The sequence below is a fragment of the Bacillus sp. MRMR6 genome (assembly GCF_001940785.1).
GTDB lineage: Bacteria > Bacillota > Bacilli > Bacillales > Cytobacillaceae > Neobacillus.
Window position 1 is genome coordinate 1 of sequence record NZ_MSLS01000034.1, and the last position, 54094, is coordinate 54094.

General features: G+C 37.0%; 63 protein-coding genes, 3 pseudogenes and 2 other annotated features. Of the genes and pseudogenes, 47 read left to right on the plus strand and 19 right to left on the minus strand.

Annotated features, from left to right (window positions below; translation table 11 throughout):
• From BTR25_RS22100 to BTR25_RS28675, 3 pseudogenes are all read left to right on the plus strand, one after another.
• A pseudogene (locus BTR25_RS22100) lies at positions 1-202 on the plus strand (hypothetical protein); the annotation flags it as partial.
• A gap of 15 nt (positions 203-217) precedes the next feature.
• A pseudogene (locus BTR25_RS22105) lies at positions 218-493 on the plus strand (YokU family protein).
• A 414-nt stretch (positions 494-907) separates the two neighbouring features.
• Positions 908-1036: pseudogene (locus tag BTR25_RS28675) on the plus strand (cyclophilin-like fold protein); the annotation flags it as partial.
• 27 nt (positions 1037-1063) lie between these two features.
• On the opposite strand, the gene BTR25_RS28285 reads toward BTR25_RS28675, so the two are convergent.
• The gene (locus BTR25_RS28285; protein WP_075690185.1) at positions 1064-1552 is read right to left on the minus strand and encodes a DUF6220 domain-containing protein; all 489 of its coding nucleotides are present in this window, start codon (positions 1550-1552) and stop codon (positions 1064-1066) included.
• Positions 1553-1986: 434 nt separating this feature from the next.
• On the opposite strand from BTR25_RS28285, the gene BTR25_RS22115 reads away from it, so the two are divergent.
• The 6 genes from BTR25_RS22115 to BTR25_RS22140 all read left to right on the plus strand — a co-directional run bounded on the left by BTR25_RS22115 (position 1987) and on the right by BTR25_RS22140 (position 8005).
• A complete protein-coding gene (locus BTR25_RS22115; RefSeq protein WP_075690186.1) occupies positions 1987-3582 on the plus strand; it encodes an ATP-binding protein in 1596 nt (531 codons plus the stop codon).
• A 16-nt stretch (positions 3583-3598) separates the two neighbouring features.
• A complete protein-coding gene (locus BTR25_RS22120; protein ID WP_075690187.1) occupies positions 3599-4273 on the plus strand; it encodes a response regulator in 675 nt (224 codons plus the stop codon).
• Positions 4274-4548: 275 nt separating this feature from the next.
• On the plus strand, positions 4549-5556 hold the full coding sequence (locus BTR25_RS22125; RefSeq protein WP_075690188.1) for a tripartite tricarboxylate transporter substrate binding protein: 1008 nt from the start codon (positions 4549-4551) through the stop codon (positions 5554-5556).
• Between the two features lie 84 nt (positions 5557-5640).
• Positions 5641-6099 (plus strand): tripartite tricarboxylate transporter TctB family protein, encoded by a 459-nt coding sequence (locus BTR25_RS22130; protein ID WP_075690189.1) that lies wholly within the window; start codon positions 5641-5643, stop codon positions 6097-6099.
• 13 nt (positions 6100-6112) lie between these two features.
• On the plus strand, positions 6113-7627 hold the full coding sequence (locus tag BTR25_RS22135) for a tripartite tricarboxylate transporter permease (protein ID WP_075690190.1): 1515 nt from the start codon (positions 6113-6115) through the stop codon (positions 7625-7627).
• 39 nt (positions 7628-7666) lie between these two features.
• Positions 7667-8005 (plus strand): 4Fe-4S single cluster domain-containing protein, encoded by a 339-nt coding sequence (locus BTR25_RS22140; protein WP_075690191.1) that lies wholly within the window; start codon positions 7667-7669, stop codon positions 8003-8005.
• Positions 8006-8132: 127 nt separating this feature from the next.
• Here the strand turns inward: BTR25_RS22140 and BTR25_RS22145 are convergent, their stop codons facing one another.
• The gene (locus BTR25_RS22145; protein ID WP_075690192.1) at positions 8133-9233 is read right to left on the minus strand and encodes an AI-2E family transporter; all 1101 of its coding nucleotides are present in this window, start codon (positions 9231-9233) and stop codon (positions 8133-8135) included.
• Positions 9234-9394: 161 nt separating this feature from the next.
• Between BTR25_RS22145 and BTR25_RS22150 the strand changes: the two genes are divergently transcribed.
• Positions 9395-9619, plus strand: a complete 225-nt coding sequence (locus BTR25_RS22150) for a YozE family protein (protein WP_075690193.1) — start codon at positions 9395-9397, stop codon at positions 9617-9619.
• A gap of 129 nt (positions 9620-9748) precedes the next feature.
• Entirely contained in the window at positions 9749-10453 is a 705-nt protein-coding gene (locus BTR25_RS22155) for a hypothetical protein (RefSeq protein WP_075690194.1), read from the plus strand.
• A gap of 3 nt (positions 10454-10456) precedes the next feature.
• On the opposite strand, the gene BTR25_RS27830 is transcribed toward BTR25_RS22155, so the two are convergent.
• Positions 10457-10627: a hypothetical protein gene (locus BTR25_RS27830; protein ID WP_175596854.1), complete on the minus strand. Its 171-nt coding sequence runs from the start codon at positions 10625-10627 to the stop codon at positions 10457-10459.
• A gap of 171 nt (positions 10628-10798) precedes the next feature.
• On the opposite strand from BTR25_RS27830, the gene BTR25_RS22160 reads away from it, so the two are divergent.
• From BTR25_RS22160 to BTR25_RS22170, 3 genes are all read left to right on the plus strand, one after another.
• Positions 10799-10972, plus strand: coding sequence for a YozD family protein (locus BTR25_RS22160; RefSeq protein WP_075690195.1), 174 nt, complete (start codon positions 10799-10801; stop codon positions 10970-10972).
• 285 nt (positions 10973-11257) lie between these two features.
• Positions 11258-12028 (plus strand): sporulation protein, encoded by a 771-nt coding sequence (locus BTR25_RS22165; RefSeq protein WP_075690196.1) that lies wholly within the window; start codon positions 11258-11260, stop codon positions 12026-12028.
• Between the two features lie 97 nt (positions 12029-12125).
• Entirely contained in the window at positions 12126-12434 is a 309-nt protein-coding gene (locus BTR25_RS22170; protein WP_075690197.1) for a YodL domain-containing protein, read from the plus strand.
• Positions 12435-12480: 46 nt separating this feature from the next.
• Here BTR25_RS22170 and BTR25_RS28550 read toward each other — a convergent pair whose 3' ends face one another.
• A complete protein-coding gene (locus tag BTR25_RS28550; protein ID WP_303046863.1) occupies positions 12481-12615 on the minus strand; it encodes a hypothetical protein in 135 nt (44 codons plus the stop codon).
• Between the two features lie 153 nt (positions 12616-12768).
• Between BTR25_RS28550 and deoD the strand changes: the two genes are divergently transcribed.
• The 5 genes from deoD (at position 12769) to BTR25_RS22195 (ending at position 18310) form a co-directional block, all read left to right on the plus strand.
• Positions 12769-13470, plus strand: coding sequence for a purine-nucleoside phosphorylase (gene deoD / locus BTR25_RS22175; RefSeq protein ID WP_075690198.1), 702 nt, complete (start codon positions 12769-12771; stop codon positions 13468-13470).
• Between the two features lie 199 nt (positions 13471-13669).
• Positions 13670-14410, plus strand: a complete 741-nt coding sequence (locus BTR25_RS22180) for a M15 family metallopeptidase (protein ID WP_254842777.1) — start codon at positions 13670-13672, stop codon at positions 14408-14410.
• A gap of 278 nt (positions 14411-14688) precedes the next feature.
• Positions 14689-16092: a lmo1851 family serine protease gene (locus BTR25_RS22185; RefSeq protein WP_483295281.1), complete on the plus strand. Its 1404-nt coding sequence runs from the start codon at positions 14689-14691 to the stop codon at positions 16090-16092.
• Positions 16093-16462: 370 nt separating this feature from the next.
• Positions 16463-17386, plus strand: coding sequence for a CobW family GTP-binding protein (locus tag BTR25_RS22190; protein ID WP_075690201.1), 924 nt, complete (start codon positions 16463-16465; stop codon positions 17384-17386).
• Between the two features lie 81 nt (positions 17387-17467).
• Positions 17468-18310 (plus strand): hypothetical protein, encoded by an 843-nt coding sequence (locus BTR25_RS22195; protein WP_075690202.1) that lies wholly within the window; start codon positions 17468-17470, stop codon positions 18308-18310.
• Positions 18311-18600: 290 nt separating this feature from the next.
• On the opposite strand, the gene BTR25_RS22200 is transcribed toward BTR25_RS22195, so the two are convergent.
• The gene (locus BTR25_RS22200) at positions 18601-18843 is read right to left on the minus strand and encodes a DNA alkylation repair protein (protein WP_075690203.1); all 243 of its coding nucleotides are present in this window, start codon (positions 18841-18843) and stop codon (positions 18601-18603) included.
• Between the two features lie 88 nt (positions 18844-18931).
• On the opposite strand from BTR25_RS22200, the gene BTR25_RS22205 reads away from it, so the two are divergent.
• Both BTR25_RS22205 and BTR25_RS22210 read left to right on the plus strand, forming a co-directional pair.
• A complete protein-coding gene (locus BTR25_RS22205; RefSeq protein WP_254842778.1) occupies positions 18932-19222 on the plus strand; it encodes a hypothetical protein in 291 nt (96 codons plus the stop codon).
• Complete coding sequence (locus tag BTR25_RS22210; RefSeq protein ID WP_075690204.1) at positions 19219-19671, plus strand: FixH family protein; 453 nt, start codon at positions 19219-19221, stop codon at positions 19669-19671. Before BTR25_RS22205 ends, BTR25_RS22210 begins: the two co-directional genes overlap by 4 nt.
• Before the next feature lie 26 nt (positions 19672-19697).
• Here BTR25_RS22210 and BTR25_RS22215 read toward each other — a convergent pair whose 3' ends face one another.
• The gene (locus BTR25_RS22215) at positions 19698-20159 is read right to left on the minus strand and encodes an Hsp20/alpha crystallin family protein (RefSeq protein WP_075690205.1); all 462 of its coding nucleotides are present in this window, start codon (positions 20157-20159) and stop codon (positions 19698-19700) included.
• 212 nt (positions 20160-20371) lie between these two features.
• Between BTR25_RS22215 and BTR25_RS27835 the strand changes: the two genes are divergently transcribed.
• Positions 20372-20530, plus strand: a complete 159-nt coding sequence (locus BTR25_RS27835; protein WP_175596855.1) for a hypothetical protein — start codon at positions 20372-20374, stop codon at positions 20528-20530.
• Positions 20531-20569: 39 nt separating this feature from the next.
• Here the strand turns inward: BTR25_RS27835 and BTR25_RS22220 are convergent, their stop codons facing one another.
• A complete protein-coding gene (locus tag BTR25_RS22220; protein WP_075690206.1) occupies positions 20570-21130 on the minus strand; it encodes a GNAT family N-acetyltransferase in 561 nt (186 codons plus the stop codon).
• Between the two features lie 416 nt (positions 21131-21546).
• Between BTR25_RS22220 and BTR25_RS22225 the strand changes: the two genes are divergently transcribed.
• From BTR25_RS22225 to dapF, 6 genes are all read left to right on the plus strand, one after another.
• The gene (locus BTR25_RS22225; RefSeq protein WP_139311311.1) at positions 21547-21870 is read left to right on the plus strand and encodes a DUF4870 domain-containing protein; all 324 of its coding nucleotides are present in this window, start codon (positions 21547-21549) and stop codon (positions 21868-21870) included.
• Between the two features lie 99 nt (positions 21871-21969).
• Positions 21970-22170, plus strand: a complete 201-nt coding sequence (locus tag BTR25_RS22230; protein ID WP_075690208.1) for a PLD nuclease N-terminal domain-containing protein — start codon at positions 21970-21972, stop codon at positions 22168-22170.
• On the plus strand, positions 22170-23078 hold the full coding sequence (locus BTR25_RS22235) for an ABC transporter ATP-binding protein (RefSeq protein WP_075690209.1): 909 nt from the start codon (positions 22170-22172) through the stop codon (positions 23076-23078). Before BTR25_RS22230 ends, BTR25_RS22235 begins: the two co-directional genes overlap by 1 nt.
• Positions 23075-23854 (plus strand): ABC transporter permease, encoded by a 780-nt coding sequence (locus BTR25_RS22240; protein WP_075690210.1) that lies wholly within the window; start codon positions 23075-23077, stop codon positions 23852-23854. Before BTR25_RS22235 ends, BTR25_RS22240 begins: the two co-directional genes overlap by 4 nt.
• Positions 23855-24012: 158 nt before the next feature.
• The gene (locus BTR25_RS22245; protein ID WP_075690211.1) at positions 24013-24798 is read left to right on the plus strand and encodes a hypothetical protein; all 786 of its coding nucleotides are present in this window, start codon (positions 24013-24015) and stop codon (positions 24796-24798) included.
• A gap of 71 nt (positions 24799-24869) precedes the next feature.
• On the plus strand, positions 24870-25847 hold the full coding sequence (gene dapF / locus BTR25_RS22250; RefSeq protein WP_075690212.1) for a diaminopimelate epimerase: 978 nt from the start codon (positions 24870-24872) through the stop codon (positions 25845-25847).
• A gap of 33 nt (positions 25848-25880) precedes the next feature.
• Here dapF and BTR25_RS22255 read toward each other — a convergent pair whose 3' ends face one another.
• A complete protein-coding gene (locus BTR25_RS22255) occupies positions 25881-27722 on the minus strand; it encodes a DNA ligase D (RefSeq protein ID WP_075690213.1) in 1842 nt (613 codons plus the stop codon).
• Between the two features lie 126 nt (positions 27723-27848).
• On the opposite strand from BTR25_RS22255, the gene ku reads away from it, so the two are divergent.
• The 4 genes from ku (at position 27849) to BTR25_RS22275 (ending at position 30545) form a co-directional block, all read left to right on the plus strand.
• Positions 27849-28718, plus strand: a complete 870-nt coding sequence (ku, locus tag BTR25_RS22260; RefSeq protein WP_075690214.1) for a non-homologous end joining protein Ku — start codon at positions 27849-27851, stop codon at positions 28716-28718.
• Between the two features lie 132 nt (positions 28719-28850).
• A complete protein-coding gene (locus BTR25_RS22265) occupies positions 28851-29792 on the plus strand; it encodes a nucleoside hydrolase (protein ID WP_075690215.1) in 942 nt (313 codons plus the stop codon).
• A 244-nt stretch (positions 29793-30036) separates the two neighbouring features.
• Positions 30037-30237, plus strand: a complete 201-nt coding sequence (gene cspD / locus BTR25_RS22270) for a cold-shock protein CspD (protein ID WP_045524040.1) — start codon at positions 30037-30039, stop codon at positions 30235-30237.
• A 104-nt stretch (positions 30238-30341) separates the two neighbouring features.
• The gene (locus BTR25_RS22275) at positions 30342-30545 is read left to right on the plus strand and encodes a cold-shock protein (RefSeq protein WP_075690216.1); all 204 of its coding nucleotides are present in this window, start codon (positions 30342-30344) and stop codon (positions 30543-30545) included.
• A gap of 38 nt (positions 30546-30583) precedes the next feature.
• Here BTR25_RS22275 and BTR25_RS22280 read toward each other — a convergent pair whose 3' ends face one another.
• Positions 30584-30877 carry a DUF6509 family protein gene (locus tag BTR25_RS22280; RefSeq protein WP_075690217.1) on the minus strand — a complete coding sequence of 98 codons (294 nt, stop codon included), beginning with the start codon at positions 30875-30877 and terminating at the stop codon, positions 30584-30586.
• Between the two features lie 247 nt (positions 30878-31124).
• Here BTR25_RS22280 and BTR25_RS22285 point away from each other — a divergent pair, with 247 nt between their 5' ends.
• The 5 genes from BTR25_RS22285 to BTR25_RS22305 all read left to right on the plus strand — a co-directional run bounded on the left by BTR25_RS22285 (position 31125) and on the right by BTR25_RS22305 (position 36628).
• Positions 31125-31796, plus strand: a complete 672-nt coding sequence (locus tag BTR25_RS22285; RefSeq protein WP_075690218.1) for a TorD/DmsD family molecular chaperone — start codon at positions 31125-31127, stop codon at positions 31794-31796.
• Positions 31789-34182: a DMSO/selenate family reductase complex A subunit gene (locus tag BTR25_RS22290; RefSeq protein WP_075690219.1), complete on the plus strand. Its 2394-nt coding sequence runs from the start codon at positions 31789-31791 to the stop codon at positions 34180-34182. Before BTR25_RS22285 ends, BTR25_RS22290 begins: the two co-directional genes overlap by 8 nt.
• A gap of 3 nt (positions 34183-34185) precedes the next feature.
• Positions 34186-34773, plus strand: coding sequence for a DMSO/selenate family reductase complex B subunit (locus tag BTR25_RS22295; RefSeq protein ID WP_368483008.1), 588 nt, complete (start codon positions 34186-34188; stop codon positions 34771-34773).
• 29 nt (positions 34774-34802) lie between these two features.
• Positions 34803-35705 carry a 4Fe-4S binding protein gene (locus BTR25_RS22300; RefSeq protein WP_075690221.1) on the plus strand — a complete coding sequence of 301 codons (903 nt, stop codon included), beginning with the start codon at positions 34803-34805 and terminating at the stop codon, positions 35703-35705.
• Between the two features lie 125 nt (positions 35706-35830).
• Positions 35831-36628, plus strand: a complete 798-nt coding sequence (locus BTR25_RS22305; protein WP_075690222.1) for a DUF2935 domain-containing protein — start codon at positions 35831-35833, stop codon at positions 36626-36628.
• A gap of 48 nt (positions 36629-36676) precedes the next feature.
• Here BTR25_RS22305 and bcbE read toward each other — a convergent pair whose 3' ends face one another.
• A complete protein-coding gene (gene bcbE, locus BTR25_RS22310) occupies positions 36677-37954 on the minus strand; it encodes a bacillibactin exporter BcbE (protein WP_075690223.1) in 1278 nt (425 codons plus the stop codon).
• 244 nt (positions 37955-38198) lie between these two features.
• Positions 38199-38450 (plus strand) — a binding site (T-box leader).
• Between the two features lie 38 nt (positions 38451-38488).
• Positions 38489-38733, plus strand: a binding site (T-box leader).
• A 69-nt stretch (positions 38734-38802) separates the two neighbouring features.
• Between bcbE and trpE the strand changes: the two genes are divergently transcribed.
• The 8 genes from trpE (at position 38803) to mnmH (ending at position 46593) form a co-directional block, all read left to right on the plus strand.
• Entirely contained in the window at positions 38803-40191 is a 1389-nt protein-coding gene (trpE, locus tag BTR25_RS22315; protein ID WP_075690224.1) for an anthranilate synthase component I, read from the plus strand.
• The gene (locus BTR25_RS22320) at positions 40188-40799 is read left to right on the plus strand and encodes an anthranilate synthase component II (RefSeq protein ID WP_075690225.1); all 612 of its coding nucleotides are present in this window, start codon (positions 40188-40190) and stop codon (positions 40797-40799) included. The genes trpE and BTR25_RS22320 overlap by 4 nt, the downstream gene beginning before the upstream one ends.
• Complete coding sequence (gene trpD / locus BTR25_RS22325) at positions 40771-41799, plus strand: anthranilate phosphoribosyltransferase (protein ID WP_075690226.1); 1029 nt, start codon at positions 40771-40773, stop codon at positions 41797-41799. Before BTR25_RS22320 ends, trpD begins: the two co-directional genes overlap by 29 nt.
• The gene (trpC, locus tag BTR25_RS22330) at positions 41799-42584 is read left to right on the plus strand and encodes an indole-3-glycerol phosphate synthase TrpC (RefSeq protein ID WP_075690227.1); all 786 of its coding nucleotides are present in this window, start codon (positions 41799-41801) and stop codon (positions 42582-42584) included. Before trpD ends, trpC begins: the two co-directional genes overlap by 1 nt.
• Positions 42584-43207, plus strand: a complete 624-nt coding sequence (locus BTR25_RS22335) for a phosphoribosylanthranilate isomerase (protein WP_075690228.1) — start codon at positions 42584-42586, stop codon at positions 43205-43207. The genes trpC and BTR25_RS22335 overlap by 1 nt, the downstream gene beginning before the upstream one ends.
• On the plus strand, positions 43207-44412 hold the full coding sequence (gene trpB / locus BTR25_RS22340; RefSeq protein WP_075690229.1) for a tryptophan synthase subunit beta: 1206 nt from the start codon (positions 43207-43209) through the stop codon (positions 44410-44412). Before BTR25_RS22335 ends, trpB begins: the two co-directional genes overlap by 1 nt.
• A complete protein-coding gene (trpA, locus tag BTR25_RS22345; protein ID WP_075690230.1) occupies positions 44409-45194 on the plus strand; it encodes a tryptophan synthase subunit alpha in 786 nt (261 codons plus the stop codon). The genes trpB and trpA overlap by 4 nt, the downstream gene beginning before the upstream one ends.
• Before the next feature lie 304 nt (positions 45195-45498).
• Complete coding sequence (gene mnmH, locus BTR25_RS22350) at positions 45499-46593, plus strand: tRNA 2-selenouridine(34) synthase MnmH (RefSeq protein WP_075690231.1); 1095 nt, start codon at positions 45499-45501, stop codon at positions 46591-46593.
• Positions 46594-46638: 45 nt separating this feature from the next.
• On the opposite strand, the gene sda is transcribed toward mnmH, so the two are convergent.
• A complete protein-coding gene (gene sda, locus BTR25_RS22355) occupies positions 46639-46761 on the minus strand; it encodes a sporulation histidine kinase inhibitor Sda (protein ID WP_483295282.1) in 123 nt (40 codons plus the stop codon).
• A gap of 226 nt (positions 46762-46987) precedes the next feature.
• On the opposite strand from sda, the gene BTR25_RS22360 reads away from it, so the two are divergent.
• Positions 46988-47191 (plus strand): DUF6501 family protein, encoded by a 204-nt coding sequence (locus BTR25_RS22360; protein WP_075690233.1) that lies wholly within the window; start codon positions 46988-46990, stop codon positions 47189-47191.
• A 57-nt stretch (positions 47192-47248) separates the two neighbouring features.
• Here BTR25_RS22360 and yidC read toward each other — a convergent pair whose 3' ends face one another.
• From yidC to BTR25_RS22395, 7 genes are all read right to left on the minus strand, one after another.
• The gene (gene yidC, locus BTR25_RS22365) at positions 47249-48034 is read right to left on the minus strand and encodes a membrane protein insertase YidC (protein ID WP_075690234.1); all 786 of its coding nucleotides are present in this window, start codon (positions 48032-48034) and stop codon (positions 47249-47251) included.
• A 24-nt stretch (positions 48035-48058) separates the two neighbouring features.
• Positions 48059-48352, minus strand: coding sequence for a hypothetical protein (locus BTR25_RS22370; RefSeq protein ID WP_075690235.1), 294 nt, complete (start codon positions 48350-48352; stop codon positions 48059-48061).
• 97 nt (positions 48353-48449) lie between these two features.
• Complete coding sequence (locus BTR25_RS22375; RefSeq protein ID WP_075690236.1) at positions 48450-49181, minus strand: urease accessory protein UreH domain-containing protein; 732 nt, start codon at positions 49179-49181, stop codon at positions 48450-48452.
• A gap of 147 nt (positions 49182-49328) precedes the next feature.
• Positions 49329-50084, minus strand: coding sequence for a pyruvate formate-lyase-activating protein (gene pflA / locus BTR25_RS22380; protein WP_075690237.1), 756 nt, complete (start codon positions 50082-50084; stop codon positions 49329-49331).
• Between the two features lie 63 nt (positions 50085-50147).
• Positions 50148-52373 carry a formate C-acetyltransferase gene (gene pflB, locus BTR25_RS22385; RefSeq protein ID WP_075690238.1) on the minus strand — a complete coding sequence of 742 codons (2226 nt, stop codon included), beginning with the start codon at positions 52371-52373 and terminating at the stop codon, positions 50148-50150.
• 335 nt (positions 52374-52708) lie between these two features.
• A complete protein-coding gene (locus BTR25_RS22390) occupies positions 52709-53161 on the minus strand; it encodes a cupredoxin domain-containing protein (protein WP_075690239.1) in 453 nt (150 codons plus the stop codon).
• Between the two features lie 169 nt (positions 53162-53330).
• Positions 53331-53573: a YkuS family protein gene (locus BTR25_RS22395; RefSeq protein ID WP_075690240.1), complete on the minus strand. Its 243-nt coding sequence runs from the start codon at positions 53571-53573 to the stop codon at positions 53331-53333.
• A gap of 98 nt (positions 53574-53671) precedes the next feature.
• On the opposite strand from BTR25_RS22395, the gene BTR25_RS22400 reads away from it, so the two are divergent.
• On the plus strand, positions 53672-53806 hold the full coding sequence (locus BTR25_RS22400) for a YuzL family protein (RefSeq protein ID WP_175596858.1): 135 nt from the start codon (positions 53672-53674) through the stop codon (positions 53804-53806).
• A 55-nt stretch (positions 53807-53861) separates the two neighbouring features.
• Here the strand turns inward: BTR25_RS22400 and BTR25_RS22405 are convergent.
• The coding region (locus BTR25_RS22405; RefSeq protein WP_139311312.1) for an integrase core domain-containing protein at positions 53862-54094 on the minus strand (233 nt) is incomplete at its 5' end.

Here is a 54094-nt window from a genome sequence, read left to right on the forward strand (position 1 = left end):
CCCTGAGGATCTGCAGCGGTTAGACCCTGAGGATCTGCAGCGGTTAGACAGAAGACATAAATATCAGGAAGACCAGAATCACTCCTCGTTAAAGGATAAACGTCAAAAGCGTGATGAACTGAAAGAGAAGAAATTCAATGCACAGCAGCAAAAATCAACCGTACAGTCTGACAAAGAAACAGACTCAACGGGTAATGAGTAGGTGATCAGTTTGGATATGAAATGCGATTGGTGTGAAGGAAAGGCAAGTATCGGTGAAAACACCGTTTATTGGGAGCTTCCAGATGGAACAAGGGCGGTTGAAATTACGGCGACACCAGCCATCAACTGCATGGTATGTGGAATGGTATACCAGACAGATAAAGTGATTAAGGAGATTTAGGATCAATTGTTTTTAGTTGATTCGAAGATAATCGGAAATACTATAAGCTTTAAAGAACTAATGGACCTACCCAGATTGTTGAAGAGAAACTATTTTGATTTTACTTCTTAAGTTCGATCTAACGTTTGAAGGCACTCAGAGATGGGTGCCTTTTTGTCGTATTTATGGATTACAAAAATATGTCGAAATATTTGCAACGTAAATATATTACATAACATCGATTATTATTCACAATTTTTTGTAGTAAAAGATGTCCTGGGGTTTGACGCTAGGAACACTGCCTATCGGGAACTGCCGGATTTTTCACAGAAAATATATAAATGAATACTATTAAAAAGCATGTAGAAAGGATTACATAGAATGAAAAAATTCTTTTCTATCCTTTGTTTGTTTATTTTTAGCTTTAGTTTAACTGCCTGTGCTATTAGTGAAACAAATGAAAGTAAAGAAACTAATCAAGAGGAATTGCCAACCAGTGACTCAATTCAAGAAACGAGGGATATTGATATGTCAAACCCATCAACGATGATAGATTTAAACATAACAATAGGCGATCAGGTATTTTCTGCAAAGCTTTACGATAACCAAACCACACAGGTATTTATCGAAAAACTACCGTTAGACATAAACATGAGCGATCATAATAGTAATGAAAAATTCTATAACTTTTCAGATACACTCCTAACATATTCCAAGAGACCCGGGGAGACCATTGATGGACTCGGGACAAGAATCGCTTATTCCTGTAGCGAAGTTATTGCTTATTATCATTTTTTGTTTCTTGGCGTTTACAACAATCTTATATGAGCCCCAAGCAACATACAATGAAATCATAAATATGACGAGTGCAAATGCTGAATGGATAGCACCAAGCCACCTGTAAGTAGTATAGTATTGGAAGTTGATAAAAAAGAATAACAAAAAGCTCCATGCTCTATATTGTTTATGGATCCCACCAGCACAACCAAAAAAAAACATAAGGGCTGGTATAAACTCAATAAAACTTATTATAGCTCTGTGTATTTTCCAAAGGCCACCATCAACAAAAACAGCTAAGCCTACTATAGAAATTTGAGTGACAATCCCTAGCAAAAGAATCCAGGCTAACAAGAAAAATAAAGTTTGAGAGTATTTTTGTATCTTAGAATTAGTCTTTTCACTCATTCTCATAAAATATCCCCCTTCTTTTCTACTTTCAATAACTCAGACACGCACACCTAGCATGATCCCAATAACATATGTAATATTTTTATTTTATTAATAGTTTCAAATAAACTATACAATTAAAGTATCAAGGAATTGTGCAGAAGTTATGAACTTTCTATGTCGATAAGCGTGGTTTAGATAAGATATTCTGTGAACAGAAGTTCCTGAAGTATCTTTTTAGAGTATTGCTAATCTGGTAGTAATCCACCATTGTCCTCAACTTATGAGTTCTTGAAAGAAGGATTAAGGGATAGATTAAAGTTAATCGGAAATACGAAAACTGAAGTAGAACGATGTTTCTTATTTGCTATAAACATAAGGTGACAAAAGTGTGAATTATTATTAGAATATTAGTAGAGTTATAATTATTTGAATTGTCAATATACCGAGGGATGGCTATGAAATCTAAACTTCCAATGTCTTTACAAACAAAGATCATCAGCATTAACATATTAAACACTATAATTATTATTTTTGTTTTTGTAGTAATTTCTTTAGTTATTGAATATAAAGAAGTTGAAAAACAAATGGGAAACCAAGCTCTTCAACTGGCTATAGCGATTTCCTCCATGCCATCTGTCACTTCTTCTCTTGAAGCAGAAGATCCCTCCAAGCTTTTGCAGCCATTAATAAATAAAATTAGAAGAGAAACAGGAGCAGAATTTATTGTAATAGGTGATAAAGAAGGGATTCGTTATGCCCATCCGGATGATACAAAAATTGGACTTCCTATGGTTGGTGGAGACAATGGCCTTGCATTAAAAGGGGAATTTTATATTTCCAAGGCAAAAGGATCCCTTGGCAAGTCAATTAGAGGGAAAGGTCCGATTCTGAATGCGGAAGGGCAAATCATAGGTGTTGTATCAGTTGGATTTTTAATGTCAGATTTAAGAGAAGTCACCATTCAACGTGGTAAAGTAATTGGCCTTATTTCTTTGATCGTTGTGGTCATTGGAATGATTATAAGCTATTTGCTAGCTAGGAACATCCGTAGTACAACATTAGGATTAGATCCGCATGAGATGACCTCTTTATATTTGGAAAGAAATGCAATTCTTTACTCAATAAAAGAAGGGATCATTTCAGTTGATAAACACGGGTATATTACAATGATTAATCAATCAGCAAAAAACTTGTTAGATGTAAAGGAGGATATTGTTCACAAAAAGATCGAAACCATTCTGCCCAACACAGGTGTTTATAATGTACTTGAAACAGGGAAACCAGATCGGGACCATGAAATAACTCTAAGAAACAAAAGAATTATTATTAATCGGACACCGATTATTGAAGATAATCAGGTCATTGGTGTTGTTTCAACGTTTAGAGATAAAACAGAAGTAAACAAAATGTTGGAAACCTTAACAGAAGTTAAAAAGTATTCTGAGGATTTACGGGCACAGACCCATGAGTTTTCCAATAAACTGTATGTTTTATCTGGGCTGTTGCAGTTGCAAAAATATGATGAAGCAATCGAAATGATTCAGGCAGAATCCTCAGCTCATGAAATACAAAATAAAATCATTTTTGAACAAATTAATGATCCTAAAATCCAAGCTTTATTACTAGGAAAGCTTGGCAGGGCCTCTGAGAAAAAAATCCGTTTTATTATTGACAATAATTGCAGCATAGGAACTCTTCCGAAGCATATTGTCTATTCAGATGTTATTTCTATTATTGGAAACTTGATAGATAATGCATTTGATGCAATAGAAGGAAGAAGAGATGGCGAGGTAACTTTCTTTGCAATTGATGTTGGAGATGATTTAGTCATTGAGGTTTATGATAACGGGCACGGTATTCCAGAACATGGACTAAATAAAATATTTAAAACAGGGTATTCCACAAAGGGCGAGAAGAATCGCGGATTTGGATTAGCCATTGTTCAACAAGTTGTAGAAAATCTAAATGGAACTATTGAGGTGCAATCTCAGCTAGGTAATGGAACGATATTATCCATATACCTGCCAAAAACTAACAGTCACGTATCTTAAAGAGAGAGGTGTTTATGTGATTAAGGTAGCTATTGCAGAGGATGACTTCCGAGTCGCTTCTATTCATGAGCAGTTTTTAGAGAAAATTGATGGTGTTGCCGTTGCAGGAAAAGCATTAAATGCATCTGAAGCTCTTGCCTTAGTAGAAAATGAAGAAGTGGATGTTTTATTATTAGATAATTATTTACCAGACCAAAGTGGAGTATCTTTAATTCCAGAGTTGAGAACAAAAAGCTCTAAGCTGGATATCATTTTAATTACGGCATCTACAGAAAAAAATGTAATAGAATCTTCTCTTCAATATGGTGTACTTGATTATATAGTAAAGCCCGTTACTTTTAATAGATTTAAAACTGCTTTAAAAAAAGTATTGAACCGAAGAGAGTTATTAGAAACCAACATTGAGTTAAATCAGTCAGTAATTGATCAAGTATTTAATCCTAATCATACCAACAACGTAAATTCTATATCTCTCCCAAAAGGAATTGATCCATTAACTCTGACTAAGGTGCAGCAAGTGGTGGAATCCTTCAATCATGGAATAAATGCAGAGGAATTAAGTGAGCATTTGGGTGCTTCGAGAACAACTGCAAGGAGGTACCTGGAGTATTTAATATCAATTGGAAAAGCCAAGGCGGAGTTAGAATATGGAATTGTTGGAAGGCCGGAACGTAAATATTATTTCATTTAATCTTGCATCTTCTTTATAAAGAAGATGCTTTTTTTATTAGAAGAAAAAGTTTTGACTTTAAGAATTGACAGTTCTAGTACCTAGGGGCTCCGGACATAACTAATCCGCCGCTCGTTTTTTAAACTGCCTGCTTGCGTTTTCCTATCGTGAACAAAATGAACAAAATGAATAGAAGGAATTTTATGAAGGATAATTTGCAAACGGTTACATTTTGACTTTTCTAAATTATCATAAAAACTAGGATAGAAAAACAAAAGAATAAAGGGGGAAACATAATGAAAAAGTTATTTGGCATTGTTACTGCCTTCATGCTTATTTTATCTTCGGGATGTTCCAGTCAGTCATCAGGTGAAGGAACTAATAACGATAATGAGGAGTGGAAACCGACCCAGCCGATAGAAATTACAGCACCCGCAGGACCGGGTGGCGGTTGGGATACTACTGCCAGGATGGTTTCTCAAGTATTTGAACAAGAAAAAATTATTGATAAACGGTTGCCAGTTGTAAATAAAGCTGGTGGAGGAGGAGCAATCGGCTGGGCCTATATAGCTGGTAAAGAAGGAAGCAACCACCATTTATTTGTAGCTTCACCTCCGTTAGTTTTAGTACCTTTAAATGGTCAATCTGAATATGGCTACGAGGATTTCACACCAGTTGCAAATGTAATTGCCGATTATGGGGCATTTGTAGTGAAGGCTGATGCAAAATGGGACAACTTAAACGAATTATTTGAAGATATGAAAATGGACCCTGCAAGTGTTAGTGTAATTGGAACGTCCTCTCCTGGAAGCATGGATCATATGCAATTTGTAAAGATTGCTAAGGCAGCAGGTGTCGATGTCACAAAGATTAAATATATTTCAGATCCAGATGCGGGTGGTTTAACTGCAGTATTGAATGGAAGTGTTGACATATACACAACAGGGGTGGCTGAAACAATTGAACAAGTGAAAGCAGGAAAGATAAAGGTTTTAGGGATTACCTCCGACTATAGATTAGAGGGTGATGTGTTATCTGATTTTCCAACAGCCAAGGAACAAGGGATTGATGCAACCTTTGTAAACTGGAGAGGTTTTTTTGGCCCCAAAAATATGGCTCCAGCAGCAGTAAAATACTACGAACAAAAATTCAAAGAATTAAATGATTCTCCAGCATGGGATGAAATTCGTAAAAAGTATGGGTGGGGCGAGCTCTATATGAATAGTGAGGAGTACAGTGAGTTCTTAAAGAAAGAGACTGACGCTATGGAAGCTCTTCTAAAGGAATTGGGACTGGCCCGCTGATTTAGACAACACATAAAAATCGGTAGGAAGATAGAACGGTTTAGCCTGTTCTATCTTTCATTCTATTATAAGAGGTGACATTCATTGCTTAAAAAGATTAACCAAAAAATGGCTGTTGTTCTTGCGATGACTGCAGGAATTTATCTAACTTTGAGTTATAACATACCAAAATATCCAAACGCAATCATAGATGCAGATTTTGTTCCAAAAGGACTTGGATTTCTTTTATTTTTCTTTGCTGTACTATTATTTTTTGATAAAAAAGAAGAAACAGAAAGTGAAAAACTGAAAAGAAGTATATCAAAGAGTAACGTATTTTTAATATTGGTTGTTGCTGTTTTTATTTTAATTTATATTTCTTTGCTTGAAATAGCAGGATTTTTATTTATGACAACGTTGTTTATTTTCTGTTGCTCGTTATTCCTGGGATATAAAAAGCATATTACGAATGGGATTGTGTCTGTCGTTTTTTCTGTAGCGATATATGTTTTATTTAATTACCTGCTGCGAATCAATTTACCAGCAGGAATCATACCGTTTTAAAGGGGGGAAGAGTATGGAAGCGTTTCAAGGGTTAATGTCAGGATTTCATGTCGCCTTTAGTCTTCAGGGAATCCTCTTTGTATTTATAGGTGTTTTTATCGGAACCTTTATTGGGATGATGCCAGGATTAGGACCAATTAGTGCGATAGCTATTATGATTCCGATTACGTATAGCATGGATCCTACTGTTGCCTTAGTGATGATGGCTGGTGTATATTACGGAGCAATTTTTGGCGGCTCAAGTTCTTCCATTCTTTTAAATGCACCAGGAGTAGCCGGAACGGTAGCAACTGCCTTTGATGGTTACCCGATGGCGCAGCAAGGAAAAGCAGGAAAGGCCCTCGCCATTGCAGCTATCGCTTCGTTCACTGGAGGAACAGTAAGTGTTATTTTGTTAATGCTGTTTACTCCTATCTTAGCTGCAGTAGCCGTTTCATTTGGCCCTGCAGAATACTTTGCTTTAATGTTTTTGGGGCTAACTGCAATTTCTAGTTTATCAGAGGGTTCTACCATAAAGGCGTTTATCTCGGCGACCTTAGGATTTATAGTTGTTACAATTGGGATCGATAGCCAAACAGGTACAAGTAGATTTACATTTGGAAATCCTAACTTGCTAGAGGGTATTGACTTTTTGGTTATCGCACTGGGGCTTTTTGCTCTAGCTGAGGTTTGTACGCTTATACTGAATCGAAATGACGACAGTATGAGTAACAGCAAACACTTAGGCAGCTTACGGCTATCAAAAGAGGATCTCAAGGAAATGAGCGGCCCAATGGCAAGGCAATCATTTTTAGGATTCATAATTGGTGTTCTACCTGGAGCAGGAGCTACTATTGCCTCATTCATTGCGTATATTACCGAAAAAAAATTAGCCAAAAATCCAGATGAATTTGGAAAGGGCTCCATTAAAGGATTAACAGCTCCTGAAACAGCGAATAATGCTGCTACTGGAGGAGCATTTGTACCACTGCTTAGTTTAGGGATTCCTGGTTCAGGGACTACGGCAGTCTTATTAGGTGCATTTTTAGTATTAGGAGTTCAGCCAGGACCGTTATTAATTCAAGACCGTCCGGAGGTGTTTTGGGGAATTATTGCTAGTATGTATATTGGCAACATATTCCTATTGGTTTTAAATCTACCTTTAATTCCGTACATTGCAAAAGTGTTGAAAATCCCTAGACCGTTACTAATTTCCCTTGTTATAATTTTTAGTTTAATCGGTGTATATGCAATAAGCTTTAACACATTTGATTTGTATTTATTGGTGATATTTGGTGTTATTGGCTTTCTTATGAGAATGTTTTCATTTCCAGCAGCTCCTTTTATCCTTGCATTTATACTTGGAGGAATGATGGAGAAAGCCTTAAGACAAACATTAACCATCTCAAATGGCAGCCTTTCAATCTTTTTAGATAAACCTATTGCTTTAACCCTCATTGGTATAAGCKTGTTGACCATTATTATTCCTTTATTAAAAAATAGACGTAAAAAATTCAGTAAATCATATGATGTAAATATTCGAAAATAGGCGTTCAATGCAAGCATCTTAGTTCGTGAAAGTTGGAATATGAATAATGGAAATGAATATTCTATTGATGATGCATTTCTTGAAATTTTATCAAACCCGTTAACTAACGTGACTTTTAGTGGTGGGGACCTATTTATTCAGGCAAAAGAGGCCTCCATGCTCGCAGAAAGAGTAAAGAAGGCGGGAAAAAACCTTTGGTGCTACACCGGTTTTACTCTTGAACAATTAGAGAATAGCGAAGAGGAAGATCATCAAAAATTGCTTTCATTTATTGATACACTGGTAGACGGGAGATTTATAATAGCTGAAAAAGACATTAGTCTCCCGTTAAGGGGAAGCAGGAATCAAAGAATTATCCATTTAATTCAAGAAAAATAATGAWRTAAAAAGCCTATAAGAAAAAAGAAGATAAGGTAATGGGGTCTAAACTATTTCTTATCAAATTTTAATTTTTTCTCATAGAACATAGAAACCCCCTCAACCGTTTTGATTGAGGGGGTTTCTATTAGGCTGAATTACCCGAAGCTGCATGTTTCCTAGCCCTTAAAAACTTAACTAGGTTGAGGACAATCGTTTTGATGACAGCATAAAATGGGACGGCCAGAACCATTCCTAGTACACCTGCTAAATTTCCTGCTGCCAATAGAACAATGATAATCGTTGCTGGATGGGTATCAAGACTTTTACCTAAAATAAGCGGAGATAAAACATTTCCTTCAATTTGCTGTGCAATCAGAATAACAACCACAACGAGCAGTGCCTTTGTTGGTGAATCAAAAAAGGCGACGATTACGGCCGGGGCTCCACCTAGAATCGGCCCTATGTATGGGATGATATTAGTAAAAGCAACAATCAGAGCCATCACTAGTGCAAAGGGCAAATCGATAATAAGATAACCTATAAACGCTAAGGTTCCGACTGCGAGTGCTACGGTAACCTGTCCTTGAATATAAGCAGAAAGAGTCTCGCCTGTTTCTTTAAGAATGGACAAGCCCTCTTGTCTATATGCTGACGGTAAAAATTTTGAAATGGCCACAGGGAATTTATGTCCATCTTTAAACATGTAAAATAATAAGAAAGGAACAGTGACAAGGATAATCGCAATATTGGTAACAACACCGAGTATATTAGTAATGCTGCCAGTAATCGTATCAGGTAAAGTATTAGCAAAATCAATCAATTTTTGTTTACCCGTTTCCATGAAGTCATTTTCTTCTGACATCACCCACCTAAACTCAGATGATTGGGAAACCTCTTCAAAGAAGATCATTGTTTTATCAGCATACACAGGAAGTGCTTGTGCAAGGGCTGTAAACTGCTTAGTGATTGCTGGAACTAAATTACCGATTGAAAGTACAAGGATTCCTGAAAATGTCACATAGATAATGATGATGGCAATTATTCTAGGAACCTTTTGCCGCTGAAGGAAATTAACAACAGGATTCAGTAAGAAAAATAAGAACCCAGTAATAAGAATTGGGAAGAAAATCGTAGTAAAAAAGATTCCGATCGGCTGAAATAAAAAAGAAATCTTAGTGGAAACAAAGATGATGGTGAGTAACAATAAAATTTGAATGAGCCAAAATTGAAATTTGCTATTGGACAATGTATGTACCTCTTTTTCGTGTCATTTTCTAAATTATATCAAATAACCATTGTTGGTAAAAGTAGACAATCTCTTAAATTTACATGCTTTACTAAAAGATGTTATATCCGTTATAGTGTTTTTAAGAAATTTAACTATGGTTTGAAAGAAAGGCGTTGATTATGACTAAATCCTTTTACCATTTCTTAATGAAATACAGACATCCATCACCTAAGGATGCCATCAGTGCATTTGCTAATCAGGCATACTTAGACCACAGCTTTCCAAAAAATATTGAAGATTATCATGAGATTAGTTCCTATCTAGAGTTAAATGGTCACTATTTAGATTCAATGTCGGTCTTTGACGAGGCATGGGAACTTTATGCATCATCTGAAATAGTATGAAGTAACAACAAAATCGTCTCTTTAAAAAAAGAGGCGATTTTTCTTGCTTTAAAAACGTCCCGATATAAAAATTGGAGCATATAATAAGGTAACAAAAATTCACGACTCATCATTGAGAGGACGGAGGATATGAAAAGAAGGAAAATACCGAAATATAAGGTCGGTGATACGGTCGTGATTACGATGTACGGTACAGTCGGCAAGATAACAGATGTGAAATGGCTAGATGGAAATTTTGTGTATGAAGTGAATAAAAGCGATGGGTTATTTGTGGAATCTGGATTACAACTGCTCTCTGAATTCGAAGGTAAGTTAATCGAACAAGAACAAATTGATATTGAATATAAATACTTCTTTGGTGACTTAGTACAGGTCAAGGGGTATGGTTCCGATTTATTTAAGGTAGTTGGTTTTCGAACTGAAATTTGGCGTTATAAAGAAGATGCCTGGGAAGATGTTATTTATGAATTGTCTAGAATTAGCGATGGTGAATGGCTCGAAGCGGGTGAAGAGGAGTTAACACTCGTAGCCGATGCAGAGAGTGCAGATACTTTTATCCAAAAGTTAGGATTACTATACTTAGTAAAAAGTGAAGAAAAGCAGCAACTAGCCTTACCAAAAGAAAAAGAAAAGAACAAAAATAAAAAAGCAGAGATTGAAGAAATAGATAGAAAAAGGGAAAAAAAACGGCAAATAGATAATCTATTAGATATATATAATGATTATAAAACTTTGTATGAACTTTTTCACGATCAGGAATATTACCAAGTCATGCGTGTAGTTATAAGAAAGCTACAGACTATTGTCAATGATGATGGCAAAAGCCATGTATAGAATTTATTGCCAAAAAGATGCTGCGATTAATAAATAGATGACCATAGGGATACCAGCCCATTTAATTAGGAAAAACAATGAATCTGTAATCCTTTCAAATAAGCTAAGAATCATTCCATTCTCTTGGTTAACATCCTCTATAATGGCTTCTAATTTTGACTGTAAACTAACCATATCATCACCTCATAGTGTTTGTTTTTCTAATCCTATGCTTGTCCAAATAAAAAAAGACATCTTTATTAACTTGATTTTCCCTTTTTTTAAGTAATTACAATGATTCTTCCTGAAGTTAATAGCATGAAAGAACCGGATACGTCATACATTCTCTAAAAAGGGGGCGATGCTGTGAGAGAAATTGAAGTATTTATTGATACGGAAGAGATTGCTGAATTTTTCTTTCATGAGCTGGTGAAAAGAGGATACGTTCCTACGGAAGAAGAATTAGAGGAAATAGCTGATATTACCTTTGAGTATCTCATCAATAAGAGCATTATTGATGAAGAAGTACAAGATGAATAACATGTAAATTTAAAATACACACTGATTCATCATTATAATAAAGGAAAAAGCCGAGCATTCGTGCTCGCTTTTTGTTTGGTCTATAATAGATTTTTGTGGTAAAATCTTCCTAATAATGATTACTTATTCATATCTTAAATTGGTTTGAGTGGATGAAACCTTTTCTGCTAATTTTCGTATATTGTATATTCAGATGGAGGAGTTTCCTAAGTAGTCATGCTAATAGCTTCCTAATCAAGCTGACATAAAATAATAAATAATAATAATAATTTGGGAGGAATCAGAATGTCTTTTTTTGATAAAGTATTTGCTAGTGTTGGTATTGGGTCTGCTTCGGTTGATACGAAGCTTGAAAGGGATACGTATGTACCTGGTGAAACAGTGAAGGGAGTCGTCGAAATTCGCGGTGGAAAAGTAGAACAGCAAATCGATGATATCTATCTATCGCTCAATACAAATTATCTAAAGGAATCTGATGAACGAAAGTACTCTGTAACGGCGACTATTGATCGTTTTCGAATTACACAGCCTTTTACCATTGGTAAAAATGAAAGAAAGGAAATCCCCTTCTCTTTTCAGTTACCACTAGATACACCTCTTTCAGTAGGTAAGTCAAAGGTATGGGTCACAACAGGGTTAGATATTAAAAATGCGGTTGACCCAGGTGATAAGGACTTTTTAAAGGTTGCTCCTAATCCATTGATGAGTGCCGCTTTAAATGCGATTGAAAATCTAGGGTTTCGTCTTAGGGAGGCAGATTGTGAAGAGGCTTCACATCGATTACGTGGACGCTTCCCGTTTGTTCAGGAATTTGAGTTCGTACCGACTTCAGGACCGTTTCGAGGAAAATTGGATGAACTAGAGCTGGTATTCAGACCTTCAACGAATGGTATGATGGAATTGTTGTTTCAAGTTGACCGCCGCGCACGTGGGTTAGGTGGGTTGTTTGCTGAAGCAGCAGGGTTGGATGAATCAAATGTACGTTTAAGTGTATCAAGTGCAGATATTCCAAATCTACAACAACAAATTCATAGTGTAATTCAAAGGTATTCTTAAGAATCGACAAAAATAGATGGTTTTATTAGAAGGAATCGACATAGCTCATCTCTAATTATTAAAGTAACCTTTTTATTTTAATGATTGGAGGAATAAGATGATCAGAGCAATGACTAGAAAAGCTAATATTCAGTATGATGTGACACTCTTTCAAACTCCAAAGTACCGAGAAAGCAAAGGATATAATCAGGTCTATCGGACGACTGTTTTAGCTAGTAGCAGGGAGAGTTGCTTAGAGGCAACATTTAGCCGCTTTAATATTACTGATTTAATACCTGCGAACTACCAGGGGCGTTTCTTATCGACCGGAGATATTATTCTCATTGATGAAGGGCGCAGAGGTCAATATTATTACCAGCTGAAGCCAGGAGGATGGCAGTCAATTAACAGGATTCATATACGTTAATAAAAAACCTAAGGAGAATATCCTTAGGTTAATTTTTTATTTAGATTTAACCTCTTCTTTTACGTCCGCCAGTAGCGGTATTTTCTTTTCCATGTGCTTCATGCTCGGCTACGATGGCCTCCGGTGGAATATGATTATTTTTCTTTGGCTGATTTATCCGGGCTCTATGCTTTTTGCCCATATGTTTCACCCCTTTAGCTTAGGCTATAGTTAGTTTCCCAAAAAATCAAAATATCATGTCCATTCTCTAAAACGTTTTCTTTATAAATTCAATATGATATATTTTCTAATGTGAAGTGAATTGCTTCACTTTATTATGATTGGAGGATTTATCATGAGTGTACATATTGGTGCAAAAGAGAATGAAATTGCTGAAACAGTATTGCTCCCTGGAGACCCTTTGCGGGCGAAGTATAWCGCAGAAACTTTTCTAGAGGATGCAAAATGTTATAATGAAGTACGAAATATGTTTGGGTACACAGGTACATATAAAGGGAAAAGAGTTTCAGTTCAGGGAACAGGAATGGGTGTTCCGTCAATCTCCATTTATGTGAATGAATTAATTAGCAGCTATAATGTTCAAAACTTAATTCGAGTTGGTACTTGCGGTGCCATTCAAAAGGATGTAAAAGTGCGTGACGTTATTTTAGCTATGGCTAGTTCAACAGACTCGAACATGAACCGCTTAACCTTTGGAGGGGTTGATTTCGCACCATGTGCTGATTTTGATTTGCTTAAGAGGGCATATGATGCTGGTCTCGAAAAGGGTCTTAGTTTAAAGGTCGGAAATGTTTTTACAGCAGATTCTTTTTATAATGACAATGCAGAATTAGAAAAATGGGCTAAGTATCAAATTCTTGCGATTGAAATGGAAACCACTGCTCTCTATACATTAGCTGCTAAATTTGGCCGAAAAGCCCTATCCGTGTTAACCGTAAGTGATCATATACTAACAGGTGAAGAGACAACAGCCGAAGAGAGACAATTAACATTTAATGACATGATCGAAGTAGCCTTAGAAGCTGCATCTAAATAAAAAACAACATCCAATAACCTCTTCCAGCTGGAAGGGGTTTTAAATCTTTAATTTATTCACTTATCAATCCTTGACCTTTCAATCAAAAATAGATATAGTGCATTAAGAAATAGAAAAAATAGATAGGTGAATAAGTATGAGATTGAAAAATATCATGTTGATATCACTGAGTACCCTACTTATTACAGGATGTAGTCAAATGTACTCACTCTTAGATAAAGTACCTTTCCTTAGTAAAGAGAATCAGGATCAAATTACGAATGTGCCTTCCTCACCTGGACAAGAAAACGATTTGCTAAGCCTAGAGTCCATTTTCTTTAACGAAGTGAAACAGGTTGACGGAAAAAACATTATCCAAAACTCCACTAATACCATGGCTTTAGTAAATAAGGAATTTTATCTGCCGGAGGATTATGTGCCAGAGGATCTTGTTCGACCAGAAGTACCTTTCTCATTCGGTGATGTAGAAAATGATAAAAGCCTAATGAGGAAAGAAGCAGCAAGTGCCTTAGAAAAGATGTTTGCTGAAGCCGAAAAAGCTGGTATTGAGCTTTTTGCTGTATCAGGATATCGCTCCTATGAACGTCAAAAGATATTATTTGATGCTGAAACGAGCCGCGTTGGAATAGAACAAGCCATGCAAGTGGTTGCCATTCCTGGTTCGAGCGAACATCAATCAGGTTTAGCCATGGATATATCAAGTAGGGCTGTTGCTTTGAATTTAGTGGAAGGATTTGCAGATACCGATGAGGGTAAATGGCTTGCTGAAAATGCTCATCGCTTCGGTTTTATACTTCGATACCCCAAAGGCAAGGAACAAATAACAAACTATATTTTTGAGCCATGGCACTTCCGTTATGTAGGAAATAAGGCAGCACAAATTATCCATGAATATAATTGGACACTTGAAGAATATTTTAATGAAGTAAAGAAAATATAAATTTAAAACCCTGTAGAAATGAAAGAATTGCGGTACTCCAATAGGCAGTGCCGCAATTCTTTCATTTCCTCAACTTTTTCTTTGTTAATTTCGCTAGAAAGATGTTATTCTAATCACTAAGGGTAATATTTGCAAAAAAAGAAGGTAGTTATTTTATTTATTGGTTAATGAAAGTGGTGAACGCTTTGGATGAACAAAAGAGTGAGCTAGAACAGCAAGGTGAGCAAGAACATCAGGAACAGAATCAATTAACGGAAAACAAAACAGGTTTTGTGAAAATGAAAAAATTCCATTTTATAATGATGTTGTTTTTTATTGTTTTCTTGTCCGCTGGAATTACAGCATTTTCTTTATCGTTTGGGGATGAAAAGGTTGTTACTGTTGGAACAGAAAGGTCAGAATTCAACAAACTTTATATGGCTTACGACACACTGAAAGGTCAATACTTTGAAGGCTTGGATCAAACTACTCTGATTAACGGTGCAATTGATGGAATGGTAAAGGCACTTGATGATCCGTATACAGACTATATGAGTGTAGAAGAGGCGAAGAGCTTTCACAACAGTATTTCTTCTTCCTTTGAAGGAATTGGAGCAGAAATACAGGAGAAAGAGGGTCAAATTCTAATTGTCTCTCCAATAAAAGGGTCTCCTGCAGAAAAAGCAGGTTTAAAGCCGAATGATATTATCGTTTCTGTAGACGGTAAAAGCCTCCAGGGGATGACCTCTACTGAGGCAGTAACCTTAATACGTGGTGAAAAAGGAACGAAGGTTGAATTAACCATTCAAAGGGCTGGATCAGATGCTCCAATAAAAGTACCCATCATTAGGGACGAAATCCCAATTGAAACGGTCTACGGTGAAATGATGGAAGATGGAATAGCAAAAGTACAAATTACAAGCTTCTCTACAAACACTTCTGCTGACTTAGTGGAAATGTTAAATGATCTTCAAAAACAAGGAATGAAAGGCCTGGTTTTAGATCTAAGGCAAAATCCAGGTGGTTTACTAGAAGAAGCGATAAATATTTCCAGTATGTTCGTTCCAAAAGGGAAAATGATTTTAAAAGTAGAAGATCGAAATGGAAAGATTAAAGAGCATCCATCACAAAATGATGGTAATCCTAATTTCCCATTAGTGGTATTGATTGATAAAGGCAGTGCCAGTGCTTCTGAAATCTTAGCAGCTGCTGTAAAAGAATCAGCAGGTGTAAGCCTAGTTGGTGAAAAATCCTTTGGAAAAGGAACTGTACAAACAGCGAAGGATTTCCAAGACGGCTCCAATATTAAATTCACTACTGCTAAATGGTTAACACCTAATGGTAACTGGATACATAAAAAAGGCATCCAGCCAGATGTAGAAGTCACTCTACCTGAATACGCATCTTTATCAATCATTAACCCTGAAAAGGAATTAACACTTTCCAGCTCATCGACTGAGGTTCAAACAGCCCAGAAGATGTTAAAGGCTATAGGATATGATCCAGGCAGGGAAGATGGGTTCTTTGATGAGGCGACACAAGAAGCGGTTATGGCACTTCAAACTGCACAAAACCTTCCTGTAGATGGGATAATAAAAGGTGAAACGACCTACAAATTAATGGAATTACTTCGTGAACAAATTCAAAAGAATGACACACAGCTTCAAAAGGCAGTTGAATTATTGATAGAACAAATGAAATAAAATAAAAGCCTATTCCTGCATAAAATGGAATAGGCTATTTTTTTCAATCACTTTGTTATTAATCTAATGCTTCCTTTATAATTAGGCTGTGTTAATGGATACTGTTGATTTTAGAACCTGTTGATTGGAGTGAAAGGCGCTTGACTCCTCGAAAATGAAAATCACATTTTCTTCGTGCGATGTTTCGCTACCGTAGCCTTCCTTGTCCTGCGGGATGTACGAGCTGAGTGAGACCCCACAGGTGCGAAGCTATAATAGGCTCACGGGCGAGCCCGCGGAAAGCATAGCGCCTGTAGCGTAAATCAACAGCCTAGTTTAACACAGCCTATAATTAAGGAATGTAAATAGAAGCAAAAGGGAAGGAACTTATATGAAGCAAACAGAGATCTATATATTATCAGGGTTTTTAGGGAGTGGTAAAACAACACTTTTAAAAAGATTACTAGAAGATGAACGGCGGTTAAAAAGGAATGTTGCGGTTATGATGAATGAATTAGGAAAGGTATCGATTGACTCTGATGCTGTAGGGGATGAGGATGTAGCCTTAAAAGAATTGTTAGGTGGATGTATTTGTTGCTCGATCCAGGAAAAGCTAGAGGCACAGCTTCAAGGGCTTTTACTAAATGAAAAACCTGACGTGATCTACATCGAGACAACAGGGGCAGCACACCCAGTAGAAGTGCTTGACAGCATTCTTTCACCCTTGTTTGCTGATCGTTTCATTGTAAAAGGAATCATTACAACCGTAGACGGATTTAGGTGGAAAGACAGGAGAAAGCTAACACCTCAACTGCAGCAATTAGTGGTTGAACAGGTTAGTCACTCGGCATTGATTATTATCAATAAAACCAGTGACCTATCTGAAGCAGAACAGGCTAAAATAAGTTTTGAAATTCAAGCCATTAATCCTGTTGCTCGTTGTTTATTTACGAACTTTTCAAAAGTATCTATGGATTTAATTAGAAAGCTTAATGTTTCTCACAAAACAACTGAAGATCGAGTCAATGAAAAAAAAGCATTGAGTCTGTCTACTTTTGTTTACCAATTTCAACAACCTATAAACCATGAAAAATTTGAAGATTTTCTAAAGAGCCTGCCCGATACTGTATATCGAATTAAAGGTTATGTGAAGTTCGGATATTCGGAGAAGCCATATCTTTTCCAATTTTCTTATGGAATGCCTGTCTATATGCGGGAGGAAATGAATTTACCATTAAACATGGTTTTTATCGGAGAAGATATTGATTGGTCAGAAGTTAGCAGGCATTTAAATATCCTCGAAGCACAAATATAAAATTAAAAAATAAATGCATGAACAATTCCTCTTCAGGTAACTCTTTTAATGTAGCTTAAACACATTTTAGAGGGGGATTTGATGAAAAAAAGAGTTGTTTATTTGTTCGTTTTTCTAATCCTCCTACATGGACAACAGATAAAGGCATCTTCTACTATCAGTTATAAGATTGAAATGCTTGAGTGGGAGGAAGTTAACACCCTTTTACCTAAGTATTCTAAGTTTACAGTAATGGACCTTGAGACAGGGAAGAAATTTGAGGTACAAAGACGAGCAGGGAGTCATCATGCTGATGTTCAGCCATTGACCGTTAAAGATACAAAAATAATGAAGAAGATTTACGGTGGAGAGTGGAGCTGGCGGAGAAGGGCAATCATTGTCATGAGTGAGGATAAAATGATTGCTGCATCTATGCATGGAATGCCTCATGGAGCAGGTGCATTAGAAAATAGTTTTCCGGGGCATTTTTGTATTCACTTTTATGGCAGTACAACACATAAAACCAATGCAATGGACCTATCTCACAAATTAATGATTTTTAAGGCATCGAGCAGACTGGAGAAGTATTTTGCAAATGCTAGTCCGTATGATGTTGTAAGTGCTTATATTGCTGGTTTAAAACAGCAGGATTCAAAGATCCTTTCATTGACCTCACATCAACCAATTGTTTGGAAACCGATTTTAAAGAAAGTTGAAAATGTTCGTATCTCAAGGATGCCGATTTTGCCAGCTGAGGATTTAAGTTCATATATTAGCTTGGATATACCTATCGAAATTGAATGGTTTGTCAAAAACATTGGCCGGAAAACCTATCATGGAGAAATCCATTTAGTTAGGTTTTCCACCAATGATCCATGGACCGTTGACTCCATTTCATTCTTGGAGGAAAATAACCTCATAAAAAAGAAACACTCTTATAAATAGATGGATATTTATAAGGGTGTTTCTTTTATTTTAGGCTGTGTTAAACTAGGCTATTGATTTACGCTACAGGCGCTATGCTTTCCGCGGGCTTGCCCGTGAGCCTATTACAGCTTCGCACCTGTGGGGTCTCACTCAGCTCGTACATCCCGCAGGACAAGGAAGGCTACGGTAGCGAAACATCGCACGAAGAAAATGTGATTTTCATTTTCGAGGAGGCAAGCGCCTTTCACTCCAATCAACAGGTTCTAAAATCAACAGTATCCATTAACACAGCCTTATTTTAAAACGATTTACCCTTGTTCACCAAATTTAGCGAAGGTTCGTTCATCCTCGATTAAACCACAAGCAGCGCATTGAACACGGTACTCTGGCCCCTTATAAGGCAGATGAAAGGGTTCTAGATCATTTTCAGAGTATTCCCGGACTACTTCTCCCGAACTTGGATTCAGCTTTACTGACTGAGAGACTTGTTGAATGAGATTGAAACGACTGCGGTTCGTTTTGCAATTTGGACATTTATATGGAGTGGTCATAAGTTTCTCCTTTCTTATTATTGTTAAATTGTATCTTTTGCAATAATGTTAAAAAGTATGTAACAATGCTAGTGAGGAGGTGACTAATTTGGACATAACGGTAATAAATTATGGTGCAGCCTTAAAGGAATATCGGTTAATATGGAATAATCGTTTGCTTGCTACAACAGCTGGAAATAGTGAACAAACACTTAAGGATGCGATTAAGAGAGAGCTGTTAGACGAAAACTCACATCCAAGGATTAGAAAGAATCGATATGAAAAGTATTACTCTGCAGTTAATAGAATTATTTCTTCTGAAATTCCTAATGAAGCAAAACTACAATTAATACAAGTACACAATCAAATAATGGAAAACCTAATTGGGGAGATAAAATGAGAACACTATTAGTCATTATGCTGGCCTTCCTGAGTATTGTCAGTGCCTGTGATAATAATCAACCAACTCAAGAAGTACCTGAATTTGTCGAAGTAAAACTTACTGTCCATCCAGAAACAGGACGGGTGAATCAACCAATCCTTTTTGAAGCAAAAGTGACACAAGGGAATGAAAGTGTAGAAGATGCGAATGAGGTGAAATTTGAGATTTGGCGAGCACAAGATGAGAATCATGAAAAGATATTGGTAGAACACGCAGAGAATGGAATCTACCGGCTTGAAAAGGCTTTTGAGGAAGAAGGAACTTATTATATTATTTCACATGTCACGGCAAGGGACATGCACAATATGCCTAAAAAAGAATTTATTGTGGGTCAGCCAAGTGAGCCTGAGGACCCGAAAGATACTCATGATTCCATGGATATGGATATGGATAAGGAAGAACATTAAGACAGCCATGATTGGGCTGTCTTTTATTAATCAGAAACCTCTATTTGTGAAAACTGTGTATCAAACGATTTAATTAATCTAACCTCTAAGACCCCATCCTTACATTTCGCAGAGGCCCCTTTCTTTTTTACAATCGCTGGGAGAGTAATCGTGTGTTTATCCTCTTCCTTAGGGATATGTTCAATAATTAATTGGTTGGCAGTATGGTAAACACGCAATTGTTTCAGCCATTCCTCCCTCGTTATTGGAATTCTGACAAATATACAATCATGGGTCTCAAAGGCTACGGCATCAATCATATTTGGCTGTTGAGAGGGGGGGGATTGAGAGGTATTTCTTAAATCCTGGGGGTTCATCATCCCTTCTAGGTGAGAGGGCATTACCTTTCCCATGATCCCTTGGATAAATTGCTCGATTTCTTCTGATTTCATATTTTGAAGGTTATCTTTCATTTGTTTATTAAAAGGAAATAAATTCCAAGGAAACATAAGCTCTCCACCTTTCAGCCATAATCCGTTAACATTCATATTTCATTTATATGCATGATAGGGCCTATGCGTTATCAAATCTTTAGATGGTATAACTCAATATGGTTGCTGTTTAATACCATTTTAAATTTTTCGAACAATTTGATTTCTAAGAATAAATCAATTTCCACTAGTAGATAATAAAACATAATATCTATGAAGGGAGCAAAGACGTGAGTTTTAACATGAATCGAATCAATCCTAATCAAACGCAAGTGTTCTTTGTTGATGGACGTTTTGAGACCTTAACAAATGAGGAGTTAGAAGAGTTTTTGCTCCAAATAGGGACTGGCGATTTTACTACTGGTTTTGAGCAGGATGTTACGGAATAATAAGTAAAGAGCAATCAGCTTAACGCCGATTGCTCTTTATCATGCTTCTAACAAATGTGAAGGTTCTTCTTGAATGGAACCGTTTCGTAACCGGTAGAAGGTATATTGATCTTTAGGAATCTCATATAAATCGTATATATCACTGGTCGCATTTAATTGCTCATAAAGTGATTTTCTCGTTTCGTTTGCCTTGACTACATATGGCAGTTTTTCAGCTGCTTTAATCGAACGTATATTTACTTTTCGAATGCGCATAAAGATTGTTTCGATTCCGCAACTGTAAAAAAGCTCCTCAAAGAAAGCATCCTTCGCTGGGGAATTGTATCCTTTTCCATGATATGGCTTGCCAAGCCATGTTCCTAGAAATCCTGCATTATCTTCAATATCAAACAAATTAATGGTACCAATTGGAGCGCCCCATTCATCAAGAATGGTCCGGGAGATCAGTTCCCCGCGCTCCTCTGCTTCGTTTGTTTGCTTAGTCATAAATAAGAATTCTTCATATGATGAGCATTTTTGACGAACAAAAGGGAAGACATCTGGATGCGTCATTAGTTCGTATAATACATGGCTCTCGTGAAGATCACGTTTTTTAAGCATGAATTTCCCTCCATTAGGGCTATCCGATTCCATGTCAAAAGAAGCGGTCCACCCTCGAAATTTTTTATTCAGATAAACTAAAAAATTTCGGGGTGGGAATCGAACCCACTAGAACCAGTAAACTGGTGGCGCACCATTTGCCTTCCCTATTTCATTTTTTTTACAAAGATGTATATTGGTAAACCTCCAGATTAAACTCTTTCTTGGTTTCACTTAGAGTATCATACAAGAAAAAAACAAAAAAATAAATAGTTTTTTTGGCGAATTTTATAGAAAATTTACTGCCAAATTTCAACAATATTCATTTAAAGAAAAAGCAGTAGCGGAGAGTAATTTACGAAATAATTAGAAACTTTTTTTGACTCTTTGCGTAATAATTAAGGTAAGGAAAAATCAACCCAATGGGGGGAGTAGTAATGGTTAAAAATGATGAAAAGATGCTGGCGGCTGTTCTCTATGTGCTAAGTTTATTTGCACCAATCGTTGGTCCACTTATCATTTGGTTATTAAAAAAGGAAGAGTCTTCATTTGTCGATTATCACGGTAAAGAATACTTTAACTTCTTTATATCCTATTTTATTTATTCCTTGGTCAGCGGAATCTTAGTATTCTTAATTATTGGCATTTTCTTATTATGGATATTAGGGATTATGGCGTTAGTATTTACCATCATTGCCGCTGTTAAAGCATATGAAGGAAACGAATATAAATTTCCTCTTATCATTAGATTTATTAAATAGTTTTTGAGTCAAAACCCAGCAAAAAAATTTGCTGGGTTTTGAACGTTTTTATGGATCAACCGTCATATGAATGTAAGTATAAAAATGGGGGTAATTTTCATGGAATTATTAAATAGCATAAACTGGGGGCTTATTGCACCATTATTAGTCATACAGCTAATTTTATTCATAGTTTCTCTAATTGATCTCGTTCGTATTGAGAGAACAAATGGTCCTAAGTGGCTTTGGGCACTGGTGATTTTATTTGTAAATATTATTGGTCCTATTCTTTACTTTGTAATTGGAAGGAGAAATAATTAATGTCCCTTATCCAAATAAGCGGCTTAAAAAAGAGTTTTCAAGGTAACGAAGTGATAAAGGGAATAGATTTTAATCTGGAAAAAGGGAAATGCATTGCACTTCTTGGACCAAATGGTGCAGGAAAAACAACAACCCTTCGAATGCTATCAGGTTTAATGAAACCTACTGAAGGTTCTATATATTTTCCTGGGGCAAAGGTCGATGGGGATATTCGTCATTTAATTGTTTATTTACCTCAATTTCCGGTATTTTATGATTGGATGAGTGGTATTGAGTTTTTAGTATATGTGGGAAAGCTTGCTGGATTAACCAATAAGGAAGCGAAGGACCGTTCATTAGAACTTCTTGATCTTGTTGGAATCAGTAATGCAAAAAACCGCAAGATTGGTAAATATTCGGGTGGAATGAAACAAAGGCTTGGTATTGCACAGGCAATCATTCACCGTCCACAACTAGTCATGTTAGATGAACCTGTTTCAGCTTTAGATCCAATTGGCAGAAGAGAGGTATTGGAGCTTCTTGAAGGGTTGAAAAAGGAGACGACGATCTTGTTTTCTACTCATATTTTGACTGACGCCGAAGAGGTCTGTGATGAAATTCTATTTCTACATAACGGAAAGATTGTAGAGGCTGGTACAATGGAAAACCTTCGTGACCAGTACCAGCAGGCAAAAATCGACTTATTTTTCCGGAAAAAAACAAAAGAAATTCTCTCGGTATTAAAGAACCATCCTTTAACAGTATCACTTCTTGAAGAAGGCAATAAAATTAGTGTGTTTGTCGAGGACATAGAGAGTGCCCGACAAGCTTTATTAAGAGAAGTTTTGGAGAAAAATTGGGAGTTAGATAAATTCGAAATAAGCAGTATGAATCTAGAAGATGTGTTTATGAAGGTGGTGGGTAAATGAGTCAGTGGATCGTTCTATTTCAAAAAGAGGTTCTAGAGATGTGGAGGAATTTTAAATGGGTTTGGGTACCCATTACCTTTATATTATTAGGTGTTTCGGAGCCGTTGACAAGCTACTATCTGCCACAAATCATTGATTCATTAGGTGATCTTCCAGATGGAGCGGTTATTAACATCCCTCCACCTTCCGCAGAAGCGGTATTAGCAGCAGGCTTTAGTCAATACTCAACAATTGGAGTACTAATTATCGCTCTTGGTACAATGGGGATAATTTCCGGTGAGAGGAAAAGTGGAGTTGCCGCACAGATATTAGTGAAACCTGTATCCTATTTATCCTATGTCACCTCGAAATGGGCAGGTGGTGTACTATTAATCTGGTTTTCCTTATTAATGGGCTCACTTGCGACATGGTATTATACAGGTCAGTTATTTGATTGGATACCCATGGGTGTATTTTTTCAAGCTTATTTCTTATTTGCTTTATGGCTTTCTGTTGTGTTAACCGTTACGGTCTTTTTTAGCAGTATCCTCTTGTCTCCAGGCATGGCAGGCTTTATATCTTTGTCAGTTATTCTTGTTGTTAGCATTATTAGCGGAACTCTTTCACATTGGCTTGAGTGGAGTCCATCGCAATTAACCGGCTATTCATCTGCAGTACTTTTAACAGGTGAAGTTCCTAAGCAAACATTAACGGCTAGTATTACAGCATTGGTTTCGATCGCAATTCTACTCTCGCTAAGCACCTTGATTTTTAAGAAGAAGGAACTTGCCTCATAACGGCTAATTAACGCTCTAGTATATCAATTCTAGTAATAAAGGAGCAGTTGGCGGCTCCTTTTTTACTAGTTTACTTATCCTCCTCTGTAAAACTTCTATCATTTTTTTCATCCTCTTTAAATAGAATAGTACAAGAGCCTAGATGGAGGAGTTTTTTGATGAATATACATGACTTTTACCGAAGTATGGCAACCGTAAGCCTAAATGGTAGTATTGTTTCATTATTCCCCGCGATATTAATTATTGGAGGAAATCTCGTTATTTTTCAAAACAAGCAGATTATGTTTTTATCAATACCTTTCTTGATCATAAGCTGGATAGGATATCAAACCTATTTATATAGAATGAATCAAGCGGCGCAAATCAGAAAAAACACTTTCAATTCAGATCGTGTCTATCAGTCTCTTTTCGAGCCTGAAGAGTTACTAGTACTCTTAATGAATACACAGTCTGCAAATGTATTGTTTTATTATCCAGATGGGAACGAAGCTGGAAGGATCAAGCAAATAAGAAAAGGAATTCATTTATTTCGCTTAACAAAGATCTATGCGCTTTATAACTCAGCAGGTCGAGTTGAAGGTTATTTCAAAGTTAAGAGAGGAAATGCAAACTTGAAAATCGAGGTATATTGTCATGATAACCAGTATCTCGGCTGTTATGTTAAAAAGAAAATCACCTGGAAAAATATGATAGAAGAGCTGTTCGATGCTGAAAACCATTCATTAGGTGTAATAGAAGGGTCAAGTTATTTTATGGATAAAAAACTAGTAAGCCCTTCAAGGGAGGAAGTGGGACGGTTGAGACGCGGGTGGATGCCAGTGGAATGGAGTGAACGATTCCCAGAACCTAATACACCTGTCCTTACCTTTAATAAAGCCCTTTCTAATCAGGACAAGCTTATTAGGATCTCTTTCTTAATAAACGAATTCTTCATTGAAAGGTAAGGCAGTATCCATTCTCACTATTATTTGATAGAATAGTGTATAAATTGTCTTTGATTATGGAGGTCACCTTAATGGAAATTACTTTAATAAAAGGCCACGGATCTGGTAATGATTTTCTCATAATAGATGAAATTTCACATGCTTACTCTTTTTCTGAGGAAGATAGATCAAAGCTTGCACGCTTATTATGCGATCGTAATAAAGATCTTGGAGCAGATGGAATATTATTTATGTTGAAAAGTGAACGAGCGGATGGGAGAATGCGGGTATTTAATTCAGATGGTTCTGAGGCCTCTATGTGTGGGAACGGCTTAAGATTGGTTGCTAGGTATATATGCGAACTGCTCAATAAGGAAGAGGCAGTAATTGAAACGATGAAAGCGGATTTAAAGGTAAGTAAGCAGAAGGAGATCCTTCCAATGATCCATACTTATCAGGTTGAAATCTCGCCTGTTTCATTTCAATTATCAGACTTACCGCTCGTCATGGAGCAAGACGTTTTAATAAATGAGCCAATCACTGACCTTTCTAGTGAGTTGTTATTTACTGCACTAGCTGTCCCCAATCCACACCTTATTGCAATCGTGGAAACGGAACAATTACAGTCAGATTTACAAAAGCAGCTAAGTGAAAAGGTAAATAGTCCTAATGATTTATTTCCTGACGGTGTAAATGTCAGCTTTGTTAAGCCATTATCAAAGGGAAGCATTTATGTAAATACATTCGAACGTGGTGTAGGTTTTACAAATGCATGTGGAACTGCCATGTCAGCATCTTCACTAGTGACTTGTATGAATAAATTGAATGAGTTTGAAGAAGTGATCCAGGTTTATAATAATGGCGGAAAGGTCCAGTGTGTCGTCCATAAAGATCATGGTCAATATTTCATTGATTTAATCGGCAACGCTACCTATCTTTATCAGGCAGCAATAAAAGTAAACCTCGGGGAACGAACTTTTAAGATCTCCTCAAAACATGTACTTTCAGAACAAACAGCCTATGAACAATTACAAAAAGAAGCACAAAAGGTAATAGTGAAAGGACTGTAGGGTGAGAGGGAACCAGGCTTTTAAGGTTCCCTTTTATCCTTTTTTTGACCCATTTTTTAAGACTTCTAAAACTGGAGAAAAAGGCTGAATAGCTTTTGTTTTAAAGTAAGTACTAAAAGGGTCTCCTTGTTTTTTCAAGCGTTCTAGTGCATTTCTCATTGTAAAATGTTCTGGATTCAGCTTTTCGTTCACTTCCTCCCAGAATAGCGGTGTGGCAACACCGGCATGGTCATTGCCCCGCATGGAGTATGGAGCAATAATGGTTTTTCCTTCACTATGCTGTATATAATCGACATACAGTCTGCCACCGCGATTTTTTTTCAATCGTTCTACTGTAAATGAATCTGGATCTTTTGATATAAGGTATTCTGCAATAAAACTGGTAAACAGACGTGTATCATCAAAGGTAAACACATTTTCGGGTAATGGTAAATATACTTGCAATCCTTTATTGCCCGAAGTTTTTATAAAGGCTATTAGATTTAATTGATCAAGAACCTCTTTGATGAACAGTGCTGCCTTAATCGCTAAATGAAATTCATTTTTGGAAGGAGGATCTAAATCAAAGACAATTTCACTGGGGCCATTACTATTAATTGTTTGAAAAGGGATGTGAAATTCAATTGCCAGTTGATTCGCCAGCCAGATGAGTGTTTTCAGGTTGTTACAAATGATATAATCGATACCATCATCAAGGTGTGTTTGAACAAACTCAGGTGCATAATCTGGACAGTTTTTTTGATAAAAGGCTTCTCCAAACATTCCATGAGGAAAACGAATGACTGTCAATAAGCGATCCGTTAAAAAAGGGAGCATAAAAGGTGAAACCTCCCTTAAATAAAGGATATAATCTGCCTTTTGAATATCATGATCCTTCCAAAGAGGTTTGTCAGGGTGAGTAATAGTTAAATCACCCGGCAGGTTCTTTTGCTGAAACAAGAATTGCTCATAGGTACATTCCGTAGGCTGTAAATCAAAGCGAAATTTATCAAAATGTGGTTCACGCAGCTGATGATCATACAGTTCTAGGTACTTTACTTCTAGACAGATAGCTGGCTCGACATATATGTATTGACTGTCTTCTTTTATCATATTTTGCTTTAAGGTTTGCTGAAGAGCCTGTTTCTCATCCGGTTTAAAACCAAAGAGAACTTGCCCGATGCTATGAATTTTTTCTTCTTTATACACGCTTACGAAGAAATACCCATTTGATTTATCAAACGAAGTGATAAAGCAGCTGACATACTTGAAATTTTTGTACTTTAGCCATTGAAGAGAGCGTTTTCCTTCCTCCCATAAACTGTTTTTGTGTTTAGCGATAATACCTTCGCCGTCATGAAGGACAACTTTTTCCCAAAGCTCATCAAAATTCGTATGTGCTTTAACCAATTGCAGCAGACTTTCACTAAAAAGATCAATTTCTTTTGGCAGTCCGATTTCTTCAAACATTTTTAATAATTCACTTTTTCTTTTCAGAAACGGAAGTGAAGTAAGCGGCGTTCCAGCAAGTAAAAGAACATCAAATAGCATTAAACGACTTGGCGTTTTATTGGCTGTTTCAATTATTTTTTTTTCTGACTTCATTCTCCCGCGAACCTGGATTGCTGAAAAGTTTGCCTTGTAGGGTGTTTCAAGGATTACAAGTTCTCCGTCTAACTTCAGCGGGAGAAAGGGCTTAAAATCCTCTTTTTGTCTTAGTAAATACTCCTTGATCTCAGGGAATTGAGGGAGTAATGTTTTATTATTTCTGCTATCAAGCTTGATTCCGCTTTTATCCCACGTTAATATCGCTCGAAAACCATCATATTTTACTTCGTAAAGCCAATCAGGGCTAACAGTTAAATCAAAAGTTAAACTGGGCAGCATCGGTTTCATTATAAGAATTCCTCTCTTTTTTTATTATTTTGTTTAAAAGAACTAAGATTCATCCTTTTCCAAATGTTTTTAGGGATTTCATCCACTTCCCAGCACAAAATAATAAAAAAAGGTGGGAGATACAATATGCATACGATGTGGAAAGGTAGCATAAGTTTCGGACTTGTTAACATACCGATCAAGCTTCATACTGCTACAGAAGACAAGGATATTAAGCTGCGGACCTTACACAATAAATGTCACGCACCAATAAAATATGAGAAGATTTGTTCTGTGTGTGAAGAAGAAGTAAAACCGGAGGATATTGTAAAGGCTTATGAATACACAAAAGGGAAATTTGTCGTTCTCGATCATGAAGAGCTTGAAAAACTCCATAAGGAAAACGAAGAAAAAGCGGTTGAAATTATTGACTTTGTTAAGATTGAAGAAATTGATCCAATCTATTTCGATCGCAGCTATTATATGTCGCCGAATGAAAGTGGAGGGAAGGCCTACTCATTGTTACGGAAAGCATTACAGGAATCACAAAAGGTCGGATTGGCTAAAATTATTATCCGATCCAAAGAGCAGCTTGCGATTATCCGTGTTTATGAAAACACGTTGGTGATGGAAACGATTCATTATCCAGACGAAGTCAGGCGTGCTGGAGATGTTCCTAATGTACCAGCAGAGGATAAGGTAACGGGAAAAGAATTAGATACAGCTATTCTTTTAATCGACCAATTAACATCGAAATTTGAACCTGAAAAATATACTGATGAATATCGAACAGCACTTCTAGAACTAATTGAATCGAAGCGCTCAGGTAAAGAAACTGTAAGCCCAGCGACGAAAGAACCTGCGGCATCCAATGTAACTGATTTAATGGCAGCCTTACAAGCCTCAATTGACCGAACAAAACCAGGTAAGACGTCTGCTGCAGCAGTTCCGAAAAAGAAAACAGCTGTAGCACCAAGAAAAAAAGCAGCAGCGGCAAAGGTGAAAAAAGAAGCCTGATGTGATGTGTTAAAACCGATTCAATAGTTTGAATCGGTTTTTTTGGATACTCTACACGATTATAGTGCTTTCAGGCTAGCATCAAGCATAAAATGGTAAAATCATAATCTTGACACGGGCGGGGGAGAGGCAATGTCGGTAAATGTCCTATTGTTTGCAGACCCAGGTATAGATGATTCATTTGCCATCATGTATGCATTATTAAACCCTAGGTTAAATGTTGTAGGGGTTGTAAGTGGGTACGGGAATACACCGAAAGAGCAGTCTATTCGAAATACAGCTTATTTATTGAGCTTAAGTGGTAGGATGGAAATTCCTATTATTGCTGGTGCAGCTGGTCCATTGTCAGGTGAATTGGTTACGTATTACCCAGAAATTCATGGAGAAGAAGGGTTGGGACCGATTAAACCCCCTGATACTTTGGCGAATGTAAAGGTGTATGACTTTAACAAAATTCTAGAAATCATTAATCAGTATAGAGGAGATTTGGTGATTGTATCTGTAGGAAGATTGACTGAGTTGGCTTTAATGTTTATTTTATATGGAGATAACGCATTAAAAGGCGTAACGGCCATTTATATTATGGGTGGTGCTTTTTTAGTACCAGGAAATATTTCAGCTGAAGCAGAGGCAAACTTTTTTGTGGATCCGATTGCTGCTAATACTGTAATGGAAAAAGGTCATAATATTTATTTATTTCCTTTAAATGTAACGAATAAAGCACTTATAAATCCCGAAATCATCGATTACTTGGAGAAAACAAGTGGAACACCTTTTACTCCACTTTTAAAACCTGCCTTTGAATACTATTTCCAAGCTTATCAAAAAAATGTACCTGGCATAAAAGGAGCACCCCTTCATGATGTCGTTCCTTTGATGGCGATAGACAATCCAGATCTAATAAAATACATTTCACGAAGAGTTAGAGTTGAAGAATTTGGTAAGGCAAAGGGAAAAAGTATTGCAGATTTCCGGCCAAAGCCAGATCAAGAACCGATAAGTTCAATGGATAATATAGGAATGGAAATAGATATTGAAAAATTTAATTCCTACTTTATAAAGGTCTTTGTCTAAGAAGGCTCACAGATAGTTTAAGATTCCTTTATTTTACTATTTTAAAAGGATAATAATTGACTTTTAGTGAAAAAAAGGTTATTATTAAATTACGCTTTTAAGTTCGTTTAAATACTTGTTTGGATTAAGTAGTCTTAACTGCACGAAAATGTGGGTGATGTCTATTACCCAAGTGCGATTATGGCTTTTTTAGTTTTAAATGTTCCAAAACTTAAAGTGAACAAATCTTTGGAGGTTTCTATTCATGAACAACGGTAAAGTAAAATGGTTTAATGCAGAAAAAGGATTTGGATTTATTGAAGCTGAAGGCGGTCAAGATGTATTCGTACACTTCTCAGCTATTCAATCAGAAGGATTCAAAACTTTAGAAGAAGGTCAATCAGTTTCTTTCGAAATCGTAGAAGGCGCTCGTGGACCACAAGCTTCTAACGTAAAAGCTGTTTAATTTTCTATTAAAAAAGGTGGTGCATTAAAAAGGCATCACCTTTTTATCTGTTAAAGAGTTTCTTATTCACATGAATGCTAAAAAAGTTCAAGGGGTGAAGCGTTTTGGCGTTTGGCAGAAGGAATGACGAAGAAGTAAAATTAGAAGAAACTAAAGTTTGGGAATGTAATTCAGACAATTGTAAATGTTGGATTCGTGACAACTTTAAAAGCACTGAAGTACCCCGCTGTCCGATATGCAAAAGTGAAATGAGCCTCACAACAAAGGAACTACAAGTGATTCATAATCACAGTAAGAATTTTATGTAAATAAGGTTTAACAGGGAGAATAAAATCTCCCTGTTTTTTTATTCAGTAAGGTTTTCTTTACAATAGTTGAAAACCGTTAGTAATTCATCTTCCTCAAGTTCAAAGTCTAATATCTTTTCTGTTTCCCTCTCATAAAGGTGGTAGTGAGAAACTTTTGGTCCATTTTCATCTATTACAAATATTAATCTCACTCCAACACCTTTCTCGGAATAGAGCTCATCTTCTTCCTCTATCTCAAGTTCAAGAAAAAACTCATAACGGTCTCCGCTAAGTAAATTAAATGGATCTTCGAGTTTCTTTACATTATGTCCCGTGATATTCAATAAAATCATCCTTTACTTATATTGTCCTGTTTATTATATACAATTTTCGACAGTAACTAATAATATTCACAATAGTCATCTAGAATTTGTTAACAAATTAGCGCATTGTTTTTGAAAATAATGTGAACGATGGTAGATTTRATATAAATTTAATATCTATACAGTAAAATTGAATTATACCAGATTGATTAGGAATGTAGGTGAATACTGCTCGAAAAATATGTGAAAACATTCACAAAATAAGGAGGGTTTTATAGTGTTAACTAGTCAGACACCTATACATACTCAATTACAACCACTTTTTCGATCAAGAAAGAATCTTTATCAACTCCTCCAATTGCTTTTTTCTGAACAGCTATTAGGTGATCCCTTAATTGGATTAAAACGTAACGAAGAAATTCAAGTTCTACTAGCAGAGATGAATGAAGGAGGGAGAATTCTTCATCGTTTTTTTGAGCGTTTGTCAGTAGAGCAGATTTCAAAGGAGAGAGAAGAATATCGGTTTCTCTTTGTTGGCCCAGGTCCTTTAGCAGCGCCTCCTTGGGAGTCATTTTATCGAAGCAGAGAGCAGTTATTATTTGAAACATGCACATACAAAGTTCGTAAGCAATATCATCAGTTTGGCCTTCAATTTGTAAAAGAAAATAATGAGCCAGACGATCATCTTTTAATAGAGTTAGAATTTATGACAAATTTATGTGATCAATTATTGCAGGAAAAAGAGGTTGGTGGCATTAGCATTCTGATAGAAAGCCAAATTTACTTCCTTAAGAATCACCTAACAAAATGGATACCGCTTTTCTGCATGAGATTGATTGAACATACAAATAGTCAGCTGTATCTAGGTTCAGCCCTGCTTCTAGAAGAATTTATTCTGTTTGATTTACAATCGCTTATTGAGGTAAAGGAGGCATTAATCAATGTCTGAGAAAAGTCCATTAATGTCAGTATTTAACAATACAGTGAAAAGACGGACCTTCTTAAAGTGGTCAGGAGCTATTGGTGTTCCAGTCATTGCAGGTGGAATTGGAACGAAATTATTAGTAGATCGACAAGGTGAAGAGATGGTAGCGAATGCAAGTGAATTTGATAAGGTTATTTCTACTTGCAGCATCAACAACTGCGGTGGGCGCTGTGTAATAAAGGCATATGTAAAAGACGGCGTCGTCGTTCGTGTAGGAACAGATACACAGGGAAGTGAAGATTTGTCTGCTCCGTCTTTAATGGCATGTGTTCGCGGAAGAAACTATCGGAATCTACTCTATCATCCAGACAGACTAAAGTATCCAATGAAACGAGTAGGCAAACGTGGTGAAGGCAAGTTTGAAAGGATTTCTTGGGAAGAGGCGATTGAAACCATTGCTTCAGAGGTTAAACGGATTGGAGATCAATATGGCCCCGAGTCTAGATATGTCAATTATGCATCTGGACAAAGCTGGGGACTGCATAGCGGCAGAAACAGTGCGAGGAAATTATTAGCGCTAACTGGTGGGTACTTAAATTACAGAAATGATTATAGTTCAGGTGCCGGAAATGTGGCAACCCCCTATACGTACGGTACTAATAACTCTGGAAGTAGTTTTGATTCACTTTTACATTCTAAATATATTATCCTATGGGGGCAAAATCCATCGGAAATGATTTTTTCTACTCCATACCGAGAATATCTTAAACAGGCTAAGAAGAATGGTGCAAAAATTATCGTTATTGATCCAAGACACACAGATACGGTTATAGCTTTTGCAGATGAATGGATTCCAATTTTACCAACAACCGATAATGCAATGATGGACGCTATGGGATACGTAATCATCACAGAAAATCTTCATGACCAAAACTTCCTTGATACCTACTGTATTGGGTTTGATGGTGAGCATATTCCAGAAGGTGTAGCAAAGGTAGAATCTTTAAAGAGTTACCTGCTAGGTGAAAAAGACGGGATAGAAAAAACACCAGAATGGGCAGAAAAAATTTGTGGCGTCCCTGCTGAAAAGATTCGTGAGATTGCTCGGCATTATGCAACAATCAAACCGGGAGCACTTATTCAAGGATGGTCTGCACAAAGGCAGGCGTATGGTGAGCAATTCATGCGTGGCGGTGCACAGTTAGCATGTCTAACGGGTAATGTAGGGAAATTAGGCGGATGGGCTGGAGGCACAGGTTATTGGAGCAGGTCAAATATCGTTTATCCTTTTACGTTTCAAAATCCTGTCAAATCATCCATTCCGTGTTTTCTTTGGACCAAGGCTGTTGAAGCAGGTACTGAAATGACAGCTGCTGATGGCTTACAAGGAACAGAAAAATTAACAACAAATATTAAACTGATCTTTAATATTGCTGGAAATATGCTTGTAAATCAACATTCAGATATTAATAAAACAACAGCCCTTTTAGAGGATGAGAGTAAAGTAGAATTTATCTGCGTCAGTGATCTTTTTATGACACCTAGTGCAAAATATGCCGATATTTTACTCCCGGGAACGACCTTCTTTGAACGCTATGATATTGGCGTTCCATGGTGTTTTGGAGATTATGTTGTATTTGGAGACAAAACAATTGAGCCCCTATATGAATGCCGTAATGAGTACGATGTATTTACCGATGTAGCCGATAAATTAGGTGTTAAGGAACAATTCACGGAGGGCAGAACGATTCTTGATCTAGTAAAAGAAAGTGTAAGAAGGACAAAAGAGGAGCTAGATCCTAATTTTCCAACATTTGAAGAGTTTCGCGAGAAGGGTGTCCACCATTTTAAATTCGACGAACCACTTGTTGGGTTCAAGCAGCAAATTGATGATTTTGAAAACAATGCTTTTAAAACCCCATCTGGCAAGATTGAACTATTCTCAAAGACACTATGGGATATGAATCAGCATGAAGAAATACCGGCGCTTGCTAAATATATTTCTTCCTGGGAAGGACCAGAGGATCCATTAAAGGAAAAATATCCACTGCAGCTAATTAGTTGGCATTCTAAGCGGAGATGTCACTCAACCTATGACAATATGCCGTTATTGGAGGAAGTTGAAAAGCAAGAAATTTGGATGAATCCAAGCGATGCTGATAAACGAGGATTGAAGAATGGGGATCGAGTTAGTGTTTTCAATGACCGGGGTACCCTGGGTATCGATGTAAAAGTAACGCAAAAGATCACTCCTGGAGTAGTAGGCATCCCACAAGGCGGTTGGTATACTCCTGACAATAATGGAACGGACCAAAGGGGGGCGGTTAATGTTTTAACCTCTCAAAGACCGACGCCACTTGCGAAGTCAAATCCACAGCTAACAAATCTTGTCGAAGTGAAAAAAGCGTAGGGAGTGAGAATTTTGGCTCAGATTGGATTTTATATTAACCAAAGTCTTTGTCAGGGATGTAAGGCTTGCACTGTCTCCTGTAAAGATAAGAATAATACAAATGTAGGTATTAACTTTCGAAGGGTTTATAGTTTTGAAGAAGGAACATATATGCAAAAATCGACTGGAGGCATTGTTCAAAATGTAAAAGCCTTTCACCTTTCCATCTCATGCAATCATTGTGTTTCCCCAGCATGTGTATTGAATTGTCCTACTGGAGCAATCGTTAAGCGAAAGGAGGATGGAGTCGTCACGATTGATCAAGACATTTGTGCAGGTGCACAATTATGTGTTAAGGCATGCCCTTACGGAGCACCTCAGTATGACGAAAACAAATTTAAAGCGAATAAATGTAATTTCTGCATTGACCTTCAAGAAACTGGCGAAGATCCAGTTTGTGTAGCTACATGCCCAATGGGAGCGATTGAGTTTGGACCGATTGAAGAACTAAAGAAGAAATATGGGGAAATTAGACAAATAAAAGGAATGCCAAGTCCAACTGTTACAAATCCAAATATTGTCATTACTCCACATAAAGACGCAATACTATAGTTGACTATAATGATTGAGTTGGTGGTAGAATGTCACTTATTGTAAATTGGCTTGAAAGCCTGCATGAGCAAATGAAAATTTCATCAACCTGTTCAAGGGGAAGAAATCGCAAGTCTACATGCACCCATTGCAAGGATCAGTGTAGTAAACAGGCCATAACGATAATCGATCATCTGCCAACCATTGATGCTGATTTATGTTCAATGTGTGGTGACTGCATGATTGTGTGCCCATTGTCGGCCATTGAGGGCTTGGCGGTTAATCGGAAATTTGAAAGAACAAGCCTTGTATTTGATGACACCTATACACCAACAACGAAGGAATTATTGATCTATGCAAAGCGGGGGCTGCAGTCAATTCAATTTGATCAACTAGCCTTAAATCAAGAATGGACCAATGCACTTAATGAAGCAAATACTATTTTGTCTAGTCTGAATCAGTATCCTATAGCAGTGGTGAGAAAAATCCCGAAAGATAAACTATCTCGCAGAGCATTCTTTCAATCCTTTCAAAAAGAAGGGAGACAATTAGCTAAGAACATGGCACCCGCCGCATGGAAAATTGAAACGGATGGCTGGAAATTATCAAAATACTATCCGGAGTATCAATTTTTTTCAGTCGATATCGATCAGAATAAGTGTACATTGTGCCGAGCGTGTTTTTCAGTTTGTACGGAAAAGGTATTTGTGTATGAGGATGGGTTACTTCAAATACAGAATGATAAATGTGTAAATTGCACAGCTTGTACGGATGTTTGCAGTCAAGACGCCATCCAGGTTATATCTGATATAAAGAGTAAGTGCGAAAGGGCCGAACCTTATCTAACAAAACAATGTAAAGATTGCGGTCAAAAGTTTTACACCTTTCATTCAAAAACAGAAACTTGTCATATATGTGTAGATAGGGACTCCGATTGGTTAAGACCTTATTAATTAAATAAGTGGTTCAAGCTTTTTAAAGTTGGCAAAGAACAATTTGCCAACTTTTTTTCATTAGGTTTCTACCATCCGAATATAAATTATAAGTGCCAAGGGAAAAAAACTAAGGGGGACCTTGAATGAATGATGTTTTTGAGAGTAAAGCTAGGTTTGAACATCGGTTTTGGCTGCAAATCCTAGGTGACCACTCACGATTTATCTATGAGGCTTTAGCACCGGTGCAAAAAGCGGATATACAAACAGCCTTAACGTTTATTACAGTTTTTGATACTCTTCTCCAAAAAGCGGAAACAGAAAACATTTTACAGATAACAGCGATGGCTGAGGAAGAAGGATTAAAACTCCGGGAGTTTAAGCTAAGCCTAATACAACGACATTTACAAGGTAAGATAAAACTACACCTTTCCCCAACATTTATTAATCATATGGTTAATGAATTAGATGAATATTTACGAATCATTTCCCATCTGAAAACTAGAAAGACCCCTCCTATTTATCATGAGCTGCACCATCATCTTATTTGGCTTTTAGATGCAGCCGGGCATGCAGGTGCAATATCTGATAGTCTTGATCATATTGAGAAAAAATTAAAAAAGAAAAGTGATTTATATACAAAGGAATTTGAGCAATTTTATATAAAGGCAGTTGAAATGGCAGGATATTTACGAACGAATTTAACTTCTTTTCCAGCGCTAGAAAGATTTAATACAGACATTTCATTAGAAATGAAGCTATTTCAGAATTTCCTACAAGAGTTAGAAGAACTTGAAATCACAGCCCAGTCGTTAGGGACATTTTCGCCCTTGATGGCAGATCATATGTTTCGGGAAGAATGCTATTATCTAACAAAGTTAGCTGAATCAACAAACCTTGATAGCCCGAATTGTGATCCTGCGAAGCCCCGTCTAAAGGATTAATAAAGTAACAATAACGATGGAAAAAAAGCGCTGAATCTCAGCGCTTCTTTACTTTTCACTTTGTGCACCAGGCTTTATTGAAATTAAAGTTACAATTGCAGCTAAAACACTTAGAGTGCTTAGGATAACAAAGATCCAGTTGTTTGAATGCTTCATTAGCAAGGCAATGATTGGCGGCCCAGCTGCAACTCCAATAAATCTCATTGAGCTGTAAATCGAGCTGATTGTCCCTCGCTCCTCTTTTTCTATTCCTTCTGTCAATAAGGCATCTAAACAAGGAAGACCTGCTCCAATACCAATCCCGGCAATGGAAAACATTAGCAATAAAAACCATAACTTTATGGAAATCCATAAGGAAATAATTGCTAAAGCTGATGCTACGATTCCACCAAATGTAATCCACTTCATAAGTACCTTGTTTTCCTTTATTACTTTTCCTGTAATAAAGGAAGTTAGGCAAAGGGAACCAAGAGGGATTGCTAAAAATACCCCTTTCTTAACATCCTTAATTCCATATTCCGTTTCGAAGATTTCTGACAGGTAAAATAATATTCCAAATAGAACAAGCATTAAGATCCCACCAATAAAGAAAATGGCATACAGCCATTTACCCTTTTCTGTAAAAGTCTTCTTTACATTAATAAAGAATTGCTTAAAAGGGATAGGTTTGCTTTTCTTTGGTGATTTAACAAGAAATAATACCATAAAAACGGATATCCCACAAAAGACTGGGAAGGAGAAAAATGGTAGAAACCAGATAAAACCTGCTAAAAAAGCTCCTAGAATAGGACTTAACACCTTACCAAATGTATTGGAGGTTTCAATTAACCCTAGGCAGCTGCTTACATCATCGTCATTTTTAAACATATCACCTACTAAAGGCAAAACAATTGGCGCAGCACCTGCCGCACCCACCCCTTGTAAGGCTCTCCCAACTAATATTACCCAGTAGGCATTATCCAATTTCCAAGCCGCCCATCCGGATATCAATCCGCCAATTCCAGCAATGATAAGACTTGGTATAATCACTTTTTTTCTGCCGATATGGTCTGATAAATAACCTGCAACAGGTATTAAAAATATTGCAACTATGGAGTAAACTGTAATGATCATGCTTGTTTGGAAAGATGAGATGTCTAATTTCTTTTGCATGGAAGGTAATACAGGTATTAACATTGAATTACCCAGTGTCATAACCAGTGGTATGGAGGACAGTGAGAGAATTGCCCACTTTTGTTTTGAAATCTCACTTGACTTATTTTTCCCGCCTGATGACTTTTTCTTAGATGTCTCAGATTCCGGGCATAATCGTTCCACATGTTCCATCAACTTTTATCCCCTTCATAATGTGCTACTGTTAATATTGGCATGTTTATCGGAAATTAATTAAGTAACTTAAATCCTTTTAATGGAATAAAGAATTCAAAACACGGTTTATAAAAATCATCGGAGAGGTAACATTAAGAAATGATCAATTAGTCAAGTTGTACGAACTTTAGATTAATTAGAAAATTTTAATAACTTATGATTGACTTTTATTTTTAAAAGGTTTAATATAAAAATCAATAAATCAAGAGCAATGATAAAGAGTAGTAACTTTGACGGATTCTTAAGAGAGCTGATGGTTGGTGCGAATCAGTGTAGACGTTTAAGTGAATGGACTTTTGAGCTCCAAACCGAACTCTCAATAGGGAAAGTAGGCCTTGGCGAAGATCTCATCGTTACATGAGACAAATATTAAAGCAGTGGTTTGCTTTGATATTGGTTAAGTGAGCTAATTTATAGCTAATGAAGGTGGCACCACGGGTCTCCCGTCCTTTTGGAAGGGGGGGCCTTTTTGTATTTTCAACAAATAAATAGGTAAAATCAGTGAGCAAGAGTAGTAAGCTTATTAATTCTTTACAGAGAGTCGGGGAAGATGAGAGCCCGATAAGAATGAATTTGTCGAATGGACTTGCGAGAGGCCTCCTGAAAAGTTAGTAGGGATGCACGGGGTTCCGCCGTTAAAAGGATAGGATATCGGGTTTATCCCCTGTATCCGAAAGAGGAAGCAGGTATTCTGCTTCAAATGGAGGTGGCACCACGGTCTAGAAATCGTCCTCTATGTACATACCCTAATTATGTACATAGAGGACGATTTTTTTGTTTCTTTAAACTTTGGAAGGAGTCATTTTATGAAATTAAAAAATGGATTTTATGTAGAAAAGTTAAAAGGGGATACGTTCACTCCCATTTCGATATTGCAAAAAATAAGCGGCGAGAAAAAGTTTTTACTAGAGAGTTCTCACAAATACAATGACTCAGGCCGCTACTCTTTTATAGGCGCAGATCCAGCATTTGAGTTGATTTCAAAGGGTGATACAAATGAAATTATTAATAAAAATGGAGAAAAACAAGTAATTAAGGGTAATCCATTAGAAGTGATTAAGACCTTAATGCCTACTGAAGCCATTACAGACCTTCCAATTCCCTTTACAGGGGGTGCAGTGGGGTATGTTGGCTATGATATTATCCGCCATTATGAAAGCATTGGAGATGAATACCCAAATGGACTAGAAATGCCTGATGTTCATTTAATGTTTTATGAAGAATTTATTGTGTTCGACCATCTTAAAGAGGAAATATCATTATTCGGAGTACCCCTGACAGAAAAAAGTGACGTTGAAGGGATCAAGGCTAGAATTCAAAACAGGATTGAAGAACTGAAACAGCCTAATTTTTATGAAGAAGAAGCATTGTTCCAATTTACTGGTTTCCAATCAGACACATCGAAGGAAACATTTTTAAAAAATGTTGAAACGGCTAAGGAACATATTTTGGATGGTGATATCTTTCAGGTAGTACTGTCAAGAAGGATGAAGTCAGAGTTTCAAGGTACGCCATTGTCGCTTTACAGGAGGCATAGGGCAAACAATCCAACTCCTTATATGTTCTATATCGAATTTGAATCTTATACGGTTATTGGTTCATCGCCTGAAAGTTTGATTAAGACACGAGGTTCACAGATTATAGCGAATCCAATTGCCGGCACGAAAAGAAGAGGTAAGACTTCTGAAGAAGACGAAATCATTGCCGAGGAGTTACTTCATGATGAAAAGGAACTTGCCGAGCATAAAATGCTTGTCGATCTTGGAAGAAATGATTTGGGAAGAGTTTGTGATTTTGGCTCTGTAAAGGTAGAGAAATATATGCAGGTTGAAAAATTCCGGCATGTGATCCACCTTGTATCAGAGGTAAGCGGTCAACTTACGAAGGCACAAACACCACTTGACGCTCTAGCTGCTTGTCTTCCTGCTGGTACTGTGTCTGGGGCTCCAAAAATAAGAGCAATGGAAATTATTAATCAACTAGAAAAGTCAAAACGCGGTCTTTATTCCGGAGCAATTGGATATTTATCTGCCAATGGAAACATTGATTTTGCATTGGCAATCAGGACCATGATTCTGAAAGAAGGAACAGCGTATATACAGGCTGGAGCAGGTATTGTTCATGATTCTAATCCAGAGTCCGAGTATGAAGAAACAGTAAATAAATTAAGATCATTTTTGGAGGGTGAGAAATGATTTTACTCATTGATAATTTTGATAGCTTTACGTATAACCTTTATCAATACTTAGGGGAACTTGGAGAGGAAATCGTTGTTTATAGAAATAATCAATTAACAGTTGACCAAGTCAAACAATTAAATCCCGATGCAATTATTCTTTCACCAGGACCAGGAAAGCCTGAGGGTGCGGGGATTTGTATTGAACTTATTCAATCTCTCTATAAAGAAGTGCCAATTTTGGGAATATGTCTAGGTCACCAGGCAATTGGAGCGGCTTTCGGCGGCGTGGTAAAAAGAGCAAACCATATTAAGCATGGGAAAACATCGCTGATTAGACATAGTGGGACAGGAATGTTTAATACCTTCACGGAGGATTTAGAAGTGATGCGCTATCATTCCTTAATCGTGGAATCTTCCAGCCTGCCAGAGGAAATAGAATGCATTGCAAAATCTTTGGATGACGGGGAAGTAATGGCAATAAGCCACCGGGAATATCCGATATTCGGCTTACAATTTCATCCAGAATCGATCGGTACACCTGCAGGAAAACAAATTTTAAGTAACTTTTTAGTTGAGATAGAAAGGAAGAGGAAATATGAAGAAATATTTACTCCAGTTAGCTGAGCAAAAGTCCTTATCCGAACACGAAATGACGGAGGCGGTAGATTTAATACTGGGTGAAGAAGCCTCTGAAAGTGAAATCGCAGCATTTCTAATGGGTCTAAAGTCAAAAGGTGAAACAGTCGAAGAAATAACTGGTATAGTTAGGGCATTAAAAAATAATACACTGAACTTTAAGAAGAAGTTTCCGAATGTTCTGGACAATTGTGGTACAGGAGGGGATGGTTCCTCTAGTTTTAATATCAGTACAACCTCTGCTTTTGTAATTGCAGCAGCAGGCATCCCTGTAGCGAAACATGGAAATAGAAGTATTTCAAGTAAAACTGGAAGTGCTGATGTTTTGGAATATTTGGGAATCAACTTAAATTTATCTGTTGAAAGAACGGAAGAGATCCTTGAAGAAATCGGAATTGCCTTTTTATTCGCACCCCATGTGCATCCAAAACTTAAAAAAGTCATGTCCGTTCGAAAACAACTCAAAATCCCAACCATTTTTAACTTTATTGGTCCTTTAACCAATCCAATCGATTTAGACTATCAGCTATTAGGTGTTTACCGCAGGGATTTATTAAACGTATTTGCAGAAGTTCTGCACAAGATTGGGCGGAAACGGGCAGTAGTTATAAATGGGGCTGGTTATATGGATGAAGCCTCCCTGCAGGGTGAAAATTATCTTTCATTATTGGAGAATGGAAACATTTCGACCCTTTCGTTTTTTCCTGAGGAGATGGGGCTGTCACAATACGATAATAGTTGTATTAAAGGCGGGGATTCCAAAGACAATGCAGAAATACTTATAAAAGTATTAAAAGGTGAAAAAGGAGCCTACCGAGACACCATCTTGTTAAATGCAGGAATCGGGATTTTCACAAGTGGAAAAGTTCAAACCATTCAAGAGGGAATCCAGCTTGCGAGAGAAATCATTGATTCTGGTGCTGCTTTTGAAAAACTAAATAACTTAATTAAGAAATCGAGCCTAGGTCAACGGGAGGCGGCAATATAGTGGAAACGATATTAGATAAGATTATTAAACAAAAGAAAATAGAAGTTGAAGCCCTCAGAAAAAGTGAAAGTATCAAACAGAACTCAACAAAGAAAAGGTCTTTAATCAACAAATTAGCCGGTGCTGAGGAAATAAGTATTATTGCTGAATATAAACGTGCTTCTCCTTCAAAAGGAATCATCAATAACGGTGTTGAACCAGCTGAACAAGTAAAGTTATATGAAAAATACGGAGCTTCCGCCATTTCAGTATTAACAGATTCAACCTTTTTTAAGGGATCCTTCCATGATTTAAGGGCAGCTAGGAGTGCTGTTGACTTGCCGATTCTTTGTAAGGACTTTATCATCGATTCTTTGCAAATAGATCAAGCATCTGAAAATGGAGCAGATATTATCCTATTAATTGTCGCAGCATTAACAGAAGAGAAATTACTTGAGCTGTTTCGATATGCAAAAGACCTTAATTTAGAAGTGCTAATTGAGGTACACAATGAAGATGAACTTGAGATTGCATTAAAGACAGGGGCCAAGTTAATCGGCATCAATAATCGTGATTTAAAGACCTTTCATGTATCGCTAGAGGTAACAGAAAGGTTAGCTCCAGTAGTAAAGGCAGCGGGTGCATATTTAATTAGTGAAAGCGGCATCCATCAGCAAGAAGATGTTGAGCGGGTGAAGGAAGCAGGAGCGGATGGGATATTGGTTGGTGAGGCTTTAATGAAAAGCACTAATATAAAGCAATCATTTCTTGATTTCAGAATTCCGGTCACTGGGAGAATGAACTGATGAAAGTGAAAATCTGCGGCATTACAGATGAGGGTACTGCCAGCGCTGCAGTCGCCTTTGGTGCGGATGCACTTGGCTTTGTTTTTGCAGAAAGCAAAAGATATGTAGAGCCTGAAATCGCTCAAGCTATTGTTGCACAACTTCCCAAAAATGTTTTAAAGGTTGGAGTATTTGTTAATGAAACGAAAGAAAAAATTGAAGAAATTGCTGAAAGAGTAGGTTTAACACATATCCAGCTTCATGGAGATGAGTCACCTGAATTTTGTGGATCTATTAAATTGCCCGTAATAAAAGCGATGAGTATAGAAGAGGATGATCATCAGTTAGCAATCGAAACATTCCCCTGTGACTATATACTGCTAGATGGACCGAAAGGAAAATACCGTGGTGGAAATGGAATGGCTTTTAATTGGACCACGGTTCAGTCTAGAAATTTTCAAGGTAAAAAGATAATCCTTGCGGGTGGGCTAAATGTAGAGAATATAGAGTCGGCAGTAAGGCTTGTAAAACCCTATATGGTGGATGTTAGCAGCGGTGTAGAGACCGATGGGGTAAAGGACCTAAAGAAAATCGAAACTTTTTTAAATAAGGCTAAAGCGAGCCGAACTGGAGGAATAAATTGATGAAGTCATATACATTACCAAATGAGAAAGGTCATTTTGGAATCTTCGGTGGAAGATTTGTACCTGAAACTCTTATGAAAGCAGTACTAGAATTACAGGAAGCCTATGAGGATGCTAAAGAAGATCCAGATTTTCAGTCGGAAATAAATCTATTATTAAAACAATATGTTGGCAGAGAAACGCCTCTATATCTAGCAGATAATTTATCCAGGTATGCCGGTGGAGCGAAGATTTACTTAAAAAGAGAAGATTTGAACCATACAGGGGCACATAAAATTAATAATGCAATCGGTCAGGCGTTGTTAGCTGTAAGGATGGGGAAAAGAAAAATAGTTGCTGAGACAGGAGCAGGACAACACGGCGTTGCGACAGCAACGGTGTGCGCTTTACTTAATCTAGATTGTGTCATCTTTATGGGTGAGGAAGATATCAAGCGGCAATCTTTAAATGTTTTTCGAATGGAATTATTAGGAGCAAAGGTTGTTAGTGTTACTTCCGGCAGTGCTACGTTAAAGGATGCGGTGAATGAGGCATTAAGATACTGGGTCGAGAATGTGGACGATACCCATTATCTATTAGGCTCGGTAATGGGGCCACATCCTTTCCCGATGATGGTTAGAGATTTTCAAAGTGTGATTGGAAAGGAAGCAAAGGAACAATTTTTTCAAGCCGAAGGAAAACTGCCGGAAGCAGTTGTCGCTTGTATCGGCGGGGGCAGTAATGCAGCAGGGATGTTTTATGCATTTATTGAAGAGGAGGAAGTCAAGTTATTCGGTGTTGAAGCAGCAGGTCAAGGGGTTGATACAGACTATCATGCAGCTTCATTAACGAAAGGAAAACCGGGCGTTCTTCATGGTTCTTTAATGTATCTATTACAAAATGATGCTGGCCAGGTGTTAGAGGCACATTCCATATCTGCAGGGTTAGATTATCCTGGTGTAGGACCAGAACATAGTTTCTTAAAAGATAGCGGACGTGCAAATTATGAATCAATCACAGATCAAGAAGCGCTTGATGCTTTTCAACTTTTATCAAAGCTAGAAGGGATTATCCCAGCACTTGAAAGTGCCCATGCAGTGGCATTTGCCGTTAAGTTGGCAGGAAAGATGGAAAAAAATGAACATATCGTTGTTTGTTTATCGGGACGAGGCGATAAAGATGTAGATGCGGTAAAAGCACGTTTAAATAGGGAGAGATTATCGTGAATCGTTTAGAGAAAACCTTCAAAGAACTAAAAGAGAATAATAGAAAAGCATTCGTTCCTTATATCATGGCAGGGGATGGAGGCCTAGAATGCCTGGTTGATCGTTTAGTAACACTTGAAAATTTTGGTGCAACCGCAATTGAAGTAGGAGTCCCTTTCTCAGACCCAGTGGCAGATGGACCAACCATTCAACGAGCAGGAATTAGAGCGTTAGAAAATGGTACTACACTAAGAGGGATTATTAGTGAAATCGAAAAAGCCAAAGAATTAGTTACGGTACCCATTGTATTAATGACTTATTTAAATCCAATCTATTCTTATGGAATTGCTGACTTTGTTAAGGATATAAACAAGGCCGGAGTAGCGGGTTGTATAATTCCAGACTTGCCGATTGAAGAAGAAGAGATGATTGCCCCGTTACTAGAAGCAGCAGATATTGAATTGATTCGGTTAGTCACTTTAACTACTCCGCTTGAGAGAATTAAAACGATTGCAAATAAAGGGAACGGATTTTTATATACCGTAACTGTTAAGGGGATCACTGGAACTAGAACTGATTTCGATCAAGAGGTAAGCCAATTCTTATCAAGTGTAAAGTCTGTAAGTAAAATACCAGTATTAGCTGGTTTTGGAATTTCAAATCAAAGTCAAATACAGGAACTGACGAACTATTGTGATGGAGTAATTGTTGGCAGTAAAATTGTTGACTTATTTGAAAAAAAGGATTTAGAAGGACTAGAAAATTTGATGTCAGTATTTAAAGCAGAAAAAAATATCATTTAAATGAGTGAGTCTACTTTCTAAAGTAGACTTTTTTTAATCTAGGATAAACATAAGTGTCATTTGTTACAGCCAAAGAAAGCAGGAATTTACTATAATTTGGATGAGGTCAAAGGAGTAAATAATTTTGTCCTTTTAAAATGGAATAGATGTTACCTTGCTAGTATTGTTTATCTCTTATATAATATGACTATACTCTTAATGAATTGATGGAAGGGGACACCCTTTCGTTCGTATTAGGTAAATCAAACTTCCATTCTTGGAAGTTTTGTTTGTTTTAGCAGAAAACTGAGGAGCTAAATTATATATGAGGGAAATTACCGTTGAGGATTTACAAAAACTAGAGAAATCAATCATCATAGATATTCGTTCTCCGATAGAATTTGACGATGGATCTATTCCAGGGGCAATAAATATCCCATTGTTTACGAATGAAGAGAGACAAGAAATCGGAACAATCTATAAAAGAGAAGGCCAGGCTGCTGCAAAATGGCGGGCAATGGAGCGAGTCTCATCTAAACTTCCTGTTCTCCTAAGGAGTATAAAAAATACTATGTCAGATGGAGAAGAACTCATTATTCATTGTTGGCGTGGAGGGATGCGTAGTAAAGCGGTGGTTACCTTTTTAGAGTTTGCCGGAATCCATGCTATCCGTTTGGTTGGTGGATACAAGGCATATCGACAGTTTATTCTTAAAGAGATACCAGCCATGTTTCCTGATAAAGCAATTGTATTACACGGTTTAACAGGTGTCGGTAAGACTGACATATTGAAGAAATTAGATAATTTAGGTTACCCTATACTAGACCTAGAAGAAATGGCTGGTCACAGGGGTTCTATCTTTGGAACGATTGGTCTTGGAGAAGGAAATAATCAAAAATCATTTGATGCACTGCTGCATCATGCACTTAAAAAAATTGAAGGTTCTGCTTATTTTATTATGGAAGCTGAAAGCAAGCGGATTGGTAAGGTCGTGCAACCTGAAGAATTAATGGATAAGAAATTACATGGTATTCATATGTATATACACACGCCGTTTGAGCATCGGATTAATCATTTAGTAAATGAATATGTATTACCATATAGTAAAGATTCTTGGTTTTTTGAGAAAATCTCTGTTGGTATAGATAAAATTTTACTACGAATAAAAGACGGTGAGATGAAAAGACAGCTTTTGACTACGTTGGAGAATAAGAATTATCAAGATATGATACAGATCTTGCTTGAAAATTATTACGATCCGCGATATGACCATAAACTACAGGACTACGCAGGCGAATTTATTAATATTCACGCAACTAACTCAGAAGATGCCGTAGAAATAGTAATAAATGAATTAAACAGGCTTCTATTGAAGCCGGACAGCAATGTAAACCATACAACTAAACACAGCCTATCATAAAAACCGCCGAAAAAAATCGGCGGTTTTTTTATCAGCAAGGGGAAATTACTTTTTAAAGGGCTTTAATCCACGTCGTTTAATTTCATCTTTCAGAATTCGAATCCATTCTTTCTCTTTTCCAGATTTTACGGCATCCCGATACGAAACAACCAATAGTTCATTACTCATAATTTTCAAATTAGGTAACCTCCTTGAAATGAAAATGTTGAATATTCTGTTTTTAATATTGTAATGTTTTTTTTCTGATTTAGAACTAAAAAAAGTAATTTTTTCAATATTTAATTAGAGCAATAAAGGATAAGATTCTCATTTGATTTCCGTTTTCTGTTGTACTTATAGTTTGTGATTAGCTATACTAGATGTTGGATTAGTAATGAAAGGAATGTGGCAATTAATGAATCACTTAACATGGCGTGAGCGGGAAACAATAAAAAAAGTAAAATGTGTTCATACAGACGCAAAGAAGTATATCGTGAATCAAGCCTTAACAGCTGGAAAAATTTACGAAGTTAAAAACATAACAGACGAATTTTATTACATTATTGATAATTCGGGCAAGATCGGTGGTTTTTACAAGGAATATTTCCAGGATCTATAGATCATTTATCTCTTAAACCAAAAAAGAAGCATCAATTGATGCTTCTTTTTTGGTGGGTTACTGTGGTTTTGCTTCCATCTTAATAACTTCTGTATTTCTACGATAAAGTCTTCTGCTAATCAGTGTTTGCAAAATTAAGAAGGCACCACCAACTGACCAGTAAAGGGGCAATGCAGCTGGAGCACTCATGGAAAACATAACAATCATGAGAGGGGATAACAAGCCCATAAATTTCATTTGCTGCTGCTGTTGCAAAGGCATGCTAGTTTGGGAAACCTTAAATTGAATATAGTATACCAGCCCTGCAATAATCGTAATAACTATGTCAGGATGACCCAGGTTAAACCATAAGAATTGATGTGTTGCGATTTCTTCAGAACCACGGATGGCATAGTAAAAACCGGTTAGGATGGGCATTTGAATTAGAATCGGCAAACATCCCATGTTTAAGGGATTCACTCCGTGTTTTTTATATAAACCCATCATTTCCTGTTGCAGCTCCTGCTTCTTTTTAGTAACCGTTTCCGTTTTCAACTTATTTTGAATTTCCTCTAGCTCAGGCTTTAAGACGTCCATTTTTTCTTTCATATCCATTTGATTTTTATATTGCTTTAACATTAATGGTAATAAGATCAGCCTTATTATTAGTGTTACAAATATAATAGATAATCCATAGTTCCCATTGAAGAATTCACCAAAAAAGTGAATCGAAACAATGAATGGTTCAATAAAATACGTATGGAAAAATCCATCACTGCTGCCATTCTGTGTCGAGCATCCTGAAAGTAAAGTTGCCGCTAGTGTTAAAAGAATCAAGATTTTATAAGATCCTTTGTTTTTCATATTTCCTCCTAGTTTTTATAGAATTTAGTATAGTAACAGGGAGGAAATASGGTCTTCATTATCATCTTGATTATATTTTTTCGTACGGATATATCTAACTATTCTTAGAAGGATAATATTACCATTTAAATAATTACCTTCGTTTTTGAAAGATAAGGGTTGAAATATTTTTGTATTGGCAGGTTCAGATATAGAGCCAATAAAGGAAAATTCTACATTCCACGCCCATAGTAATTTTAAAGTCACACCAAAGAAAAGGCTGCAGTAAAGAGCTGTTAAGGCATGTATATCTGTTATATCCATTAGTACTTCATACAAAAATAGTCACCTCACTTATCTGTATTGTAATGCAGAAAATACAGAGAATCAATTATTGTTCATTCGATAAGTACAAAACAAACTTAGTTAAATCAGTTTATGACCAAAAGGTAATCGTGTCAAATAATCCGATTATGATAAGAATAAGTCCCGTAAATTTTTGAACTCCTGCCCCAATTTTGCGGCTTTTTTTCATTAATGCCCCGTCAACTCCAAGGTAAAAGATAACAAACATAAAAATAATTAATGGCAGTGAGGAACCAATCGCGAAAACGGAAGGAAGGAGAGCACCGTAGCTAGAGCTTAACACAATTGGCATAAGTGTTAGAAAAAATAGGACGAACATCGTAGGGCAAAATGCAATGGAAAAGCTTACCCCCATTAAAAAAGAACCCCAAATCCCGCTTTTATTTGTATTACGTATAAGAGATGTATAGCGCCCAAGAAATGCTAATTTGAACATGCCCAATAAAAACAACCCTAGGAAGATAATCAATGGTCCAATTACCTTACGAAATGCAGCGAAGAAGCTGGTGATTGCATGTTGAAACTCCTGCCCAATTAACCAAAAGAGGATTCCTAGGCTAGAAAACACCACAATCTTTCCTAAAATAAAAAATAGGGCATCTGCCCACTGTTTCTTTGATTGCAGGCTTTTGTTTCCATAAAAGGTAATAGCGCTAATATTGCTGGTAAGCTGACAGGGAGCTAATGCCCCGATTATTCCGAGAAAGAAAGCAGCAAGGATAGGGATATGCTCAATTTGGTTTAATAAGATCATTATTGGGCTGCTCAAAGCTCTGCTAATAGAACTTAGTAGTTCATACATAGTTTTCACCTTTTCAGACAGTAATAGGGATTTTAACATTATGATAATATTAATTTATCAAAAAAAGATGAAGAAGAATTGATGTTCACAAATTAGTTGGAAAAACCTACTAATAAAGAATGCTGCCATTCTGGGCAGCATTCTTTATTAGTTAGTTACAATAGAAGGCATATTCCAGTGTGCAGTAATCAGTTGGTAGGCTATATCTACTTTTTCCACTGATGGAGGTTCAACATGATTTAATGGATATTCCAGTCCAAGTGCTTCCCATTTATAAACACCGAGTTTATGATAAGGAAGAATTTCAATCTTTTGAACATTTTCTAACGTACCAATAAATTCGCCTAGTTTTGTTAAATCTTCAAGATCATCTGTTACAGTAGGAACGAGGACATGCCTTACCCAAACTGGTACTTTTTGAACAGATAGGAATTTTGCAAATTCAAGAATATGCTCATTGGCCATTCCTGTTAACTGAATATGTTTTTTTCGATTAATGTGCTTTAAATCGAGTAGAACTAAATCTGTGTATTGTAATAATACTTCAAGTTGTTCTAGGAATAGCTTAGAGTGTGAGAAGCAACCGCCAGATGAGTCAATGGTGGTATGAATTCCTTTCTTCTTACATTCCTTAAACAATTCTATAAGAAATGGTATTTGTAACAGGGGTTCACCACCACTTACAGTAATACCTCCTCCAGAAGATTGAATGAAGGGGAGGTACGACATAAGATCATCCATGATATCGGAAACCGCCATTTGTTTGCCACTTCCTATTTCCCAAGTATCAGCGTTATGGCAAAACTGGCAACGTAATAGGCAGCCTTGTGTAAATACAACATAACGTATACCTGGTCCGTCTACTGTTCCTAATGTTTCAATAGAATGAATATTTCCGTTCATGATGATGATCCCCCTTTATTTTTAAAGCAGAAGCCCCTTGAAAAGGAGCCTCTTAATCTAATTTTATAGTGATTCGTGGAAAGTACGGTTAATTACGTCTAGTTGTTGTTCTTTTGTTAATTTGATGAAGTTAACCGCATAACCAGAAACACGGATGGTTAATTGTGGGTATAATTCTGGATGTTCCATTGCATCCATTAAAGTTTCTTTATTAAAGACGTTAACATTTAAGTGATGTCCTGATTTAATTGCATATCCGTCTAAAATGGATACAAGATTACGCACTTGGCTTTCTTCTTCTTTTCCCAAAGCTTTAGGAACGATTGAGAATGTATTTGAAATTCCATCCATTGCGTAGCTATAGGGCAGTTTAGCAACAGAAGAGAGAGAAGCAAGTGTACCTTTTGTATCTCGTCCATGCATTGGGTTTGCTCCAGGTGCGAATGGTTCGCCGGCACGACGGCCATCAGGTGTGTTACCAGTTTTCTTACCGTAAACTACGTTTGATGTAATCGTCAAGATAGACATAGTATGCAGTGAGTTACGGTATGTTTGGTGCTTGCGCAATTTTTTCATGAAAGCTTTAACAATTTCAACAGCAATGCTGTCAACGCGGTCGTCATTATTTCCGTACTTAGGATATTCACCAGTAGTTTCAAAATCAATCGCAATGCCATTCTCATCACGAATTACCTTCACTTCACCAAATTTAATGGCGCTTAGTGAGTCAGCAACAACACTTAGTCCGGCAATTCCTGTTGCCATCGTACGAAGAATTTCAGTATCATGTAATGCCATTTCAATTCTTTCATAGCTATACTTATCGTGCATATAGTGAATTACATTTAAAGTATTGATGTAGAGGTCGGCTAACCATTCCATCATTTGATCAAATTTCGCCATCACTTCTTTATAGTCCAACACTTCAGAAGTGATTGGCTGGTACTGCGGACCAACTTGAATTTTAAGTTTTTCATCCACACCACCGTTAATTGCGTAAAGAAGAGCTTTTGCAAGGTTTGCGCGTGCACCGAAGAATTGCATTTGTTTGCCGATTTCCATTGCAGAAACACAGCAAGCTATACCATAGTCATCTCCATATTCAGGTCGCATAATGTCATCGTTTTCGTATTGGATAGAGCTAGTTTTAATCGACATTTTGGCACAGTATTTTTTAAAGTTTTCAGGTAGTTGTGATGACCATAAAACTGTTAAGTTTGGTTCAGGTGCAGGTCCTAGGTTGTCAAGTGTATGCAAGAATCGGAATGAATTCTTTGTAACCAATGAACGGCCGTCCGTGCTCATGCCGCCAATGGACTCTGTTACCCATGTAGGGTCGCCGCTGAATAGTTCGTTATAATCTGGTGTTCTAGCAAATTTAACTAGACGCAGCTTCATAACAAAATGATCAACCAATTCTTGGGCTTCTACTTCTGCTAATGTTCCATTTTGTAAATCTCTTTCTACATAAATATCTAAGAAAGTAGATACACGGCCTAGGCTCATTGCTGCTCCGTTTTGCTCTTTAATTGCTGCCAGATAGGCAAAGTATACCCATTGAAAAGCGTCAGAAGCATTCGTTGCCGGCTCAGAAAGATCGTACCCATAGCTTTTTGCCATTTCTTTCAATTCTTTTAAGGCGCGGATTTGTTCAGCTATCTCCTCACGAAGACGCATTGTGTCCTCTGTCATTACCTTACTCATATTCTTTTGGTCCAATTGTTTTTGCTTAATTAAGAAATCAACACCATATAATGCAACTCGGCGATAATCACCTATAATACGGCCACGCCCGTAGGCATCAGGAAGACCGGTGATGATGGCAGCTTTACGCGCAAGCACCATCTCATCTGTATAGGCATCAAAAACACCTTGATTGTGGGTCTTACGGAATTCAGTAAAGATTCTTTCGATTTCAGGGCTTAATTCGTATCCATAGGCTTCACATGCTGCTTTTGCCATTCTGATTCCACCGTAAGGCTGCATGGAGCGGTTAAACGGTTTATCAGTTTGAACACCAACGACCTTTTCAAGCTCTTCATTGAGATATCCAGGTCCATGTGAGGTAATGGTAGAAACTGTCTCGGTGTCCATATCTAGGACACCGCCATTTTCTCGTTCCTGCGTCGTTAATTCCATTACTTGGTCCCATAATTTGTTTGTAGCATTTGTGGGACCTGCAAGGAAACGATCGTCTCCTTCATAAGGTGCAAAGTTCTTTAGTATAAAGTCTCTGACATTAACTTCTTTATTCCATGTTCCTTTTACAAATCCTTGCCATTTTTCCATGGTTTTTCACCTCGTAAGTTTTATCGAAATTTATATAACAGCTTTATGTTTTTATCTTACATCGAGTATAACAGGTTTAAAGTGATAAATGTCACGTGAAATAGCGCATAATTGTTAACATATTGTGAATTCAAGGTTTTTGGGGTTTTTTACAGGTGGTTTTTGAACGTTTTATGAACGAATTTAGCGAGGGGAGTAATCTGTACTATAATTATTGAAGAAAAAATACAAACTGTTATACAAGAGAAATCCACTAATAGCAACATAGTTAAAGTGAAAACCATTGAAACAGTTTGTAAGAATGCATTGAAAAAGCAGGAGGCAATATCTCCTGCTTAATCAACCTCAATATAAGCAATCATTGGACCGTTATGTTTACGATCTCCGTGTATTTCACAAATTAGGCGGTAGGTACCTTCTTTTTCAAGCTGAAGTGCTACCACCGTTTCCTCACCTTTTTTTACTGTCCCCTTTATATCTGTCCCTTCAATATAAAAAGGATGCTCCTCACCATTAATGCCACTAATAAATAGATTTACCTTTTCGCCAGCCTCCACTTTAATAGTACCCGGGTCCCAGCGGTACACTTCCATTTTTGTGCCATCTTTCATGGTAGACTTGTATTCTACTGTAACCATGTGTATCTCACGAGGCTTTTCAGTAGTTTGTTGGTTAAATACAGCCGTATCACCTGCTTTTAACAGGAACCACGAAGAAATGGCTATTAGCATTATGGCAACTGCTAAAATGAAAACCAAAGTATCTTTCTTAAATACTAAGAACTTCATTTTCTTCCCCCTTGTTATTTGTCCTACTTATACTTATGCAGGAAGGGAGGGGAAACTTGTCTCTTTTTTTCACTGTGAAATAAAAAAACTGCCTTTTGGGGGGCAGTTTTGACGATATCTTAATCCTTGTAATAGGATTCGTACTATTCCACTTAAGTATTTCTTGAAATTATTTAAGTCTACTTTCTACCTGTTGGCAAACCTCATCAGCGCTCAAACCATTTGCCTCAATAACGGAACCTTTAGTAAAGGTATCTGACATGCCCATTACATTAGAGTCCAAGCCAGTAATGACACAGCAGTCACAGTTTTGCGCATCGGATTCCTGTTGTAATGCTACAACATCATAGCCCTTTTCGCGCAGTGCTTCTTGAATATTTGTAAGGGATTGTTCTACTCCAACTTTAGCCATTACACTTCACCTCCTCAATAGATTATCATGTCTAAATTCAAAGTTATTATACTGAATAAGTCCTGTTAAACATCCAAAAACTATTAGTGGAGGTGTTAATAATGGCAAAAGTTAAAAAAGACCCAAGTACAATTGGTCTTAATTCACCCCAGGTAGAAGGACAAGGTACCACTACAACTGAAACTGGGGCACGAGCTGAATCGTCTACCCGTCGTAAACAAAAAAGGGGATAAAAAAAGCGGGCATTTGAACTTACCTAGCTAAATGAGACACATATAAAACACCATTTTAGGCTGCCATCATTCCAAATTCTTTTGGAGTGAGGTAGCCTAATTTTTCTTGTATTCTATTCTCGTTATAGTGGTACATATAGTCGTCAATTTTCGATACTACGTTAAAATTTGTCATTGAATTAAACTTAGAATACTGAAATTCCTCTGTCTTTAAATTAGAGTGAAATGATTCTATCACCGCATTATCCCAACAGTTTCCACGCCTGGACATACTACTAACCAAATGAT

What these genes read in the sequence shown, in the direction of transcription:
- BTR25_RS28285 (WP_075690185.1), bottom strand. Translation starts at nt 1,552, where the DNA reads ATGAGAATGAGTGAAAAGACTAATTCTAAGATACAAAAATACTCTCAA.
- BTR25_RS22115 (WP_075690186.1), top strand. Translation starts at nt 1,987, where the DNA reads ATGAAATCTAAACTTCCAATGTCTTTACAAACAAAGATCATCAGCATT.
- BTR25_RS22125 (WP_075690188.1), top strand. Translation starts at nt 4,549, where the DNA reads ATGAAAAAGTTATTTGGCATTGTTACTGCCTTCATGCTTATTTTATCT.
- BTR25_RS22140 (WP_075690191.1), top strand. Translation starts at nt 7,667, where the DNA reads ATGAATAATGGAAATGAATATTCTATTGATGATGCATTTCTTGAAATT.
- BTR25_RS22150 (WP_075690193.1), top strand. Translation starts at nt 9,395, where the DNA reads ATGACTAAATCCTTTTACCATTTCTTAATGAAATACAGACATCCATCA.
- BTR25_RS22155 (WP_075690194.1), top strand. Translation starts at nt 9,749, where the DNA reads ATGAAAAGAAGGAAAATACCGAAATATAAGGTCGGTGATACGGTCGTG.
- BTR25_RS27830 (WP_175596854.1), bottom strand. Translation starts at nt 10,627, where the DNA reads ATGGTTAGTTTACAGTCAAAATTAGAAGCCATTATAGAGGATGTTAAC.
- BTR25_RS22165 (WP_075690196.1), top strand. Translation starts at nt 11,258, where the DNA reads ATGTCTTTTTTTGATAAAGTATTTGCTAGTGTTGGTATTGGGTCTGCT.
- BTR25_RS22170 (WP_075690197.1), top strand. Translation starts at nt 12,126, where the DNA reads ATGATCAGAGCAATGACTAGAAAAGCTAATATTCAGTATGATGTGACA.
- BTR25_RS28550 (WP_303046863.1), bottom strand. Translation starts at nt 12,615, where the DNA reads ATGGGCAAAAAGCATAGAGCCCGGATAAATCAGCCAAAGAAAAATAAT.
- BTR25_RS22180 (WP_254842777.1), top strand. Translation starts at nt 13,670, where the DNA reads ATGTACTCACTCTTAGATAAAGTACCTTTCCTTAGTAAAGAGAATCAG.
- BTR25_RS22185 (WP_483295281.1), top strand. Translation starts at nt 14,689, where the DNA reads ATGAAAAAATTCCATTTTATAATGATGTTGTTTTTTATTGTTTTCTTG.
- BTR25_RS22190 (WP_075690201.1), top strand. Translation starts at nt 16,463, where the DNA reads ATGAAGCAAACAGAGATCTATATATTATCAGGGTTTTTAGGGAGTGGT.
- BTR25_RS22195 (WP_075690202.1), top strand. Translation starts at nt 17,468, where the DNA reads ATGAAAAAAAGAGTTGTTTATTTGTTCGTTTTTCTAATCCTCCTACAT.
- BTR25_RS22200 (WP_075690203.1), bottom strand. Translation starts at nt 18,843, where the DNA reads ATGACCACTCCATATAAATGTCCAAATTGCAAAACGAACCGCAGTCGT.
- BTR25_RS22210 (WP_075690204.1), top strand. Translation starts at nt 19,219, where the DNA reads ATGAGAACACTATTAGTCATTATGCTGGCCTTCCTGAGTATTGTCAGT.
- BTR25_RS22215 (WP_075690205.1), bottom strand. Translation starts at nt 20,159, where the DNA reads ATGTTTCCTTGGAATTTATTTCCTTTTAATAAACAAATGAAAGATAAC.
- BTR25_RS22220 (WP_075690206.1), bottom strand. Translation starts at nt 21,130, where the DNA reads ATGCTTAAAAAACGTGATCTTCACGAGAGCCATGTATTATACGAACTA.
- BTR25_RS22225 (WP_139311311.1), top strand. Translation starts at nt 21,547, where the DNA reads ATGGTTAAAAATGATGAAAAGATGCTGGCGGCTGTTCTCTATGTGCTA.
- BTR25_RS22230 (WP_075690208.1), top strand. Translation starts at nt 21,970, where the DNA reads ATGGAATTATTAAATAGCATAAACTGGGGGCTTATTGCACCATTATTA.
- BTR25_RS22235 (WP_075690209.1), top strand. Translation starts at nt 22,170, where the DNA reads ATGTCCCTTATCCAAATAAGCGGCTTAAAAAAGAGTTTTCAAGGTAAC.
- BTR25_RS22240 (WP_075690210.1), top strand. Translation starts at nt 23,075, where the DNA reads ATGAGTCAGTGGATCGTTCTATTTCAAAAAGAGGTTCTAGAGATGTGG.
- BTR25_RS22245 (WP_075690211.1), top strand. Translation starts at nt 24,013, where the DNA reads ATGAATATACATGACTTTTACCGAAGTATGGCAACCGTAAGCCTAAAT.
- dapF (WP_075690212.1), top strand. Translation starts at nt 24,870, where the DNA reads ATGGAAATTACTTTAATAAAAGGCCACGGATCTGGTAATGATTTTCTC.
- BTR25_RS22255 (WP_075690213.1), bottom strand. Translation starts at nt 27,722, where the DNA reads ATGAAACCGATGCTGCCCAGTTTAACTTTTGATTTAACTGTTAGCCCT.
- ku (WP_075690214.1), top strand. Translation starts at nt 27,849, where the DNA reads ATGCATACGATGTGGAAAGGTAGCATAAGTTTCGGACTTGTTAACATA.
- BTR25_RS22265 (WP_075690215.1), top strand. Translation starts at nt 28,851, where the DNA reads ATGTCGGTAAATGTCCTATTGTTTGCAGACCCAGGTATAGATGATTCA.
- cspD (WP_045524040.1), top strand. Translation starts at nt 30,037, where the DNA reads ATGAACAACGGTAAAGTAAAATGGTTTAATGCAGAAAAAGGATTTGGA.
- BTR25_RS22280 (WP_075690217.1), bottom strand. Translation starts at nt 30,877, where the DNA reads ATGATTTTATTGAATATCACGGGACATAATGTAAAGAAACTCGAAGAT.
- BTR25_RS22290 (WP_075690219.1), top strand. Translation starts at nt 31,789, where the DNA reads ATGTCTGAGAAAAGTCCATTAATGTCAGTATTTAACAATACAGTGAAA.
- BTR25_RS22300 (WP_075690221.1), top strand. Translation starts at nt 34,803, where the DNA reads ATGTCACTTATTGTAAATTGGCTTGAAAGCCTGCATGAGCAAATGAAA.
- BTR25_RS22305 (WP_075690222.1), top strand. Translation starts at nt 35,831, where the DNA reads ATGAATGATGTTTTTGAGAGTAAAGCTAGGTTTGAACATCGGTTTTGG.
- bcbE (WP_075690223.1), bottom strand. Translation starts at nt 37,954, where the DNA reads ATGGAACATGTGGAACGATTATGCCCGGAATCTGAGACATCTAAGAAA.
- trpE (WP_075690224.1), top strand. Translation starts at nt 38,803, where the DNA reads ATGAAATTAAAAAATGGATTTTATGTAGAAAAGTTAAAAGGGGATACG.
- BTR25_RS22320 (WP_075690225.1), top strand. Translation starts at nt 40,188, where the DNA reads ATGATTTTACTCATTGATAATTTTGATAGCTTTACGTATAACCTTTAT.
- trpD (WP_075690226.1), top strand. Translation starts at nt 40,771, where the DNA reads ATGAAGAAATATTTACTCCAGTTAGCTGAGCAAAAGTCCTTATCCGAA.
- BTR25_RS22335 (WP_075690228.1), top strand. Translation starts at nt 42,584, where the DNA reads ATGAAAGTGAAAATCTGCGGCATTACAGATGAGGGTACTGCCAGCGCT.
- trpB (WP_075690229.1), top strand. Translation starts at nt 43,207, where the DNA reads ATGAAGTCATATACATTACCAAATGAGAAAGGTCATTTTGGAATCTTC.
- mnmH (WP_075690231.1), top strand. Translation starts at nt 45,499, where the DNA reads ATGAGGGAAATTACCGTTGAGGATTTACAAAAACTAGAGAAATCAATC.
- sda (WP_483295282.1), bottom strand. Translation starts at nt 46,761, where the DNA reads ATGAGTAATGAACTATTGGTTGTTTCGTATCGGGATGCCGTAAAATCT.
- BTR25_RS22360 (WP_075690233.1), top strand. Translation starts at nt 46,988, where the DNA reads ATGAATCACTTAACATGGCGTGAGCGGGAAACAATAAAAAAAGTAAAA.
- yidC (WP_075690234.1), bottom strand. Translation starts at nt 48,034, where the DNA reads ATGAAAAACAAAGGATCTTATAAAATCTTGATTCTTTTAACACTAGCG.
- BTR25_RS22375 (WP_075690236.1), bottom strand. Translation starts at nt 49,181, where the DNA reads ATGTATGAACTACTAAGTTCTATTAGCAGAGCTTTGAGCAGCCCAATA.
- pflA (WP_075690237.1), bottom strand. Translation starts at nt 50,084, where the DNA reads ATGAACGGAAATATTCATTCTATTGAAACATTAGGAACAGTAGACGGA.
- pflB (WP_075690238.1), bottom strand. Translation starts at nt 52,373, where the DNA reads ATGGAAAAATGGCAAGGATTTGTAAAAGGAACATGGAATAAAGAAGTT.
- BTR25_RS22390 (WP_075690239.1), bottom strand. Translation starts at nt 53,161, where the DNA reads ATGAAGTTCTTAGTATTTAAGAAAGATACTTTGGTTTTCATTTTAGCA.
- BTR25_RS22395 (WP_075690240.1), bottom strand. Translation starts at nt 53,573, where the DNA reads ATGGCTAAAGTTGGAGTAGAACAATCCCTTACAAATATTCAAGAAGCA.